Raw genomic sequence first — 42480 nt, forward strand, 5'->3', positions numbered from 1 at the left:
ATGTCATTGTGACCTATCAAGGAGACGTGCTCGGACTCGGCAAATGGGTCGGGAATCGGATTAAAAATGGTCTACCTCGCGATCAAGTTCGCGATAGCAACTTGTTTTAATCGATATGAAATGGTGTTGATAATAGTTCACAGGGAAAGAAACTGGCAAAGCTGTATTGATAAACTAAACTTTAGTGGAAACACAACCTAAATTGGCATCTGGCTCCAATGAGCCCTTTCCCTGAGCTCGGAACAGGACGTTCCGAGCCTTTTTTTGTCTTGTCTTGCGTGACGCCGTCACTTAACGCGGTAAATGCCATTCGCTTCAATACGAATCTTGCGTTGCTTGTACAAGCCACCCAAGGTCTTTTTAAAGGTCGCTTTACTGGTGCGGAACAAGGCAAAAATCGCATCCGGGGAGCTTTTGTCGTTAAGCGGCAAAAAGCCCCCTTTTTTATCTAGGGTTTGCAAAATTTTATCGCTTAAATCATCAACCCGCGCTTTACCGTGTTTTTGTAGAGCAAGATCCAACTTACCATCGTCGCGCACCGTTTTAACAAACGCACTCAACTTCTTACCGATAAACAGCTTCCCGAACGCTTCAGCGCGATAAATAAGCCCCCAGTGCTGATTATTCACCACACACTTAAAGCCGAGATCCGTGATATCCGTAATGATTACCGACACTTTGTCGCCCGCTTTTAAACGAGGCTTTTCGTCGCTGATAAACTTGTTGAATTTGCGGCTAGCGACGATACGGCCCGAGGCTTTATCCGTGTAGACGCGAACCACATAAGGTTTACCCTCTTCCATTCGCGTGCGTTGCTCACTAAAAGGCACCAACAAGTCTTTGCTCAAGCCCCAATCGACAAACGCGCCAACCGAATTGACACCAACACAGCGCAAAGATGCAAACTCACCCACTTGAGCCAATGGCGTTTCAGTAGTGGCGATAATATCGTCTTCGGAATCGAAATAGATAAACACCTTAAGCTCGTCGCCGACACGGGTATTTTCAGGGACGTACCGGGTTGGCAGCAAAATATTGCCGAACTCATCACCATCAAGAAACACCCCGAAGTCTGCCTGCTTCACTACCGTCAATGTGTTGTATTGGCCTAGTTTAATCATTGTCTCAACGCTGTAGAAAGTAATGGCGGTGAGTATACGCAATTTCATCTTGATATGCGCAGCCAAAACACCACTCAAACGGATAAAAATCCATCAAGCACTGCCTATTTCCCGCTATACCCCTACTTTCTGTCTCTTGTTAGCGACGCAATCCCTGTTAGGCTTGAGTGAAGACCATAGGGGGAATTCATGGCAGTATTTAACGGCTCACATATCAGCTTTAGTTTTAGCCAGCTTGGCAGTGCATTTGGCGAACACGTCACGCCAACCGCGCTCGAAAACGGTCGGCTTTTCACCTATAACGCCGAAGTGGCAAAACAGCTTGGATTGAATGAATCCGAGCTCACCTCGGAAGCGTTTCGGGCGATTTTATCCGCAGAGCAGCCGTTAGCCGGCCGAACACCGTTTGCGATGAAATACACCGGTCACCAGTTTGGTCAATATAACCCCGCGCTCGGCGATGGCCGTGGTGTCTTGTTAGGGGAATGGCGCGATGCCGATGGCACCTTGTGGGATTGGCACCTAAAAGGGGCGGGAAAAACGCCATACAGCCGCCACGGTGATGGACGTGCGGTGTTACGCTCGACGCTCCGTGAGTATCTCGCCAGTGCCGCCATGACAGGACTCAACATTCCGACCACACAGGCACTTGCGATGGCCACCAGCGACACCCCTGTGATGCGCGAGCGCATCGAAACTGCCGCAACGCTACTTCGCGTTACCGAGAGTCACGTCCGCTTTGGCCACTTCGAGTACTTGTTTTACAGTCAGCAGCATGAGGCGCTAGGCACGCTGGCCGACTATGTGATTGCACGTCATTTCCCTGAACTGGCCGAGGCTGAGACCCCCTATGCCGCATTGCTACAAGAAATTGTCGAGCGAACGGCGGACATGATTGCCCAGTGGCAAGCCGTCGGCTTTAACCACGGAGTGATGAATACCGATAATATGTCGATTCTCGGTCAGACCTTCGATTACGGCCCTTATGCCTTTTTAGACGATTTCGATCCAGGTTATATCTGCAACCATTCTGATTACAGTGGTCGCTATGCGTTTAATCAGCAACCTGCCATCGCACTTTGGAATCTGTCCGCACTGGGCTATGCCTTTACGCCTCTCGTGGATAAGGATGTGATTAACGATATTCTTGGCGGCTTTGAACATCGACTACAAGTTGCCTATAGCCGCGCCATGCGCGATAAGTTGGGCTTGTCCGACGCACAGCCGTCAGACAGTGACTTGTTTAATCAGCTCTTTGCATTGCTAGAGGGAAATCAAACCGACTATACGTGCTTTTTCTATCAACTCAGTCAGCATCGTGGTGACGCACTCCTAACAGCCGGCACCCTGAACCAGTTCAAATCCATCTGCCAAGACACGCAAGCATTAACTGAATGGCTATCCGCGTACCAACAGCGCGTGCATACACTGGATGATGCGACTCGTCTGGCCTGCATGCAGCGCACCAATCCAAAGTATATTTTACGCAACTATTTGGCCCAAGCGGCGATCGAGGCGGCTGAAAAAGGCGACTTACAACCAACCCATGACTTAATGACGGTACTTGCCCATCCCTTCGATGAGCACCCGTCGCTCGCGCACTTAGCCAACCCGCCAACGGATGACAATAAAGGCCTCGCATTGAGCTGTTCGTCCTAACTATCGGTGACTGATGACGGGCAAAAAATTAGCTCGTCGACAGCCCTAACCAGCATTTTTCTGGTCAAAACCGCCTTAAAAACGCTACGGATATCACATTCATGCTTTCAAGGGCCGCGATTTTTGCTATCTTACTGGCTTCGCAACAGATTAAGATGTGAGGAAGGCTGTCCTCTATGCCACTGAAAACCGATGAACTTCGCACCCGCGTGGTTGATACCATGCCCACGCCCGCAGAGGTGGAAGCCGCCCACCCCATCAGCGACAATGTTGCTCACCATATTACTGCTTCGCGTCATGCAATCAGCCAAATTCTTAATGGCCATGACCCGCGCCTACTTGTGGTGATTGGGCCTTGCTCCGTGCACGATCCTGACGCTGCACGCGAGTACGCCAAACGGTTAAAAGGATTGGCAGAGACTTACTCCGATCAGTTACTGATTGTCATGCGTACCTACTTTGAAAAGCCGCGCACGGTTGTCGGTTGGAAAGGTTTGATAAACGATCCTCACCTTGATGGGAGCGGTGATATTCGTGCTGGGCTGTTCACTGCCCGTGAGTTGTTACTCGATATCAATAAAATGGGTTTACCCACTGCGACCGAGTTTCTCGATATGATCACCGGCCAATATATTGCCGACTTGATCAGCTGGGGGGCCATCGGTGCGCGTACAACCGAGTCTCAAATCCATCGCGAAATGGCATCCGCCTTGTCTTGCCCAGTAGGGTTTAAGAATGGCACTGATGGCAATATTCGTATCGCTGTCGATGCCATTCGTGCGAGCCGTGAGTCACACCTGTTTTGCTCGCCAGACAAGCATGGCACTATGACCATTTATCGCACAGCAGGTAACCCTGATGGCCACGTTATTTTACGTGGCGGCCATCAACCCAATTACTATCAAAAAGATGTGCAAGCGGCCTCAGAAACCTTATCGAGCTTCGGGTTGCCGGCCAAATTAGTGGTAGACTTTAGCCATGGCAACTGCCAGAAACAGCATCGCCGTCAGTTAGATGTCGCAGAGGATATTGCGACGCAACTGGCTAACGGAAGTACCGCCATTGCGGGTATTATGGCAGAAAGCTTTTTAGAAGAAGGCAACCAACCTATGGGTGATAGCGCGTCGCGCCGATATGGCCAGTCTATTACCGACCCTTGCCTTGGCTGGCAGGATACTGAACGCTTGCTTGAGCGACTGGCCACTGCAAGTGCTAAGCGACATCAAGCCTATTAATTATTGATCAGCGACATGACATCCGTCATGTGAGAAAAGGACAGAACTATGCCCTCTTTTGATATTGTGTCTGAAATCGACAAGGTTGAATTGAAGAACGCCGTAGATAATGCAAGTCGCGAACTGGCGACGCGTTTTGATTTTCGTGGCGTTGAAGCGAGCTTCGAGCTGGACAAAGAAACCGTGAAAGTCATTGCAGAGGCAGATTTCCAACTCAACCAGATGATGGATATCCTGCGTAATAACCTTGCCAAACGTGGCGTGGATTCGCGTGCCATGGATATTCAAGATATGGTGCACTCAGGCAAAAGCTTCTCGCAGCAAGTGAAATTCAAAAATGGCATTGAAACCCCCGTTGCCAAGAAAATCACTAAAGCTATCAAAGACGCCAAAATGAAAGTACAAACACAAATTCAAGGCGAACAAGTCCGAGTAACCGGTAAAAAACGCGATGATCTTCAAGCGGTGATTCAGCTGGTAAAAGACAGTGATTTTGAGCAGCCTTTCCAGTTCGAAAACTTTCGCGACTAATGTGCAACATCTACCACAAAAAACGGGCCATTTGGCCCGTTTTGCTTGTAAAGACAGTGTCGTTATCAGCTAACACTACTTATACTGGCTTTTGATTTCATCGAGCGCCCCGCTTGCAATCGCTTTATCTACCCCAGCTTGCAATTTCTCTACATAGCTATCAGGCGTGCTTTTGCTCAGGCTGTAATACAATTGCGCTTCACTCAGCACATACACCACTTCAAACTGGCTTGTGTCCACATTGTTTTGACTCATGATGAAGGAGCTGACGTTTTCTTCATACGCCCACATATCTACGCGGCCCGCCGCGAGCTGTTTAGCGAGCAAGTCTGCTTTAGGTGAGAGACGCAATGCGTTATCGCTAACGCCTAGGCTGCGCAACAAATGCTCACCGACATCGTCACGTACCACCCCAACTTTGTAGTTGGCAAAGTCGCTGCCGCTGTTAATGGTGATCCCTTTACTTTTCGGTGCCCATACGACAATTTTGGTATCTGTGATGGGACCTACCCACTTAAACTTATCTTCGCGCTCTTCCGTTCGGGTGGTTGAAAACAGTACCGTGTTTGGATCAGACAATGCGGTGGCATAGCCACGCGCCCAAGGTTGGATCTTAACTTGATCACGGGTAATAGGCTCACCCGCTGCTTCGGTAGCCGCTTCGAGGAAATCCACGGCAATCCCTTTCAACTGCCCGTTCTCTTCATAGTTAAAAGGGGGGTAAACCTCAGTGATATAATTTAAGTCGCTTAGGTTGGCAGCAACTATCGTAGTTGAAAACACCAGTAAACTGGCGGCGATGAGTGACTTCATTGGACTACCTCTTTGTTGTTCATTCCATAAAAACAGACGCCCAGCCAATATTATTATTCGGGTAACCCGTACTTATATGTGACGCCATTTCTTGGTTGCCACAACATGGTGTTCATGCGGTTGTGGTTTAACCACATACAAGCACCGTGCTAACCGTTATCACTGGTGAGTATAGTCAGCGAAAAATCACCCTGCGTAATTTTAAACACGGCTGTGAGCTATTCCCCAAGTTTGTTTTCTGACAATTCAACACCTTGATGCATATAGCGATATCTCATGCTTGCGCGTTAATACGAATGTTTACACTCAGCACACGCAAAAACATGATGGTTGACGCCCACATCCACGCAAAAAAGTTGAATTGGGTCACCATTAATGACTAAACTTTACCCCTTGTTTCATATAATTGCTCAATTAGTCCGCATTAATAATGCGTACTTTAACGATTAAGGTTATCGAGTGAGCAATAAAGTCAGTCATATTCCAGCCTGGACAATGCCGAGTCTGATAATCCATGAATAATCAAAAGCGACCTCTTTACATTCCCTATGCGGGACCTGCGTTACTCGAAACCCCGCTTCTCAACAAAGGCAGTGCGTTTAGCGTCGAAGAACGTAAGTTTTTTAACCTCGAGGGCTTGCTACCCGATGCCATTGAAACCATTGAAGAGCAGACCGAGCGCGCCTACCAGCAGTACCAACGCTTTGAAAACGATATCGATAAGCACATTTACTTGCGCAATATTCAAGATACCAACGAGACATTATTTTATCGCTTAGTGTCGAACCACATCACCGAAATGATGCCAATCATTTATACGCCAACGGTCGGTGCTGCCTGTGAGAACTTCTCTAATATTTATCGTCGAGGCCGTGGGCTTTTTATCTCTTATCCAAACCGCGATCGGATTGATGATGTTTTAAACAACGCATCACGTCACAATGTGAAAGTGATTGTCGTTACCGACGGTGAGCGAATTCTTGGTCTTGGCGACCAAGGCATCGGCGGCATGGGCATTCCAATCGGAAAGCTGTCTTTGTACACCGCGTGTGGGGGCATTAGCCCAGCGTACACGCTTCCAATCGTGCTCGATGTAGGCACCAACAATCCACAACGTCTGTCAGATCCTATGTACATGGGATGGCGCCATACTCGGATCAGCGGTCAAGATTACGACGACTTTATTGAAGAATTCATCCAAGCGGTGCAGCGTCGCTGGCCGGATGCACTCATTCAGTTTGAAGACTTCGCACAGAAAAATGCGATGCCTATTCTTGAGCGATACAAAGACAAAGTGTGCTGTTTTAACGACGATATCCAAGGGACGGCCGCCGTCACCGTGGGTTCGTTAATTGCTGCCTGTAAAGCCGCTGGCACTAAGCTCTCCGAGCAGCGTATCACCTTCCTTGGAGCAGGTTCTGCCGGCTGTGGCATTGCTGAAGCCATCATTGCCCAAATGGTGTCGGAAGGGATTTCCGATCAACAAGCGCGTGCGCGTGTCTTTATGGTTGATCGCTGGGGCCTACTCATTGATGCCATGCCAAACCTACTCGACTTCCAGCAAAAACTGGTTCAAAAGAGCAGCGCATTAAAAGACTGGCAATTAGAAGACAATAATATTTCACTGTTGGATGTGGTACGTAATGCCCAGCCAACCGTGCTCATTGGTGTCTCTGGGGCACCAGGCCTCTTTACCGAAGATGTAATTAAGGCCATGCATGATAACTGTAAACGGCCGATTATCTTCCCCCTATCAAACCCAACCAGCCGAGTCGAAGCCACTCCCTTTGACATTCTTCGCTGGACAGACGGCCAAGCACTGGTTGCGACGGGTAGTCCGTTTGAACCCGTGCGCCTAGACAATGGTAAAACCTTCCCAATCGCGCAATGTAACAACAGCTATATCTTCCCGGGTATCGGCCTTGGTGTCCTTGCAGCGGACGCCACTCGCGTGACCGATGGCATGTTAATGGCCTCTTCACGTGCACTTGCTGAATGTTCGCCATTAGCGAAGCGCGGCACCGGTGCCTTACTTCCTTCACTGGAGGATATTACTTATGTGTCAAAGCAAATTGCTTTTGCAGTTGCGAAACAGGCGATTGAAGAAGGCGTTGCGGCCGAGCTGTCTGATGAGGCATTGAAAAAACGCATTGATGATAGCTTCTGGGAACCCAGATACCGTGAGTATAAACGCACATCGTTTTAACCAGCGGTTGACACAAAAAGCTCCTTTCGAGGAGCTTTTTTTGCTAGGATTCCATTCACTTGAGGCGCCAACCTTGACGCCTTATCCGCATGGCATTTCTGAAAGGGACAGTAAGTAGTATGGCGATCCGGCGCCTCGCACGATTGGTGTTTATCGCAGTGATTTTCGCACTGGTTACTATGGTAGCTAGTGACTTAGCGATCACACTCAATGCGCGTGACCGCGTTTACACCGACGTTGACGACCTGCCCAAACGTCAAGTGGCATTAGTGCTTGGTACCAGCAAGTATATTGGTAAAACCCCGAATCCTTACTATACCCACCGCATCGAGGCCGCAGAGGCACTGTATAAAGCGAACAAGGTGAGTCATTTACTCTTAAGCGGCGATAATGCGCACCGCTCCTATAATGAACCTTGGACCATGAAGCGCGATCTACTGAAAGCCGGGATCGCAGACGACGCTATTCACCTCGATTATGCTGGTTTTCGTACACTCGACTCCGTGGTTCGAGCCAAAACGGTGTTTAGCTTGGCCCGCTTTACCGTCGTCAGCCAGCAGTTTCACTGTGAGCGAGCCTTATTTCTTGCTGACGTGAACAATATTGATGCGATTTGCTATGCCGTAGCAAGCCCACAAGGCTGGGCTGGCATAAAGATCCGTTTGCGTGAAGTGCTCGCACGCACTAAAGCCGTGTTAGATAGCTTTATCCTTAATGTGAAACCCAAGTTTACTGGCCCAAAAGAGCCAATTGATGGTGTCACTGCTACCGAATCGTAAATGGGTACAAATCCACCCTTTCTTTCTCTTTCCTCTCACAAATTTCACATCTTTTTAATCAAGCGTTCAAAAAGTAGCGTGCAATCGATTAACACCCTCTTCAATAAGGCGTATATTAGCGCCGTCTGACACAGCAGGTGCTGTGCAGTGTTTAAAACATAATAATACGTGCCGCATTGCACGATGACGTTATAACAAAAAGGAAGCCCTATGGATGTGCAATCTTTGACCTCCCAATCCTCCGGGTTGGATAGAAAAGCGTGGATCCTATTTGCCGATATCGCACTCTTTTTCGCGCTGTACTACAGCCTACCCTTTGACCCTCAAGTGACCACAGGTCTTAGCCTTCTCGTCTTTATCGCGGTGCTCTGGCTAACTGAAGCTATCCATGTCAGCATCACTGCCATTCTCGTTCCCATTCTGGCGGTCGTTTTAGGGGTATTTGAAACCCCTGCGGCGATGGCGAATTTTGCTAACCCTATCATTTTCCTATTTTTGGGTGGCTTTGCCCTTGCCGCGGCATTGCAAGCACAAGGACTGGATCAAGCCATCGCTAATAAGGTACTGACGGTCGCGAAAGGAAAAATGTCCGTTGCCGTGATGATGCTGTTTGGGGTCACTGCGGCCTTGTCAATGTGGATAAGCAACACCGCTACCACGGCGATGATGCTGCCGCTTGTACTCGGCATTTTACGTAAAGTCAGTAACCAAAAAGATCATGGAACCTACGTGTTTGTGTTGCTGGGGATTGCTTATTGCGCGAGTATCGGCGGGATTGCGACCATCGTCGGCAGCCCACCCAATGCGATTGCCGCAGCAGAAGCGGGACTGAATTTTGTTGGTTGGATGAAAATCGGATTGCCTATCACCTTGGTATTGCTGCCGATCGCCATCTTGGTGCTCTATGTGCTGACCAAGCCTAATTTAAGCCATGCATTTGAGACAGAGAAGCGTCAGTTCGAATGGACGCTGCCTCGCTTAGTCACCATGGGAATTTTTGCACTCACCGTCGCGGCATGGATCTTTAGCAAACCACTGAATAGCCTACTAGGCGGCCTCAGTAAGTTTGACTCCATCGTCGCGTTGTCTGCCATTGTGCTGCTGGGTGCTACCCGTGTCGTGAAATGGAAGGAGATCGAAAAGACTGCTGATTGGGGCGTTTTGCTCCTTTTCGGTGGCGGGATTTGTCTAAGCAACGTACTCAAAGCCACTGGGACAAGCCTATTTTTGGCTAACCACCTAAGCAGCGCCCTTACCGGCTCCGGCATCTTCTTCACCATGTTAGGTGTCGTCGCCTTTGTGATTTTCCTGACGGAATTTGCCAGCAATACCGCCAGTGCTGCCTTACTCGTCCCTGTGTTTGCCACTATTGCAGAAGCGTTAGGTGTTTCCCCTGTGGCGCTATCTGCACTGATTGCGATTGCGGCATCCTGTGCCTTTATGCTGCCGGTCGCGACACCGCCAAACGCCATTGTTTTTGGTTCCGGTCATATCGAACAGCGTGACATGATGCGTATTGGTTTGTACCTAAACATTATTTGTATCATGGTTTTAGCCGTCTTTACTTGGTTATTCTGGTAACCCTGTTCAATCACACTACCTAGCATATGCGCTAGGTAGTGTTTTTCTCCTCTACTCTCACCCCGAAATTGTTTCAATAGAGTTTCAGGTTTACACTATTGCGACGCTTCATTAACCGTAACTAACTATGGCATTTGCAGAAATTACAGGCTGGGGAAAATGTCTTCCTCCGGCGGTGCTGACCAATGATGACCTCAGCACAATTATTGAAACAAACGATGAGTGGATCCGCTCCCGCACCGGTATTGAGTCACGCCGAGTCAGTCATGTTGAAACCTCAGATCTTGCCACCGTGGCCGCTCAACGTGCGCTGGCCGCTGCTGGGATTGAGGCAGCGCAGCTTGATCTACTGATTGTTGCAACCTGCTCACCGGATACCTTAATTCCTAACATTGCCTCCAAAGTCCAAGGTAATCTTGGTGCAGTACGCGCGGCGGCATTTGATATGAATGCAGCCTGCACCGGCTTTCTCTATGGCCTAGAAACCGCAACCAAGATGCTTCAAGCCGGCCATTATCAGCATGCGCTGATCATCGGGGCAGAACACTTAACGTGGTACCTCGACTGGAGCAAACGTGATACTGCGGTGTTGTTCGGTGATGGCGCTGGCGCGGTGGTTATTAGTCAAACCGATCAAGAAGTGGGCCTTCTCGACGCCCAGCTCGGATGCGACTCAGCAGGACGCGATGTGTTGGCAATTCCTGCTTTTGGCACCGCGATGGACAGATTTGATCCGCAAAATGGTCACTTCGCGTTTGACTTTATCGGCCGCGACATTTTTAAACGGGCTGTAAAAGGAATGGGGGCTGCCGCGAACCAAGTGTTATCGCGTAATCAGCTCAGCGCTGAACAAATTGACGTGGTGGTTCCTCACCAAGCCAATAAACGCATTATTGAAGCACTTTGTGACCACGCAGGCATTAGCCTAGATAAAGCATTTGTGAATATTCAGCACTATGGCAACACCTCGGCAGCAACCATTCCTATCGCACTCTGCGAAGCGGTGGAACAAGGTGTAGTGAAACCCCATAGCCAATTACTGACCGCCGCGTTTGGGGCAGGTTTAACTTGGGGAGCGGGATTGATTCGTTGGGGTGAACGCACCACGCCACTGCAACAATCGGATGCAGAATTACCCGCCACAGATAAAACCGCGCTTGAGCTACTTGCCTACGCGGTTGATCAATGTCAGAATCGCCAAGCCTAGCCCTAACGCTTGGTACATACGCACTCGCTAAAAAAAGCCGACAATCAAGTCGGCTTTTTGCTGTGTATTTTATCAGGCGTTGCTTACTGAGCGAGATGCAAAAACGCCGCACCGCGTACGCCACCAGAATCACCGTGCTGTGCTTTCATCAGCATCGGTGGTTTTGCCGCGGACAAAAGGTGATGAGGAAGACGCTTGGGCAATTCGTGATAAATTTCATCAAAGTTAGACAAACCACCGCCTAGTACCACCATATCGGGATCAAACGCGGTTAACAGCCCACCAAAGCACATCGCCAACACATCAAAAAAGCGGTCAACAAACGCAACGGCATTCGTTTCGCCTAACCGGTATTGCTCGATGATCTCAACGGCAGATAGCGGCGCGTAATAATGGGCATAAAGTTGTTCAAACCCGCGTCCTGACAAGTAGTTATCGAGACAACCTTGATTACCACATCCACAGGCAAACATGGGTGGTTTATCCCCCAAGCGTAGCCAGGCATCAATAGGCATGCGCATATGACCCACTTCACCGGCCATTTGGTTTTTACCGTTGATCACCTTACCGTTAATCACCAAGCCACCACCAAACCCGGTACCCAGAATCAAACCAAGCACGGTTTTCGCTTCTTTGGCTTGCTCATCCCACGCTTCCGATAGCGCGAAGCAATTGGCGTCATTACTCACCCGCACCTCGCGATCGACGCGCGCTTCTAAATCCGCTCGCAAGTGCATCCCGTTAGCCGCAGGCACATTCACGGTTAACACCGTGCCGTCTGCCGCTTCTGATCCGGGAATGCCAATCCCCACCGTCCCCTTTTCGCCGAACGTCGCGTCGTACTTTTCGACCAACATGGCGAGGGTATCAATCAGGGCTGCGTAATCCTTAGTCGGTGTCGCATAGCGCTCAGTTGCTATACGATTGAGTTGTTTATCGAAGGCGCCAAATTCAATTTTGGTTCCGCCCACATCAAAGCCGTAATACATGGCCCAGCCACCTTTGTGTGTCGTTATTTATACAAATTATTATTCAGCAAACGGTCATAAATGTCCGTGAGCCGCAACATATTTCGTTACTTTAGAACAAGATATTTTATCCCGCGTAAGATGTTTGGTCACGCATCGCCATAAACCGGGTTAACGCATCTCCCTCAGGTAAGGTTTTTTGTCGCTTCCCAGCAATATAACGTTCGCGAAAGACATCAAACCACTGGCTTAAATGCACCGCGGCTCGGCGGTCACCCGCGTTTTCGAGCACGTGCGCTGCCACTTCTGCGGTCGCTAATTGATTCTCTCCGTGTGCGTCACGGACTTGATAGCGTGATAATGCCTCAGGTTGAATACTCAAAACCGGAAAACGATCAAGCCAAGAGCTTTTTCTAAAGATTTTCTTCGCTTCTCGCCATGTGCCATCAATGATCACAAATAACGGACGTTTACCGCTAGGATGAGGCTTTGGGGAAGAAACAACGCGAGACGGCTCAGCATATTGGGCAGGAAACACAATATAAGGCTGGTAAGCGGGATTGGCTAATCGCGTCAGCATCTCAGGATCTGGCTCAGTACGCGACCAAATATACGCCGAGGTATCAGGGATACAGTCAGCAATGAGTCGCCCCGTGTTACTCGGCTTAAGAACTTCGTCATCGTACATGATCAACATAAACGCGGCGTTAGTCTCACACTGACGACGGTATTCACACACACAATAGCGGCGAACCAACATGCATTGGGTACAACGTTCAACACCTGCACCTCGGGCAAGATAAGGTCGTGTGGCGCGAGCAAGACGCCTCTCGTATAAGCGGTGAATGGCATGGGAAGGGGTTGCGTCAGACATAAGGCAAGCAGGCAATAACGATAAAGGTGCCTATTATACGCAAAGTAATGAGATGCAGTGCTGAAAGAGGTTGTGCTGACAGGAAAAGAGCCCAGTCAACACTGAGCTCTGTGGCATGTAGTGATCTTTTGTTTAGCGCAGTTCAACCATAGCGCCATCAAACAAATTTTTGACGAGTGCAATGTACTCTTCCAAAAAGCCCACTTGTTCTGCCGTAACAGGTTGCTCCCAGCGTCCCGCGAGTACTTCTTCCATGTCTTCTACCACACGGTCAGCTTCTTTCAGGATGGTAAAGCGCAACGCTGACGAAAGGCCAGGATTCTGCTCGCATATAGTCATAATATTGGATGCGACCAAATCATGGACGATATCGGCAATCGTATCATCGCCAATGGCTTCGCCCGGTTGCTCAAACACAGAGAGATTAAACGCAAAATGCTCGATCAGTGCTTGATACCCGTCTGAGTCTACTACCATGATTACTTGTCCTTAGACTGTTCTAATGTCGCTATTGTATCGCGATCGTCAAGTGTATGCGCCTTTTGCGCACGAAATTAGAAAGCTAGTCACGCTTCTTCGTACACCGCTTAACGCTATGTATACTATAAGATAGCATTGTGTATAGCACGCCATGCGACCACGTCGAACCGACACGTCGTCAAATTCGTGAGCTAGGCAAGCATACAACCACAATCCGTGTTGAGGCACAAGCTCATACAAAGGACTGAACGCCAGTGCAACTATCAGCAGTATAGCTGGGGGTTGGCAAAGATGCAGAGGCCTCAATGGCAACAAGCCGGGATGATCCCGTCGCTATTCACGCACAAGGATGTAGGAAACACGCATGACAGCTAACCGTGCCCGCCCATTTAGTAAAAGTATTGTCAGCAAAATCGGGCTGATCATGACCTTTATTACTCTGATGGTGCTCGGCCTCTCTGTATCCAGTTACGTGATGCAAGAGCGCGTTAATCGGGATGTTGAGCAAGCCACGAACCAAGAAATCCCCAGTGCCATTATTACCATGACCTTGCTGCGGGCGGCGGGTGAAATGAATGCCAGCATGCTCAAATATGTCATGGGGCGTCATGAATCATTGGCCGTGTTCCTTGAAAACCAACAAGAATTCGAGAACCAACTAGACAAACTGGCACGGATAAAACCAAGCGGCCACCAGCGGCTAGCGGAAATTCGTCATCTGTATGAAAGATTTCAACGTAAAGCTCATCAGAAAGTACTAACCGAGTTTGACCCCGTTGCTGAGCAATGGGCTCGCAAACAAGTATTGCGTTTATCGATTGATGTGGTCCGTCCGATCGATAGCCTCGTCGCCGAATTAAAAGCCGCTCAAGAGCTGACGCAGCCCGACAACGCCGCGATTTTACAATACCTTGATGAGCTCGAGGATGAAAACGGCGACATGCTCACCGAGCTTAACCAATACCTCGATGGCCAAGAAACCAGTCGTCGCGATTTTACTGACGACATGGCAACATTCGAGCGCTACTTATCACTGGCTAAGTTCGAGCTCAATGATCCCTTGTCCCTGAATAAACTGGAATTAATTTCTCAGCACTTTACCAGCCTGAAGCGCAGTGGCATTGCGATTTTCAATAATTATCAACCTCGCGCCAAAATAGAAGCCATGAAGGCGGTGCGAACGCTCAGTGATCAGGAATATCAAGCGCTAGAAAATGCCCTTTCTGGCTTTGCACGCGAAACGGGTATGGTTGTCAGCAGCTCAATGGTTGATTTGCAAGATATTCTTCATTCCAATCAGCTTAATCTTGGTTATTTGCTGCTATTTATTTTGTTTGTGAGCGGTGCCATGTATGTGTATATCTACCGCACATTCACACAACCTATCGTCAACCTGGCCGATACCATGCAAAGCTTGGTGAAAGGCGATATGACGCCCCCGCTCAGTGACTACCAAGAACGCACCGATGAGGTTGGTAAAATCGCGCATGGTTTAGTGATATTCCGTGCGCATATCATCTCTCGCAACCAAGCACGAGAACAGCTGATGCGAGAAAAAGAGCGCGCAGAAAGTGCCTCGCGCGCGAAGGCTCAATTTCTCGCCACCATGAGCCATGAAATTCGTACGCCAATGAATGGCGTCATCGGTATGATTGATATGTTACGCCGTTCACCGCTCTCACCGTCGCAACACAGTCTGATTGCAACAGTGCGAGAATCGGCATTATCGCTGTTGTCGATTATTAACGATATTCTTGATTTTTCTCGCACGGAGGCGGGCAAGCTCCAGTTTGAACGCGTTACCTTTTCGCTCTCGGAGACGGTCGAGCAAGTCATGGAAACGGTGAGCCACCATGCCAACAAGCGAAACGTGACACTGTCACTATTTATCGATCCGCGCCTTCCTGATCAGCTGATTGGGGATCCCAACCGCCTTAAACAAGTGCTGTATAACTTGGTTGGTAATGCGGTGAAGTTTTCCGGCGGAAAGTCGACCCAGACCGGGAAAGTCGATGTCTGGATCATGCCTCAGCCTGCCTCTTCGCCGGATAAAACCAAGCTCGATATCGAAATCACCGATAATGGAATTGGTATTAGCCAAGAGAAGCTCGAAACCATTTTTCAGCCATTCAATCAGGCTGAATCATCTACTACCCGCGAGTATGGTGGTTCCGGCCTAGGACTGGCGATTTGTAAGAATATTGTTGACCTGCTTGGCGGCGTGATCCGCGTGCACAGTGAGGAAGGGAAAGGCACACAGTTCCGTGTCGAGCTGGAGTACACGATCAATCCCCTGTCAGAAAAGACTAAACCTGCCATTGCCACAGAATCGAGCGCACCACTGTGGGTACTTATCGATTTACCCGCCGGAGCGTTACGCACCGCCATTACCGCTTATTTAAAACACTTAGATATCAAACACCGAGTGACACACAATAAAACGCTCACACCGCTTGATGCGCATCCCTACTCAACTCAAACGGATAACACCCACTTCGTTATTATCACCCAAGACCCAGAAACGGTATTAAATGATAGCCAACTTCACCAGTATACTTTCGCCCATGTGATTGCACTGCGACATACCCTCTCCTTGGCTCGTCACCAAGATAAACGTGTGGTGGAACTGTTCGCCTCACCATTGACCTATCGTCGACTGGTGCACGGTCTTCGTGTCTGCTTAGGGCTAGAAAGCCCCGATGTCAGTACGCTCGGTGAATATGGTGACGAGCTATCACTGTCAGCCCCACTCAAAACCGGACGGGGGCGAATCTTAGTCGTCGAAGATAACCCCACTAACCAGCAAGTGCTGATCCAGCAGCTTAGTTATCTCGGATTCGATGTACTGATGGCAGAAGATGGTGAACAGGCCCTGAGTGTTTACCAACAGCATGAGGTGGATTTGGTGCTCACCGATTGCCACATGCCCAAAATGGATGGTTACGATCTTACCGCCGCACTAAGAAAACAACAGCAAGGCGGTCAACGCATTCCAATCATAGCCATTACCGCCAACGCCCTGAGCGGTGAAGACACCCGCTGTTTTCAAGCTGGGATGGACGATTACATCACCAAACCCATTGAGCTCGACGCGCTCCATGGGACCTTGCAAAAGTGGTTAAACGACGACAATGCGCTTGCCGCTTTCACCTCAGGCGTCCCTGTCTCAGACGATATGCACACCGCGCCTGAGGCGGAACAGACAGCCGAGCACCTCATCCTAGACGCCAGCGTGATCACGCGGCTATATGCCGGGCAACAGGATGCTTACCAAGACATCATCGCCGTTTTTAARACACGCAGCCTGCCTTGCCTACACCAGCTTGTACAACACACACCACCGTTTCACGACTGGGCGGCATTAAAAGACGCCGCACACAAACAAAAATCCGCGGCAGGCAGTATCGGCGCACAAGAGACATATCACTATTGCCTAGCGGCAGAAAAAGCGGCGGCCGCACAAGATAGCGCTGAATTAGATACGGCGCTTCGCCAACTCCACCAAGCACTACCTCGCCTCGAGGCAGCTATTGCGCAAATTCTGGACGGGTCGGAATAGCGGTATCAGCGGCGGATGACGAGGGATAACGTGATCCCATATCCGGATATCGGTAAAACCAGTGTACAAATTGCGCAATCCAGTGCCACACTGAGTAAGAGACAGTTAAACAACTACGGTAGTGAATAATGAGAAAAACCCAGGTCGTCACCTCCGAGGACATATTACTTAAGCTTTGTCAGTCAGCCACCGCTGTGTTGACCAAGGCCACCAATTCGCCGGTTCATCACGCCGCGATGGTACAAAAAATTGCCAAAACCAGTTTAAAGCCAGATTTAGGCTGCTTTGTTTTATTTGATGGCGGCTTCTCTGGCCTTGTCGTCATCAACTTCTCCTCTGCTGCGGCAATGGAGATCTACAACAACTATATGCAACACATGGGGATCCCTGCCGAAGAGCTTGCGAGTTTGCACACATCCGATGAAGTCGGTGACGTACTTGGCGAGTTGATGAACCAAATCATTGGTGACTTCACAGGGAAAATTAAACGCTCTATTCAAACCTCTATCACTCAGAATCAGCCGAAGATGATGGCGGTGAACAAAAACCTCTCGGTATCCGTGGACAGCAACATTGATAAGCCACAAGCGCGCCGTGTGAGCTTTACCACCGAAAACAACCACATTTTCTACCTAGAGCTGGCGATGGAGCGGACTGAATTCATCCAGTTACAAGACTTTGAAGAAGGTGAAGAGGTCAATCCAGACGCGATTCTCGAAGAAGAAACCGTCCGTCAGCTTGAGAAGAAACCTACCGAGAAAAAAGGGACGGGTGGCGGTAATAACGACCTACTCGACGAATTAGGGATCTAATCACTCCCCTTTGAACCTCGGGCACCCCAACCATTAACGTCGCCATAGTTAGTGGTTGGGGAGACTCACTCTCGCCTTGTAAAACCTGCAACTAATTTTACTTGATAAAATAAAACACTCTTACCATTGCGCAACCTCAATGTATTAACTTTCTTTTTGCATCCTACCGCAATCTTAGTTTGATCAATGTCACACAAAAAGAATGAGCCTCAATAAAAATCTCGCCATTTTTTAATCGTTTGCCTCATTTAATACGTCAGTTATTTTTAGTAGGTGAATAATTCTGCATCGTATAGACTGCGCCACAAAATCATAAGGCTGGCAAAAGATCAGTCAAAACCCTACTGGGCACCCTGCCCACTCCATTATCATTCGTGAAAAAAGGTCGATTCATGAGTCCAGAACACTACCTACTCGATTGGCAAACTAGCCAAAACCACTCTGAAACCATGTATCCGCTGCTCAGCCAGCTTTATCGCCAAAAAGGGGTCGAAATCCAACTGTTTGGCCGTCAACTGATCAACGCCAGTACCATTGATATTATCAAAGCGCACCGAGTCGCCCGCCGTTACACCGGAGGAACTTTAGCACCCAGTCAAACCTTGCCTTTAATTGAAGTGATGGCGGAAATGGATCTCGCGCCAAGTAAAATCGATGTCGGCCAACTGGCTTGGACATACTGGCAATCTCATGACAACCAAGACGGCATCGCTGATTTTCTCCACAGTCAATTAGGCCATTTAGTGGGAACGGGCAACAGTGTTGAGCCTAAAGATGTCGTTTTATATGGCTTTGGCCGCATTGGGCGTTTGTTAGCACGACTGTTGGTGGAGAAAAGCGGTCCCGGCTATCCATTACGTTTACGCGCTATTGTTGTGCGTGGTGGACGCGAAGGCGATCTAGAAAAACGTGCCAGTTTATTACGTCGTGACTCGGTTCATGGCCCATTCAACGGCAGTATCACCGTTGATGAAGACCGTAGTGCGTTAATCGCAAATGGCAACTTTATTCAGGTGATCTACGCCAACAGCCCAGCGGATGTGGACTATACCCAATATGGTATTCACAATGCATTAGTGGTCGATAACACGGGTATGTGGCGCGACGAAGAAGGGTTGAGCCAACACCTGAAAAGCAAGGGCGCCCAAAAGGTCTTGCTCACCGCACCGGGCAAAGGCGATATCAAAAACGTGGTATTCGGCGTCAACGATAACGTTATCCACGACGATGATGCGATTATCTCAGCGGCCAGCTGTACCACCAATGCGATCACGCCAGTGCTTAAAGCCATGCACGACAAATTTGGCATTGATGGTGGCCATATCGAGACGGTGCACTCATTCACCAACGACCAAAACCTGATTGATAACTATCACAAAGGGGATCGCCGTGGTCGCTCAGCATCCTTGAATATGGTGCTCTCCTCGACCGGTGCCGCCAGTGCGGTCGCGAAAGCGTTACCTGCGTTAAAAGGTAAGCTCACGGGGAATTCTGTACGCGTTCCTACTCCAAACGTTTCGATGGCAATTGCCAATTTGAATTTGGACAACGCAACGAGCAAAGATGAGATCAATGCTTACCTTCAAGATGTTGCCTTGTATTCGCCGCTATCCGGCCAAATCGACTTTACCCAATCTACTGAGCTGGTTTCCAGCGATCTGATCGGTTCTCGCTTTGCGGGTGTGGTTGATAGCCAAGCAACTATCGCGGATGGAAACCGTTGCGTCCTGTATATCTGGTACGACAATGAATTTGGCTATAGCTGCCAAGTGGTTCATTGCATGGAGAAAATGATGGGCGTTCGCTATCCATTGGTCCCTGAACCCGCAAGCCTGTAATCAGGTGTAGAGCATAAAAAAAGGCCCGAATGGGCCTTTTTTGCTAAGCAGAGAGCAAACTATGACTGCTTTGCAGCCGTCAGCTGCGATGGCTGACTGACAGGTTTGATCAACGCGTAAACAATCCCTGTGACTAACGTACCCGCGGCGATGGCAGCCAAGTACATAAACACGGGGGTGATTGCATTGGGAATAAGCAGTACAAATAATCCACCATGAGGCGCCATTAATTTTGCGCCAATCAGCATCGAAATTGCACCAGTCAATGCGCCTCCAGCAATACACGCCGGAATAACTCGCATTGGGTCTTTAGCCGCGAAAGGGATCGCCCCCTCAGAGATAAAGCACAGCCCCAGCACAAACGAGGCTTTACCCGCTTCTTGCTCAGCATCGTTAAACTTACGTTTCGCCRAAAATGTTGCCAGACCCATACCCAGCGCCGGCACCATACCTGCGGCCATGATCGCTGCCATTGGCATGTAGGTACCACTGTCGATCAAACCCACACCAAAGGTGTATGCGGCTTTGTTCACTGGACCGCCCAAGTCGAAGCACATCATCGCACCCAGCAGTACACCCAAGATCACTGCGTTGGTTGAGTTCATTCCTTGCAAGAAGGTGGTTAAGCTATCCATCGCCACCGAAACAGGGCCACCCACCACATAGATCATGACCAAGCCCGTGAATAAGCTTGCCACCAACGGGATCACTAAAATGGGCTTGAGGGCTTCCATGGTTGCAGGCAGTTGCACTTTATCAGCAACAAACTTGGCACTGTAACCGGCGATAAAGCCCGCCAGAATCCCGCCAAGAAACCCTGCGCCTGTTGAGGCTGCGAGCATACCGCCAATAAGGCCGGGAGCAAGACCGGGACGATCCGCGATAGAAAAGGCAATAAAACCGGCGAGGACAGGCACCATCAGGGCAAACGCACTGCCACCGCCAATTTGCATTAATGCGGCAGCCAATGTGCCTTCTTCTTTAAATGCTTCAATGCCGAACACAAATGACAGTGCAATAGCCAAGCCGCCCGCGACCACGAGTGGCAACATGTGCGACACCCCAGTCATCAAGTGTTTATACACCCCCGTCCGCTCACCTTGGCTAGCAGTCGATTGTCCGTTGGTGTGTTTTTGGGCTGCGTGGTAGACCTCAGCATTGGCGACTGCATCATCAAGACTTTGAGCGGCTTTTTTCAACGCGACGCCTGTGCTGGTTCGATATAATCGCTTCCCATCAAAGCGACTTAAATCAACCTCAATGTCTGCGGCAATAAACACCACATCCGCATCAGCGATTTCTTGGTCAGTCAGCGCATTTTTTGCCCCCACCGAGCCCCGTGTTTCAATTTTAACGCTGTAGCCTTTCGCTTTGGCGGCCTCTTCAATCGCCTCAGCCGCCATAAACGTGTGCGCAACCCCGGTCGGACATGCGGTGATACCGACAATACGCATGGATTGATTCGCCTCAGGCTCCTCTGACGCTTGATAAACCTCAGCGTGAGATGACACCCCGTCGAGAACCGCTTGCGCATTGTCCATCACATTACTTAATGATGCCTGATAAACCGGCTTACCGTTAAAACGTGCCGTCTGCGCCGGTGAACCGACGAGCAAAATACGCTCCGCGTCGGCAATCGCTTCAGACGAGACCGGTGTTGGCGCCTTAATGCTCGATTGACATTCGATGGTTGCTTGCCAGCCTCGCTCACCGACTGCTTTTTCAAGCAATCCTGCTGCGATAACTGTGTTAGCGACGCCACTTGGGCACGCCGTCACAATGACCAGTTTCATACCTTTTACCCCACTCTTGGATTGTTTATTCGGCGTGTGCGGACACAGTGACCGGTGACACGCTAATTTTTTCTATCATTTGATAAACACGGTCGAGATCAGAGACACCGACACCCACTTGGGTGACCGCCAGCGCAGATAGCGCGACCGCTCGACGAAGTACCGTCGCTTTTTCTTCACCGGCTTGGCATCCCCATACCAAACCAGCAACCAGTGAATCTCCCGCACCAACGGTACTGACGACCTCTTGCGCAGGTGCGACGGCCTGCAGCCAACCTTGATGGTTGCGCCACAGCACACCATCTACACCACGAGAAATCACCACATTGGCAATCCCTTGTTGGAATAGCTGTTCACCACGCGCTAACAAGGTATCGAGTTCATTACTGATTGGCGCGTTCAAGCACTGAGCAAGCTCAGCTTCATTGGGTTTCACAAGCCAAGGCTTGGCGGACACCGCAGCACGCAGCGCATGTTGGCTGGTATCTACAACCACCTGCTTACCGGCCTCGGTGAGAGCCTGAACCCAGTCACTGAGCTGATCAGCATTGACGCCTGGCGGTAAGCTACCGGCCAGTACAATCCAGTCATGCCCATCAGCTAATTCCAATAAGGTATGCGTAAGCGCCTCAATATCGCGCCCTTCCACTGCCATTCCCGGGAAGTTGAGATCCGTGACACGACCGTCTTTTTCTACCAGTTTGACATTTGTTCGACTCACGCCCGGTACGCGCAAAAAGCGATCGCAAATGCCATGCTCAACAAATAAGTGCGCAAAGGGATCTTGATTTTCCTCACCCAAGAAGCCAGATACCGTCACTTGGGCGCCCAAATCAGCCAACACACGCGCCACATTCACGCCTTTTCCTGCAGGATGTAGGTTGTACTTTTGCACTAAGTTGACATCGCCAGCTTGCAAGATACCAAGCGCTCCCGTCATATCGAGAGCAGGATTAAAGGTCACGGTTAAGATTGCACTCATGCGTGTTCTCCTAAGCCTTGACGAATAGCTTCACCCAAGGCGGCTATCGCCTCCTGCGCATCACTCCCTTGGGCGGTAAACTGAAGCTGATGGCCGTGCTTTACTCCTAGGGCAATGACTTTCATCAAGCTCTTCGCGTTGACGGCAGCCGATTGGGTGGACGCATTGGCCACTTGAATATCCGCGCTGAATTTTTTAGCGGTGTTCACCAACATGGCACCAGGTCGCGCATGCAGGCCATGTGCATTGGTAATGGTAAATAGCCYAGATTCACCCTCAATCTTCGCCGCTGATGCTGGTGGTTGCACAGTCTCAACGTCAGCGGCATCCGGGTGCATAACCGCCGACACAAGCGCGTCAGGTGATTGGTTGATAAGGCTGTTCAATTTACCCTCTGCTTTGAGTTGGGTCAGCTTGGCGAGCAGGGCCATATGCGCGTCATTATTCGCCGCAAAACACCACAAAGCATGGGCAACATGCTCACCCATATTCAATGGCTCAGAAGGCATGACTAACGACACCCCAGTGTGAGACACGCCATTTGCAATGCCCAACACCCAATGCCCGTCACCCAAATGGACAGGCGCTGCGGCAATCAGATGACTAACGCCTGAGGTATCTAGGCATCCTCTGTTTTTCAAAAGTCCCGCGCCAGCTGCTTGCAGTGTGGTGATATCTCGCGCTGGGAAACCACTTAAAATCATATCTGGGGTAAACGTAAAACCCTGATTATTGTCCTTCGTGTCACCATTGAGGAGTGCCAATATAGCGTCTGCGCTCTCAATACGTTTCAACTGCGCTTCAATACCGTCTTGTGATAACACGTGGGTCAATTGGCGTAGGATTGTCAGGTGCTCATCTGACTTCGCCGCAATACCGATGGCAAGATAAGCGGTTTCACCGTCTCCCCAGTCCACGCCCTGTGGGAAGTGACACACTTGCACGCCCGTTTGTTTCACTTGATCACGGGTATCTGTAGTGCCATGCGGGATCGCAATACCATTGCCTAAATAGGTGCTCGTTTGCGCTTCTCGCGCCAACATACCCGCTTGATAACCGGGCGCGACCAATCCTTTGTCAATCAGTCGTGTGGCCATAGCTTTGATCGCCTCTTCTTTCGAGGCGGCAGACTGCTGTAAATAGATATCTTGTGCTGTTAGTGCGAACATGAGGTTAATCCTCTTCGTTTGTGCGCCTTGCGCACGCAATATATTGGGCTCATTACAATCACCGCATCGCAGCAACTGCATGGTAAATCGTAGAAGGTGAGCCAGACGGATGCCTGCATCATCGACCCACATTCTGTTCAATCCTTGAAGACGCGAGATGGTTCGTATCACTCAACTCACGCCAAGCTGAATCGCTTCAGCTTTTGGTTGCAGTCAGACCTCAAGGGTGTTGTCTTTGGGTCTATTTATCGCAACGTTGAATCCGGTCTAACGCTTAGCCGTCCTGTCTTTGGCAAATATGTGATAAAAGTAGTGTCATACAGAACAGCTGAAACCTTTCAGCTTTAAGGCTGAATCGTTTTAGCATATAATGCAAACATAATCTCGATCGGATGTGTGCAAACTTTGATCGCATTCACAAAGCCATCAATAACGATTGGCCTGATACTGGATCCTTTCTATGAAGCTCGATGAGATAGCACGCCTTGCCGGCGTGTCACGCACCACGGCCAGCTACGTGATTAACGGAAAAGCCGATCGTTATCGGATCAGCGCTAAGACCCGAGAACGGGTGATGGCGGTTGTTGACCAACATAACTATCAACCCAACCGTGCCGCAACCGCCCTACGGGCAGGAACAACACGCACCCTCGGATTGGTGGTTCCTGATCTTGCTAACAGCAGTTATGCCCTCTTGGCCAAATTGCTAGAGCGTAAAGCCCATGATCAAGGCTACCAAGTGATTATCACCGGCTCGGATGATGATCCTCAGCGCGAGCAAACCGTTGCCACTACATTGATTTCTCGAAAGATTGATGCATTGATCGTCGCTTCGTGTTTGCCAGCGGACAATGCTTTCTATCCTGATGTGCAGCGAAAAGGCACACCTGTGGTGGCTATCGACCGACAACTAGACGCGACCCAGTTCGCCAATGTACTGAGTGATGATGCCAAAGGTGCGTATCAATTAACCGAGACACTTATTGCGCCTAGCGATGTGTATCAGGCGGGATTGATTGGTGCCGTCCCCTCTTTAGCCATCTCGCAAGAGCGTGAAAAAGGCTTTCGTAACGCATTGAAAGTCGGCAATGTGGACGGACAAGTGCGCTATGGCAACGCCTTTAGCCGCAGCGAAGGTCAACGATTAATGACTGAATGGATAGACGCTGGCGATTTACCCGATGCCTTGCTTACCACCTCATTCACTCTATGTGAGGGTGTATTGGATGCAATCCGGCAAACAGGCATTGCGCCCACCGCCTTATACTTTGCCACATTCGGGGACAGTCGCATCTTGGACTTTTTACCCTTTGGGGTGCAGTCGCTTCCACAACAGTTTGATGCGATTAGCGATGCCGCGTTAAGCCTCGCTATTTCAGCCGCCGAAGGCGACAATCAACCCGGCGTGATCACCGTCGAGCGTCAACCGATTTGGCGCCCACATCAAACCCAAGCTTGGGTCGGTTTAACCTAATCATGATCAGTAACCCGTGGCTTCCATAAAGCCACGGCCGCTCACACTCCCTTCGACACGCACGGGTCCCTCCCAGTATGGGATGCTTAGCGCCATCCAACTATCTGGGTTTAGAGGCTGAGTGGTCACGTTGATCCCTTCATCGGGAACACGTATTTGCCAACCCACGGGCAGTGTTCGTTTATCGGAAAGTGTGGCGTGATTGACCGGCACCATGCGTATTGCATGTTTATCAAGTGATCGCACCTTGCCATCGGCCGAGGTCAAAGAGCCGAATACAAAGGGCTTTGGACCGCGGATCTGAGTCACCATCAGCGCGCGCCCATCGTCGAGATTCAAACCAAACCAATCCCATCCGGATTGGTCGTCGGCCATGGCACCGCTCGACCATTCTTTATCAAACCACCCTTTCCCTGTCACAGAAAAAGACTTGCCGTCGAGCGTCAAGGAGCCTGTAATGCGTAATTGTGGTACCGAGAAATAATAAGAGGCCGACGGTGCACTTTCATGACGAATGCTATACCCCTGCTCGCCCTGCTTCACTCTCAGACCACTGTCTTCAACCTGCAGAGCAAAGCCCACCTTAGTATTCTGTGCCTCAAATTGTGCTTCAACTGTCGCCGGAAAAGGATCGGATTGACCTTGCCATTGCCAATCATCCAGCCACGCCTGAAATGGTGACAACGTCACGCCGGCTTGACCAATGCCACCGCGGGCAAACCGTTCCGCTTCCCACTGCTGATCAGCGCGTGTTATCGCGACATGTGCCATATAGAGTTGTGGGCTTGACCAGCCAAGCGCCTGCTCGGCTCGAATCGCGCGGCGAAACAGAGTCCATTGCACGCCGTAGGTTTGGCCTTGGCTATCTTCCAGTGTGGCGGTTAAATACCACCACTCCGTGGCAAAGCCCGGATGGGCAGCCATATCTTTCGGGTATTCGGGATGATAGTCGGGGGTCACAGCTTGAAAACCAGACTGCTGGGCAAACACATCAAAGCCTGTCGATGCGCTGCTTTGGGGCGCAGGCTGGCGTCCCCACCAAATCAGACTTCCCAGCGCGATGGCTACAATCATCACCAGCATGGAGCCAAACAGTTTGCGACTTAGTTTCATTTCACTAACTCCTTAACTCTCCTGCCGCTACTGCGCGTCACGCAAAGAGACGGCCGCAGTACGCTTCATCATGCGATAGACGGGCCAAGCACCAGCCACCATTAATGCAAGCATTGATAGCCCGATAGTGGTGGCATAGGTGAGCGGGAAAAAGCTCATGGTCATCGTCCAACCAAAGGAAGCTTTGAGCACCACATGGATTAGCATCCCCGCCAGCAGTAGCCCTAACGGAATTGCGATCACAGCGCTGGCACCCCCTAGGATCACCAACTGCCCGCCTCCGAGTGCAATCAACTCGCGCCCCGACAAACCTAAACAACGCAACAAACTGTACTGACGCTGGCGAGACAATTCGGTGGCCAACGTAGAGAAAAACAGACCACTGATGGCAACAATCAGCATCAATACACACAGACTTTCGGTCACCGTAAACGTACGGTCGAAAATGCGCATCGCGTACTGCATGATATCGGCTTGGTTTTGAACTTGGCCGTTACTGAGTGAGAATGTCCGACGAATCTGCGCAATAAACAGGTCGCTTTCAACGCCTTGATCGAGGACAACCGCCATCGATGGCCTGCCAGCAGTTAACCAGCCTCCTACGTCACCGCGCGCAGAAACCACTAGCTGACCGTAGGGGTTCCCGTAATCATAATAGACACCCGCAACTTGCCATCGCTCTCCCATCGGGGCGGGTAAGTTCACTATTTCACCCGCTTCCACACCGAATTTTGCAGCCAGCGACTCGCTGAGTAATACGGCTCGTTGCTGATGGAGCTGCGACCAGTAATCCGGTTGGGCGTTCTTGATTGCCAATGCTTGTTTCTCAAGGGGACGATTTCCAACCGAAAGGACTTCTAGTCGGCCTTGCGGTGCATCAAGCTCACGACGGTACGTTGTCCAAAACTGAGAGACATTGTCTTGCTTAACCAGCCAAGATTCCATGCGGGGCAATAGCTCATTACTAGGACGAACATACACATCCGCCGCGAGTCGCTGCTGTAGCCATGTTTCGGTGCTGGCACGAAAGCTGCCCACCATGGTTTCCATGCCAATATGTGCCGACACCGCCAACATAAAGGCCATTGCTGCCACACCGCGATAACTTAAACTGGCCGCCGCATCAGTAAAAAACCAACGCCAACGTGCGCCTTGGTGCCATTGCGCCAATAGATGAAATAAGCCGCCACACAAATAGGGTAAGACCAACGCGGCACTTAGCATGGTTAGCGCAATTAACGTAAAGCCTTGCCACTGGCTACTAGGCCAATACGACACACCCCACGCGGCTACCGCAAGCAACAACGCCAATACCGCTTGTACCGAAAACTCACGGCGAGTTCCACGTAATAACGTCATCCGCTGCGATAAGCGACCCGAAGGCGTTTTTATTAAGCGGATGAGTGGCCAAGCCGACGCCATTGCAGCACCTAGCAAGGCTAACAGTACACWGTATAATCCCCACTGCCATTGCCAGTGCATGATCAAGTCAACTTCGGCACCATATAGGTCAGACAATGTCGTGGCGACCGCAGGAAGCAGTTGTTTAGCCAGCAATAACCCAAGCACATTCCCGCTGATCACACCCAGTATGACCCAGCCGACTAACTCCATCGCCATCACTAGTGACAACTGCCGACCGTCTACGCCTAATTGCCGTAAGCCGCCGACCAGTGGCTGACGTTGGGTCATTGAGAGAGAAATAGCTTGATAGAAAATAAACAGCCCCACCACGAACGCGAGCAATCCCATCGCCAATAAATTGAGGTGAAATGCGTTGGTAAGTGGTCCTAACTGGGTGGTTTGGGTTTTCGCAAGTGTTAAAGCGGGGGGTAATAATTGGCGGATCTGCTCGCGCTCGGCCTGACTCAGTGCGCCACATAAGACTTCACTAATGCCGGCATGAGGAGACAAGGCACGCAATAGCGCCATATCCGCCACTAAGTAGGTGCCCATACTGAGCGCATCGTTATCGACAATACGCAACGGGCCAATCGCCGGATAATCTAGCAAGGGGATCATTTCTCCCGATTGCCACCCCTTGTGCGACGCCATCGCTTCCCCGACGTAAACGGGATAAGGTGGAGACATCGCATCGACGGGAGAAATGCCCTCACCGCCATCACCTTCGCTGAGCATGGGTAACATCGCGATCGTATCGACGCCCATCAGGTTGAGATCATCAAGTGACGGCGTCACAACTTGTAAACGCTCGATCGGCACACATTGGGTAAATCCCGCCCGACGTAAATCGATATAAAACGCTTGCGGTACGCGCTGCATGCGTTGGGTATGATGGATGCTAAACGGATAGGGATTACTAAATAGCTTAGCCCCTTCTCGGTAGCTTTTTTGCGCGTGTTGGTTGATCGATAATACGCCCACCAACAAGGCGATACCTAAGGTAAGCCCCAGCCAAACGAGTAATATTTGAAAAGGATGGCGGCGATAATGCCCCCATAACGCATTAGCGACGGGCCCGAACACTGAGCACGCCCCCTTGCAGCATAACGCTACCTTGTAAGTAATTGGCAACGGTTTCACTGTGCGTAACCACCAACAGGCCCGCTTCTTGTTGGCGCGTTAATGTGGTAAGTAGCCGCATGACGGCATCCGCATTACGCTCATCGAGGCTTCCCGTTGGTTCATCAGCCAATAACAGCTTGGGTTCCATATATAGCGCGCGCGCAATCGCAGTGCGCTGTTGTTGCCCCCCCGAGGCTTCCTCGGGGTAACGATTCAACAACGGCATCAAATCAAGTTGGGAGACAATCTGACGCCACAGCGCTGCATCGTCTTTCAAGCCTTTAAGTTGACGGCAAAAACGGATGTTATCGGCAATGGTCAGGGTTGGCAGTAGGTTAAATTGCTGAAAAATAAGGCCAATATTCTGGCGGCGAAATTGGGTACGCGCGCGCTCATTCATTTGATGAAGCGGTTTATCATTAAACCAGATTTCACCACTGTCGGCTTTGTCCAAGCCGGCAATCAGGTTAAGTAGCGTGCTTTTGCCCGACCCACTTTCCCCCATCAAGGCCAATTGATGGGTGGGAGAAACAGACAAAGCGGCACCTTGCAGCACGGGATGAAAATCACTTCCATCCTGATAGCCCTTACACAGCGCCTTAATTGCTAACATGCCAATCCGTACCCTTTAACGTCTAAATAGCAGCGATAAACGAGAAGTAAGTCACACTGTCTGAACGAATTCGCAATGTACCCCAATTAACACGCTGAGAAAAGGGCTAAAAACTGTGGGCAGCTTCCCATTATTATTTGATAACAAAATCAATTGCTGTCGCTAACCAAATTGTTCAGCCATACACCGGATTTAACACGGATGAGCGAGCCGACCCACTTTACCACCTCTTCGGTCGCCAATAAGGCATAAACCCAATAGACCGGCCACTCAAACACGACTGCGGCTGCCAGAACCACAGGAATACCGATCAACCACTGGGCAACAAAATCTTGCCCTAAGCAGTAACGCACGTCACCACCCGCACGCAACACCCCAACGATCATTGCCATCGGAATGGTTTTTACCACGATAAGCGCGCACATTGCCCAGTAGAAGTATCCGGTGATTTGCGCCGTTTCTCCGGTCAAGGCAGGGAAAAACCCTAGCACCCAAGGTTGAATAGCTAACATCACCAGCGCAATGAATACACCAGCAATAAAATTAAACACGCCCACTTGCCAAGCTTGTTGGTACGCAGTCTCGGTTTGCTTGGCGCCGAGATTATTCCCCACCAACACGGCGGCGGCATTGGCCGTGCCGATCAAAAACGACAAAGATAAGGATTCAACCGGCGTGATGACCGCGATGGCGGCAAGTCCGGCCTCATTCACATGTCCAATAATCGCGTGATAAACGAACAACCCGGACGACCACATTAAAAAGTTAAAGGCGGTGGGCAAGGACAATGCCAAGAAGCGCTTGACGGCTTTCAGTGTGAGGGACGAGACCCATTCCGCGCGCGAAAAGGCAACAAGATGTTGGCGCTGGTACAAGTACAGGTATAAAGCCAGCATTTCTACAATACCACTCAATGCGGTCGCGACTGCGGCACCTTTGGAGCCCATTTGAGGCGCCCCCCAGTGGCCAAAAATAAACACCCAGTTCAAGAGGATGTTAACGCTAATCCCCACGCCACTGAAAAACGTGCTGATCCCAGGCTTGTGCATGGCGCGCAAGCCAGCAGCTAACCCTGACACACTGGCCAGACAAAAAAGAGACAGACCCGCGATTTGCAGATAGTCTTTTCCTAACGCAATGACAGTAGGGTTATCACTGGCAACACTAATAATCGAATCTGCGTAGAGCCAAAAAATGAGTGCACTGAGTGCGGCGGTGGCATTGGTCAAGGTCACCGTGAGTGCAATTTTCTCGCGAAAGCCCTGCATATTACCTGCGCCCCAATACTGGGCAACCAGCATGGATCCACCTGTCATCGCGCCAAAAATCAGTAACGTTGAGACAAACATCGCTTTCCCGGCGATGCCAATCGCCGCGACATCGGCTTCACTCAACTGCCCCACCATCAAAATATCCACCAAGCTGCGGCTGGAAAACATCATGGTTTGCAGCGCAATGGGAATAGCAATTAACAGTAAACGCTTGAGAAAAACAGCATCAAAGAAAGGACGAGACAAGGCAGACACAGGCGACTCCACGCAACAACGAGAATGGCCTTAGTTTACTTGCCTTTATATGAAGAAAAAACCGCCAACTGGCGGTTTATATCGATTATTTTTGGGTTGTCTGTGCGGGCATCACCATCAAACTATCTGCTTGGTTTTGCGGCCAAATGAGATACTCGGCATGGTATTTAACAATTGACTTATAGGCAGTCACTTTCGTCGGTGCTAATCCTGCTTGATGTGCCCAACCAATAAAGGTGTTTTCTGGGCCACGCACGTACACACTTAACGGCTTAACCAATACGCCCTCTGAGTCAAAAGCCGCTTGCGTCGCATCGGAACACACTGCCAATGAATGCTGCCCGTCAGAGATCACTCTTACTTTGCGGTCAATGGTAGCGTCAGTATGCACCATCCACTGCGCCGCTTTTGCCGCATCGATTAGCTGGCATAGCTGGGTATGCATCACGGCGTTAGCCGGCGCACTTACCGGGAACCAAGCTTGGTAAACCGATTGAATTTGACGAAATTCCGCTTCTAACGCCGCTTTGGTGCCCGCACTACGGGCTCGCTGCATCCAACGTTGTAAATCGGCTTTCACACTATGATGAAAGCGCTGTTTTTTGGCCGCTTGTGCCACCCAACGTCCTAAAAACGCTTCTCGAGCAGCGGGAGCATCAACGAGTTTTCGCGCCGTAATGGCGGCTTCAATGTCTGCAAACGCGGTATTCACTACCGTCTGGATATGGGTCACGTAACTCATGGTTCTTTTCGCGCGAGTAACCAATAGAAAGCGGCAGAGAGTATCGCACAAATCGCGATAGCGCCAATCATCCCCCACGGCGTGCCATCAGAAACGACTGCTACCCCAGCCCCGACTAACGAGCCAATACCAAAGCGCATCGTCCCTGCCAACGACGATGCCGTACCGGCCATTTGGGGATAACAAGACAGTAAACAAGCCATGCTGTTACTGCCGATGGTCGAGATCACACCGACGTAGGTCATCACTGGGATCACGGTTCCCCAAAGACCAAGGTCTAACCACTGACAGACTGCGATCGCGATACCGGCAACCAGCTGAATTGTCAAGCCGAAACGCAGCATCCAGTGAGAGCCCATTTTGCGCACCAGCCGACCATTCAAAAAGGTCATGATGATCAAACAAACAATGTTAAGGCCAAACAGATAACCAAATGCCTTCGCACTGACGCCGTAATAGTCGATATAAACAAACGAGCCGGCAGTAAGAAACGAGAACATGCCGGCAAAAGAGAAGCCAGAGCAAAAGATCATACCGACGGCAAATGGCGTTTTCAGCATACGCGCATAGTTACGCAGTGAAGCTCCGATACGCAGCGGCGGACGATGATTTTGGGGCAAGGTCTCGGGAATTTTCACCACAATACAGACCATCACAAAACACGCCCAGCCGGCCAATACCCAAAAAATCGCACGCCAATCGAACCACGTCAGCAAATAGCCGCCAATCATGGGAGCAGCAAGCGGTGCAATGGTCATCACCAAGGTGATAAATGACATGGTGCGTGCAAACTCTTCACGCTCGAACATATCACGCACCAAAGCTTGAATGATCACGGCGGCCGCGGCTCCAGCAAAGCCTTGGGTAGAGCGAGCCAGCATCAATACGTTGATGTCTTCGGCGAGCGCACTGACGACAGCGCAGATAAAAAACAGTATCACCCCGCCAAGCATAACCGGCTTGCGTCCATAGCTGTCGGAGATTGGCCCGTGAAAAAGCTGGCCAATCGCAAATCCGGCCGTATATGCCACTAGGGTTGACTTCACCGCACTATTGGGTGCTCCCAAATCGCTAGCAATGGCTGGCATTGCAGGCAAATACATATCGATGGCAAGTGGTGTCAGCGCCGCGATCGCGCCCAAAATGATAATCAAAAGCCAACTGAGTTGTGTCGGTGACGCCGTGACAGCCGATGATTGCGACATAACACTCCTTAACGTGAAAGACAGAGCAATAGGAAATAACGTGAGGTAGATCGAATTGTAACAGTTTATTGTTTCTGTGCGGGAAAGAATGTCTTTCTTTTTGTTGTTATTGCATAGCGCAATAAGCAACGACACCCAGCATGAAATCTGGGCGCAGATTGTCTCTCTCGCAACAAAAAACAGTGTTCGGCGGGAATATAAAGGAGTCTGGCTGACAGACTCCTGAAAAAGACACCCCATTTTTCGCCCCTGTGCGGGTAACGGAATGCCTAAGGCGTACTTTTATTTGATAAACATGGCCACTTCATCAGCGGTCAATGGGCGATATTCGCCCGGCTCAAGAGAGTCGTCCAAACATAGCGGCCCAACAGACTCACGGTGCAATGCCTCAACACGGTTACCCACCGCAGCAAACATGCGCTTCACCTGATGGTACTTCCCTTCTTGAATAGTCAGCAGCACCTCACACTCATCCACCTTTTCGAGCTTCGCTGGTAAGGTCTCTTCTTTTTCACCGCGTAACATAACACCCTGCTCAAACTGAGCGGCGACATCATCGGCGAGTGGGTCCGCTAACCATACACGATAGGTTTTATCACATTTATGCTTGGGTGAAGTAATGCGGTGTGACCACTGTCCATCGTCGGTTAATAACAGCAAGCCTGTTGTATCAGCGTCTAATCGGCCAGCGATATGCAGTTTCTCCGCATTCACTTCTTCTAAAAGCACAAACACCGTGGGGTTGAACGCATCTTCATGGGAACAAACCACACCCGCGGGTTTGTGCATCATAAAGTAACGCGGCCCGGACAGCATCAGTCGCTGGCCTTCAAACTCAACCTCAGCATCGTCGCTGATTTTAACGGCGCCAGATTTGATCACCTCACCGTTGACCGTAATCGCTTCACTTTTCAGAACGCGTGCTGCTTGCTTTCGCGTCACCCCTAAGGTCTCACATAAAAACTTATCTAATCGCATGTGACTGCTCGTTACACCTGTATTTGCGGCGATTATACGTCACATAGGCAGTAAGACACAGATCAAGTTTCAATGGATTGACCTGCATACTGAACGGCCGTGACATAAACTTGTCTCATGCTATCGCCAATCCACAAATTAGATGCAAGGCCTCACGCAGGCTTTTTGTTGAGACGACGAGTCCGTCACATCGTGCCAATGCAACACGTTGTGGCGATTGAGCCTAACTAATGACTGGGTATGATACTGACGTCTCTCGACTAATCAGTGATAAATAAGGTAACACTATGATTGTTTCTCTTCGCCAGCCGGACGCTAATGCTTTTGAAACGCTAATCGCCATGTCGCGCGCGCAGCACGAGCATGAAGCGCTTCCCTTCGAACGCGAACCTGTAGAAATAGCGTTTAAAACGCTACTCTCACAACCAGAGCGTGGGGCTGTATTTCTGATTGATGTTGAGCATAATGGCGAGTGCGAGACCATTGGCTACTTGGTCTTGGTGTACAGCTTTAGCGTTGAAAATGGTGGCAGCGTGGGCGTGATTGATCAGTTTTTTATCGCACAAAACTGGCGGCGCCAAGGTGTCGGCTCTCAAGTGATCCCCTTGGTCGAAGCGACCGCCAAGCAGCATGACTGTGTCGCGGTGATCCTCGAGGTCAACATTGGTAACAAAGGTGCCCGCTTGTTTTATGAGCAATTTGATTACCAACCTCGCCGTCAGCACTGCATTATGTCAAAGCGCCTGTAAAGTCCTGTACCTCGCCCCATAAGTCAGTAAAATTAAACGGCCTTAAAAGGGCCGTTTTTTGTGGAACAAATTCATCGCCAACCACCGCGAACCGCCAACGCTTTTGGTGGTTAACTCCAATACACTGAGAATAACCCTGACTACTGATTATTATGTATACCCTTCGTCCTTATCAGTCTGACGCCGTTAAAGGTGTGCTTCATTATTTTCGTCGTCACAGCACGCCTGCCGTCGCCGTACTCCCCACAGGCGCAGGCAAAAGCTTGGTGATTGCAGAGCTTGCTCGCATCGCGAAAGGACGCGTTCTCGTACTCGCCCATGTAAAAGAGCTCGTCGAACAGAATCATGCTAAATATGAAGGATATGGGCTAACCGGAGGCATCTTCTCCGCAGGGTTGGGACGAAAAGAATCACACGAGAAAGTGGTGTTTGCCTCAGTACAATCGGTGGTACGCAACTTGGAAGCATTCGCGGATCAGTTTTCGCTGCTGGTTATCGACGAGTGCCACCGCGTACCTGACAATCAAGATAGTAGCTACCGCCGCGTCATTAGCCATTTACAAAGCGTGAATGCCGGATTAAAAGTATTGGGACTCACTGCGACCCCCTATCGGCTGGGCCAAGGCTGGATTTATCAGTATCACACCAGTGGAAAAGTCCGCACCACCGAAGCGCGTTTTTTTCGTGACTGCGTCTTCGAGCTACCAATTAGCCATTTGCTCGATGAAGGATTTTTAACCCCTGCCCATGTGCTGGATGCTCCCTTACTCAGTTACGACTTTTCGCAAGTCTCTCGCACCGCCAACGGTTACTACCGTGAAGCCGATTTAGAGAAGGTCGTGGCCAATGCACCACGCGCAACGCCGCAAATCATTGAGCAGGTAATGTCCTATGCCAAGCAGCGTCAGGGCGTCATGATTTTTGCCGCGACCGTCAATCACGCGAAGGAAGTGCTCGCGCTACTGCCTCCACAAGAATCCGCCTTGATTATTGGTGATACCCCCGGTCCTGAACGCGATGCGCTGATCCAAGCCTTTAAGCAAAAGCAGCTCAAATACTTGGTCAATGTTTCTGTTCTAACCACAGGGTTTGATGCCCCTCACGTCGATTTAATTGCCATTTTACGTCCAACCGAATCAGTCAGTTTGTATCAACAAATTGCTGGCCGTGGCTTGCGCCTTTCTCCCGGGAAAAAAGACTGTTTAATCCTCGATTATGCCGGCAACGTCTACGACTTGTATCAACCCGAAATCGGCATGCCAAAGCCAGATAGCGACAGTGAACTCGTTACCGTTCCTTGCCCTGCCTGTGGATTTAATAACAGCTTCTGGGGGAAACTCGACGACAATGGTTTTTTGATTGAGCATTATGGTCGTCAATGCCAAGGGTACTTGGAAGACGACGACGGCGAACGCGAAATATGTGGTTACCGTTTTCGCGCCAAATTCTGCGATGAATGCGGTGCTGATAACGATATCGCCGCGCGGCGCTGTCATCAGTGTGATAATCCATTGGTCGATCCGGACAAAAAGCTCCGTGAAGCACTTAAACTCAAAGATGCACTGGTGATGGCTTGTGTGGATCTATCACTCACTGCAGGAAAAAACCGTTATCAAAAACCTCAGTTGAAAGTGACCTATCACACCAGTGACGGAACAGATCTTCATGAAGTATGGCCGCTTGCAACTAAGAAACAAAAGCAGGATGTGCTAGCACGCTTTGTCCGCCCCCACTTGATCGATAGACACCGCCCCTTTACCGACACGGCCGCAACCAAAATTGCGGCGGCACAACACAGGTTTCGGGCACCGGACTTTATCGTCGCGCGCAAACAAGGACGTTTTTGGCACTTACGCCAAAAGATTTTTGATGTTGATGAGTTTCTCTCGCAAGATCGCCTTGATGCATTGCTTGCCCAAAGTCGCGGCCAACAATTCGCCGATGCCGACCTCTAACGCACGCGATTGCGCCATCCTGCGCGTTATGGCTTGTTTTACCCCCCAAGCAGTGCTAATATCCGCGCTCGTTTTTGGGTACTGAGTTAGGTCGCTACGCTCAGTACTGTATTTTCACTCTAAAGAGAGTTATTAATTATGATGAAATTCGAAGCTGAAGTACGCGCAGAGAAAGGTAAAGGTGCGAGCCGCCGCCTGCGTCATCAGAAGAAATTCCCTGCTATCGTTTACGGTGGTAACCAAGAGCCTGTATCTATCGCACTTGACCACCCAGTTGTTGTTAACCAAATGGACAAGCCTGAGTTCTACGAAGGCATCATCCTGGTTATCGATGGCCAAGAAGTTAAAGTGAAGCCACAAGACATCCAACGTCACCCGTTCAAGCCAAAAGTTGAACACATGGACTTCATCCGCATCTAATTCCTCAGCGAATAATGATGTGATAAAAGGCGCCCACGGGCGTCTTTTTTTTATCCCGAGCATTCATGACCTAGCGCAAAAGTAAGGTTTACATGTCATGAAAATGTCATAAATGGAGACCTAGATCAAAAAAGGGAGAATGAACGTGATAACAGCATTCCAATTTGACTATTAAGTTGATTAACTTAGCCTCCCTTTTAATACACATGTTATATCCCACCATGAAAAAAAGCATTTTTGTTGTTGCATTTATGTCCTTGGCGTTAATGTTAACGGGCTGCTCAGCCACCAATACTCTCGTTAAAAAACGTAACCTTGATGTGCAAACCAAAATGAGTAACACCGTCTTTTTAGACCCAGTGGCTCCTTCAAAACGCACCGTGTTCTTACAAATTCGCAACACTTCCGATAAGCCTAATCTCGATATTAAGTCTGATATTAAAGCGAATATTGAAAGCCGCGGATATAAAGTCCTCGACAATCCAGATAAAGCTCACTACATGATCCAAGCGAATATTCTGCAAGTCGGTAAATCAGATCTGCGTGATAGCGAAAACTTCCTATCTCAGGGCTTTGGAAGCGCCGTTGGTGGCGCCCTTGTTGGTGCTCAATTTGGCGGCGGTTCAGGCCGAGGTGCAACATCTCTCGCAGGTGCGGCTATTGGCTTGGTTGCTGATGCGTTGGTTGAGGACGTTTATTATTCAATGATTACCGACCTACAAATCTCAGAGCGCGCCTCTGCAGGTGTCGTAGTAACTGAAGCGCTTGATTCTCAACTTGCGCAAGGCACGAACAGTAAGAAGGTCGTAACATCAACCCAAGAAACACAATGGAAACGATATCAAACACGTGTTCTTTCCACTGCCAATAAAGTTAACCTAGAGTTTGCTGAGGCTGAGCCTGTGTTGAAGCAAGGCTTAGTGCAGTCGATCAGTGGGCTTCTATAAAGTGACTAAGCGCGCTTCACCGAGGCGCGCTTTTATCTCGTCATCTTTTTCACAAATACGACAACAAATAACGCCATCGTAAAGCTGCCAAGAAACGCTTCAAAGGCGGCAATAAAACGCGCCACGCCGTGAGGAGATATATCACCGTAGCCGAGGGTGGTAAAGGTGACAACACTAAAATATACCGCGTTCAACAATTCATAAAAGTATCGCTGCCAGCCAGTCACATACGGATAGATGGGATTGCTTTGTGTGGTGCCAAGGGCAAAATACGCGAGCGCACACGACACAATCACCAGAACCGAAAAGACCACCACGCGCAGCGGATCTTCACCGTAGCCGCAAAAGAGATCAACAATCTTGGAAAGCCAACGTCGAAAACTCAACTTAGGCATTTGGTAGCGCCGAAACCGCATCTCTTTTTTAAAAAAATACCCAGCGATTTCAAATAACCCCTGCTTTTCGCATTGCTTGCGCACGTTTCGGCAAACTTCTTCGGCCTCTTGAAATAACGATTTTCGCCTTGCCGGATCACGCTCTTTGTAGGCCAGTCGTTCTTGCTTAAGCTCTTTTCCCCAGTCCACATTCTCAAGGCCTGCACGAGCCAGATCAGCGCCTAACAAATTGCTGCCATCTAGCCGTGCACAGTTTAAATTCGCGCGTAGCAAGTTGGCTTTCATTAATGAGGCGCCGCGTAAATCCAATCCAAAGCAATGCGCTTCAGCCATGTTTGCCCGATAAAAATCCGCGCCTTGGCACGAGTAGCCTTCACGACTTCCTCGGTTTACCAAATCAATGTCCGTCAGGTCAGTTCGCGCCAGTTGAAAGCCATCAAGCGGTTTTCCTGATGCCGCCCATTTTTCCACGTCGGCTTTTACGTCATGACCACATTTATCAATGTCCGGATCATGCCAATAGCATAGCCCGGACTGTCCGGCTGGCTGATCGCAACACCAGCCTTTGCTGCTTTTAAATGAACAAGTTTGACTGCGCATGCCCTCGCCCTCCTTACCTAAGTTTAGAAACACTCGGTAATGGCGCCACTTATGACCAGTGAAATAATCAAAGCCAGAAAGAGAACGATGAGCCCAATGCTTACTGGGTGGGGTCCTCATCATCAAACAATGAGGGTTGTTGCGGGATCGGTTGAGTATTTAAGGCAGCATCGCGCATCTGTTTGCGCTTGGCACGCATGATGCGCTCATAACGCTGATGGCAAAGGCGAACAACATTACGTTTTTGTTCATTGGTTAATTCAAACCAATGAAAGCGTTCTTCGCGACTGCGAAAACACCCCTTGCAATAGCCTTTATTGTTCACTTCGCAGATGCCTTTGCATGGACTTGGCACCTCGAAGAAATCCAGTTGTTCCACGTCTACCTCCCTGCTCGTCTATTCATTCAAGCGGGCACAGGGCAGAAATGCAAGTTTGGTTAAAACAAGCCTAATTGTGGCAAGGCTAAGGTATCAAACTCTTTACCAATAAACGGCAAAATACCATCGGCAACGGGCTTAAGCTGCTTATCAATATAATGCTGATAATCAATCGGGCTACGCCGGTAAGCAAGGGGTTCGGGGCCATTAACGGTGATCACGTATTCAATCCAGCCACCGCGTTGATACTGCTGAGCGCGCCCACGCTGATGATTTTCGCTATCAGCTAAGCGTGCCGCGCGCACATGGGGCGGCACATTCTTTTGATATTCCGATAACGGACGACGAAGCCGCTTACGGTATACTAGGCGCTCATCGTGCTCGCCTTTGCTAGTACTGGTCACCAGCTCACGAATAAACTCGTCCACCTCTTCGCCATCGAAGACGCGTTGATAGAGCTGTTGCTGAAATTGCTGTGCAAGCGGTGTCCAATCGGTTCTCACCGTTTCCAAACCTTTAAACACGWTCTCAGCGCGACCCGATTCCCTGTCCACAACGCGACCCGCATATCGCTTTTTACTACCGGTCTCTTGGCCTCGAATGGTGGGCATCAAAAAACGCTGGTAATGGGTTTCATACTCAATCTCTAGCGCCGATTCAAGAGCATAAGTGTCTTGTAGGTGCTGACGCCACCAGCTATTAACGTGATCAACCAGCGATTGACCAATAGCATCAGCGTCCTCACTCGCCTTATCACCGCCCAAGGACACAAAGGTCGAGTCTGTATCGCCATAGATCACTTCATAGCCTTGTGCCTCAATCAGTTCACGAGTGGTTTTCATAATCTCATGCCCCCGCATCGTAATCGACGACGCTAGTCGGTGATCAAAGAAACGACACCCTGACGATCCTAGCACCCCATAAAACGAGTTCATGATGATTTTTAACGCTTGTGAGAAGGCTTTTTCTCCCGCTTTTTTAGCGCGATCGCGAGCTTGCCATAAATCATCAATCAATGCCGGCAAGTAATGCTTTTCTCGGTGAAACACACCACCGCGAAAGCCGGGCACAATATCGTGCTCTTCGCCTACTTGTTGTGACTTTAAGCCTTCAACCAGCCCTAGCGGATCAATCAAAAACGTACGAATAATAGACGGGTATAGCGACTTAAAATCCAACACCAGCACCGAGTGATAAAGGCCGGGTTTAGAGTCCATTACATAGCCGCCTGGGCTTGCAATCCAACCGTCGCTGGCCAAATTAGGCGCCACATACCCCGAGCGATGTAAGCGCGGGAGATACAAGTTGGTAAACGCGGCAACAGAACCTCCGACCCGATCTAGCTCGACACCGGTGAGGCGCGAGCGCTCAATCATAAAATCAAGCAAATGCGTATGGGCAAAAATGCGATTAACCAATCGGCAGTCTTGCAAGTTATAGGTAGCGAGCGCGACTTTATCGTGATGAAACATGCGATTGATAGACGCCATACGATCATGCGGATCGTCGATGGCCTTTCCCTCACCAAGCAGCGTTTGCGCGACTGACTCAAGCGCCCAAGAGCGAAAACCATAGGTCGCTGTTTTCAGCGCATCAATTCCATCAATGACCACACGTCCCGCCAAACTAATAAAGCCAGACTTATTGGCATTTCCTTCTCGCCAATAGGCACTCTCACCGCCGCGGCCAATACGGAGTGACTTTTGGTGACGCTGCGCGCGCTTGACCAGCAAACGGAAATCAAAATCAATGACGTTCCATCCCACCACTACATCGGGATCATAGGTGCTAAACCAGCGCTCAAGCGCCGATAACAAGGCGACTTCGTCGCTAACCCATTCTATCCATGCGGGGGCGTCGGGTTGTGGTGCCCCGACCATGATCACGCGGCTATCCATGTCACTGTCTAAACCAATCGAGTACAGCTGACCTTTTTCTGAGCATTCAATATCCAGTGATACATGGCGTAATTGTGGCGTATACGCCTGCGCCTTTGCTTTACCTTGGGTCACTTCGAGGTAACCTGCTCGCTGACGCGCATTACCGGTAAACAGCAAGCTGCCACAAATATAGCGCTCCATTAGATAGCGATCCGCAAGACGCAAATCCCCTTCATAGAGTGGAATGGCGGCGCCACTTAATACACGTTGCCCTTCTTGGGCGCGTTTGACGGTACTGAGGTAACAGGCGACCAAAGGAATATGTTGAAAGGTCGCCAACGGGACGGTTTTGCAGTAAGCGTGCGGGTCGACAGAAGGAAGCAGTGCTTGTGCACGTTGTTGCTCTTCTTGGGGGATAAAAAAGACGCTTTGTTGATTCTCAATACAGAGTTTAACCGGACCATCAGGTGTAGAGAGCCACAGCACGATGGTACTCGATTCGCCTCGATCACGTTGTTGGCGCGTAATAACGAACCCTTTTTGAACATACGGTTGAGACGTTGTCGATAAAGCCACTATTTAGCATCTAACCCAAGAAATCATCCTAAGAGTGTAACAAACCGACAAAAGCACTGTATAGATAAGGCTCTTCACCGGATGTGGTGGAAAGTCATATCAAGCCCCCCAAAATAGAACAGTATCGCTGTCTTGAACCGTTGTTTGTTTCTAAAGCCTTTGGCTCTAAGCTTCATGTATTGGATTTTGGCATTTATAGCCTCCGCCAAGCCATTCGATGCCTTAAGCCGCATTGCATTAAGGATTGCTGGTAAGTGCTTTTTCACTGTCGCCGCTGCTGCCATCAATGGTTTAATTCCACTTGCTTTAACTAAAGCAAGCCACTCTAGCCATTGATTCCTTGCGCTTCTGATCGAACCTCCGTACCAGATCAGTATTGCTTGCTCTTTGAGCAACCAGCTAAGGCTTGTATCTATCATGAGCTTGGCCAATCTGTTTATACGCTCCCTCAGGCGACCTGTGAGGTTTCTATTTCTTTTGAGCCAGCCATAACGCGTTCTGTAGCACTCTCGTTTAAGGTATGGCGGTAGACGGTTAACCTCTTGCTTGCGAACATCGTCAACAGCTTTGGTGAGCACTTTTGCTACGTGGAAATGATCAACTGCAATCAGGCGTTTAGATCGTGAGCCAAAGAAGGACTCGGTTGCATTCATAAAAGCTTGGCTCATATCCATCGAGACTGAGCGGACCTGTTGTTTAGAGATGTTAGGCAGCACTCGATAGCAGTTTGCTAAGCTTTGTTCACTTTTACCGTCGGCAACAGCGAGAACTTGGCCCGTTCGGCTCGACATCACA

Annotated in this window: 35 protein-coding genes; 16 read left to right on the plus strand and 19 right to left on the minus strand. The window is 50.0% G+C overall.

Features of this window, described 5'->3' with window-relative positions:
- A partial coding sequence (locus tag BZJ18_RS11945; protein ID WP_131825288.1) for a methyltransferase RsmF C-terminal domain-like protein occupies positions 1-110 on the plus strand: 110 nt, incomplete at its 5' end.
- Between the two features lie 177 nt (positions 111-287).
- Here BZJ18_RS11945 and BZJ18_RS11950 read toward each other — a convergent pair.
- Positions 288-1121, minus strand: a complete 834-nt coding sequence (locus BZJ18_RS11950; RefSeq protein WP_077457069.1) for a CvfB family protein — start codon at positions 1119-1121, stop codon at positions 288-290.
- Positions 1122-1310: 189 nt separating this feature from the next.
- Between BZJ18_RS11950 and BZJ18_RS11955 the strand changes: the two genes are divergently transcribed.
- The 3 genes from BZJ18_RS11955 to BZJ18_RS11965 all read left to right on the plus strand — a co-directional run bounded on the left by BZJ18_RS11955 (position 1311) and on the right by BZJ18_RS11965 (position 4546).
- A complete protein-coding gene (locus tag BZJ18_RS11955) occupies positions 1311-2780 on the plus strand; it encodes a protein adenylyltransferase SelO (RefSeq protein ID WP_077457011.1) in 1470 nt (489 codons plus the stop codon).
- A gap of 176 nt (positions 2781-2956) precedes the next feature.
- Entirely contained in the window at positions 2957-4015 is a 1059-nt protein-coding gene (locus tag BZJ18_RS11960) for a 3-deoxy-7-phosphoheptulonate synthase (protein ID WP_077457013.1), read from the plus strand.
- A gap of 48 nt (positions 4016-4063) precedes the next feature.
- Complete coding sequence (locus tag BZJ18_RS11965) at positions 4064-4546, plus strand: YajQ family cyclic di-GMP-binding protein (protein ID WP_077457015.1); 483 nt, start codon at positions 4064-4066, stop codon at positions 4544-4546.
- A 75-nt stretch (positions 4547-4621) separates the two neighbouring features.
- On the opposite strand, the gene BZJ18_RS11970 is transcribed toward BZJ18_RS11965, so the two are convergent.
- Positions 4622-5359: a substrate-binding periplasmic protein gene (locus BZJ18_RS11970; protein ID WP_077457017.1), complete on the minus strand. Its 738-nt coding sequence runs from the start codon at positions 5357-5359 to the stop codon at positions 4622-4624.
- A gap of 514 nt (positions 5360-5873) precedes the next feature.
- Here BZJ18_RS11970 and BZJ18_RS11975 point away from each other — a divergent pair.
- From BZJ18_RS11975 to BZJ18_RS11990, 4 genes are all read left to right on the plus strand, one after another.
- A complete protein-coding gene (locus BZJ18_RS11975; RefSeq protein ID WP_077457019.1) occupies positions 5874-7565 on the plus strand; it encodes an NAD-dependent malic enzyme in 1692 nt (563 codons plus the stop codon).
- 119 nt (positions 7566-7684) lie between these two features.
- Positions 7685-8344 carry a SanA/YdcF family protein gene (locus BZJ18_RS11980; RefSeq protein WP_077457021.1) on the plus strand — a complete coding sequence of 220 codons (660 nt, stop codon included), beginning with the start codon at positions 7685-7687 and terminating at the stop codon, positions 8342-8344.
- A 210-nt stretch (positions 8345-8554) separates the two neighbouring features.
- On the plus strand, positions 8555-9925 hold the full coding sequence (locus BZJ18_RS11985) for an SLC13 family permease (protein ID WP_077457023.1): 1371 nt from the start codon (positions 8555-8557) through the stop codon (positions 9923-9925).
- A 127-nt stretch (positions 9926-10052) separates the two neighbouring features.
- Positions 10053-11132: a ketoacyl-ACP synthase III gene (locus BZJ18_RS11990; RefSeq protein ID WP_077457025.1), complete on the plus strand. Its 1080-nt coding sequence runs from the start codon at positions 10053-10055 to the stop codon at positions 11130-11132.
- Positions 11133-11215: 83 nt separating this feature from the next.
- Here the strand turns inward: BZJ18_RS11990 and nagK are convergent, their stop codons facing one another.
- The 3 genes from nagK to BZJ18_RS12005 form a co-directional block, all read right to left on the minus strand.
- On the minus strand, positions 11216-12121 hold the full coding sequence (nagK, locus tag BZJ18_RS11995; protein WP_077457027.1) for an N-acetylglucosamine kinase: 906 nt from the start codon (positions 12119-12121) through the stop codon (positions 11216-11218).
- 106 nt (positions 12122-12227) lie between these two features.
- Positions 12228-12974 (minus strand): tRNA-uridine aminocarboxypropyltransferase, encoded by a 747-nt coding sequence (locus tag BZJ18_RS12000; RefSeq protein WP_077457029.1) that lies wholly within the window; start codon positions 12972-12974, stop codon positions 12228-12230.
- Between the two features lie 132 nt (positions 12975-13106).
- Positions 13107-13451 carry a DUF3802 family protein gene (locus tag BZJ18_RS12005; RefSeq protein WP_069588527.1) on the minus strand — a complete coding sequence of 115 codons (345 nt, stop codon included), beginning with the start codon at positions 13449-13451 and terminating at the stop codon, positions 13107-13109.
- A gap of 367 nt (positions 13452-13818) precedes the next feature.
- Here BZJ18_RS12005 and BZJ18_RS12010 point away from each other — a divergent pair, with 367 nt between their 5' ends.
- From BZJ18_RS12010 to BZJ18_RS12020, 3 genes are all read left to right on the plus strand, one after another.
- Complete coding sequence (locus BZJ18_RS12010; RefSeq protein ID WP_077457031.1) at positions 13819-17013, plus strand: hybrid sensor histidine kinase/response regulator; 3195 nt, start codon at positions 13819-13821, stop codon at positions 17011-17013.
- Positions 17014-17141: 128 nt separating this feature from the next.
- Positions 17142-17825: a DUF3334 family protein gene (locus tag BZJ18_RS12015; RefSeq protein WP_077457033.1), complete on the plus strand. Its 684-nt coding sequence runs from the start codon at positions 17142-17144 to the stop codon at positions 17823-17825.
- 392 nt (positions 17826-18217) lie between these two features.
- Entirely contained in the window at positions 18218-19663 is a 1446-nt protein-coding gene (locus BZJ18_RS12020) for a glyceraldehyde-3-phosphate dehydrogenase (RefSeq protein ID WP_077457035.1), read from the plus strand.
- 59 nt (positions 19664-19722) lie between these two features.
- On the opposite strand, the gene fruA is transcribed toward BZJ18_RS12020, so the two are convergent.
- The 3 genes from fruA to fruB are packed head-to-tail and all read right to left on the minus strand — an operon-like array spanning position 19723 to position 23607.
- Positions 19723-21456, minus strand: coding sequence for a PTS fructose transporter subunit IIBC (gene fruA, locus BZJ18_RS12025; protein ID WP_077457037.1), 1734 nt, complete (start codon positions 21454-21456; stop codon positions 19723-19725).
- 25 nt (positions 21457-21481) lie between these two features.
- The gene (pfkB, locus tag BZJ18_RS12030; RefSeq protein ID WP_077457039.1) at positions 21482-22438 is read right to left on the minus strand and encodes a 1-phosphofructokinase; all 957 of its coding nucleotides are present in this window, start codon (positions 22436-22438) and stop codon (positions 21482-21484) included.
- Entirely contained in the window at positions 22435-23607 is a 1173-nt protein-coding gene (fruB, locus tag BZJ18_RS12035) for a fused PTS fructose transporter subunit IIA/HPr protein (RefSeq protein WP_077457071.1), read from the minus strand. Before fruB ends, pfkB begins: the two co-directional genes overlap by 4 nt.
- A gap of 460 nt (positions 23608-24067) precedes the next feature.
- On the opposite strand from fruB, the gene cra reads away from it, so the two are divergent.
- On the plus strand, positions 24068-25081 hold the full coding sequence (gene cra / locus BZJ18_RS12040; RefSeq protein WP_077457041.1) for a catabolite repressor/activator: 1014 nt from the start codon (positions 24068-24070) through the stop codon (positions 25079-25081).
- 6 nt (positions 25082-25087) lie between these two features.
- On the opposite strand, the gene BZJ18_RS12045 is transcribed toward cra, so the two are convergent.
- From BZJ18_RS12045 to rsuA, 7 genes are all read right to left on the minus strand, one after another.
- Positions 25088-26194 carry a lipocalin-like domain-containing protein gene (locus BZJ18_RS12045; protein ID WP_077457043.1) on the minus strand — a complete coding sequence of 369 codons (1107 nt, stop codon included), beginning with the start codon at positions 26192-26194 and terminating at the stop codon, positions 25088-25090.
- 27 nt (positions 26195-26221) lie between these two features.
- Entirely contained in the window at positions 26222-28681 is a 2460-nt protein-coding gene (locus BZJ18_RS12050) for an ABC transporter permease (protein ID WP_077457045.1), read from the minus strand.
- Positions 28662-29333 (minus strand): ABC transporter ATP-binding protein, encoded by a 672-nt coding sequence (locus tag BZJ18_RS12055; protein WP_077457047.1) that lies wholly within the window; start codon positions 29331-29333, stop codon positions 28662-28664. The genes BZJ18_RS12050 and BZJ18_RS12055 overlap by 20 nt, the downstream gene beginning before the upstream one ends.
- 149 nt (positions 29334-29482) lie before the next feature.
- Entirely contained in the window at positions 29483-30859 is a 1377-nt protein-coding gene (locus BZJ18_RS12060) for an MATE family efflux transporter (RefSeq protein WP_274532564.1), read from the minus strand.
- Positions 30860-30944: 85 nt separating this feature from the next.
- Positions 30945-31601 (minus strand): DUF2913 family protein, encoded by a 657-nt coding sequence (locus BZJ18_RS12065; RefSeq protein WP_077457051.1) that lies wholly within the window; start codon positions 31599-31601, stop codon positions 30945-30947.
- Positions 31598-33046, minus strand: a complete 1449-nt coding sequence (locus BZJ18_RS12070) for a Bcr/CflA family multidrug efflux MFS transporter (protein WP_077457053.1) — start codon at positions 33044-33046, stop codon at positions 31598-31600. Before BZJ18_RS12070 ends, BZJ18_RS12065 begins: the two co-directional genes overlap by 4 nt.
- Before the next feature lie 42 nt (positions 33047-33088).
- Positions 33089-33784 carry a 16S rRNA pseudouridine(516) synthase RsuA gene (rsuA, locus tag BZJ18_RS12075; RefSeq protein ID WP_077457055.1) on the minus strand — a complete coding sequence of 232 codons (696 nt, stop codon included), beginning with the start codon at positions 33782-33784 and terminating at the stop codon, positions 33089-33091.
- Positions 33785-34071: 287 nt separating this feature from the next.
- Here rsuA and BZJ18_RS12080 point away from each other — a divergent pair, with 287 nt between their 5' ends.
- From BZJ18_RS12080 to BZJ18_RS12095, 4 genes are all read left to right on the plus strand, one after another.
- The gene (locus tag BZJ18_RS12080) at positions 34072-34533 is read left to right on the plus strand and encodes a GNAT family N-acetyltransferase (RefSeq protein WP_077457057.1); all 462 of its coding nucleotides are present in this window, start codon (positions 34072-34074) and stop codon (positions 34531-34533) included.
- 152 nt (positions 34534-34685) lie between these two features.
- Complete coding sequence (locus BZJ18_RS12085) at positions 34686-36488, plus strand: DEAD/DEAH box helicase (protein WP_077457059.1); 1803 nt, start codon at positions 34686-34688, stop codon at positions 36486-36488.
- A 141-nt stretch (positions 36489-36629) separates the two neighbouring features.
- On the plus strand, positions 36630-36908 hold the full coding sequence (rplY, locus tag BZJ18_RS12090; RefSeq protein WP_069588543.1) for a 50S ribosomal protein L25: 279 nt from the start codon (positions 36630-36632) through the stop codon (positions 36906-36908).
- 221 nt (positions 36909-37129) lie between these two features.
- Positions 37130-37855, plus strand: a complete 726-nt coding sequence (locus tag BZJ18_RS12095; protein ID WP_077457073.1) for a complement resistance protein TraT — start codon at positions 37130-37132, stop codon at positions 37853-37855.
- A gap of 32 nt (positions 37856-37887) precedes the next feature.
- On the opposite strand, the gene BZJ18_RS12100 is transcribed toward BZJ18_RS12095, so the two are convergent.
- The 4 genes from BZJ18_RS12100 to BZJ18_RS12115 all read right to left on the minus strand — a co-directional run.
- The gene (locus tag BZJ18_RS12100; protein WP_077457061.1) at positions 37888-38850 is read right to left on the minus strand and encodes an ion channel; all 963 of its coding nucleotides are present in this window, start codon (positions 38848-38850) and stop codon (positions 37888-37890) included.
- Between the two features lie 100 nt (positions 38851-38950).
- The gene (locus tag BZJ18_RS12105) at positions 38951-39229 is read right to left on the minus strand and encodes a DUF1289 domain-containing protein (protein WP_077457063.1); all 279 of its coding nucleotides are present in this window, start codon (positions 39227-39229) and stop codon (positions 38951-38953) included.
- Between the two features lie 59 nt (positions 39230-39288).
- Entirely contained in the window at positions 39289-41688 is a 2400-nt protein-coding gene (locus BZJ18_RS12110; RefSeq protein WP_443216509.1) for a DNA polymerase II, read from the minus strand.
- 71 nt (positions 41689-41759) lie between these two features.
- Positions 41760-42480: transposase (locus BZJ18_RS12115; RefSeq protein WP_198532237.1), on the minus strand; the 721-nt coding region annotated here is incomplete at its 5' end.

Source organism: Salinivibrio sp. IB872 (assembly GCF_001995345.1).
In the GTDB taxonomy this organism is placed as follows: domain Bacteria; phylum Pseudomonadota; class Gammaproteobacteria; order Enterobacterales; family Vibrionaceae; genus Salinivibrio; species Salinivibrio proteolyticus.

Excerpts from the sequence above, each read along its gene's own strand:
- BZJ18_RS11950 (WP_077457069.1), bottom strand. The coding sequence starts at position 1,121 with ATGATTAAACTAGGCCAATACAACACATTGACGGTAGTGAAGCAGGCA.
- BZJ18_RS12080 (WP_077457057.1), top strand. The coding sequence starts at position 34,072 with ATGATTGTTTCTCTTCGCCAGCCGGACGCTAATGCTTTTGAAACGCTA.
- BZJ18_RS12065 (WP_077457051.1), bottom strand. The coding sequence starts at position 31,601 with ATGAGTTACGTGACCCATATCCAGACGGTAGTGAATACCGCGTTTGCA.
- rsuA (WP_077457055.1), bottom strand. The coding sequence starts at position 33,784 with ATGCGATTAGATAAGTTTTTATGTGAGACCTTAGGGGTGACGCGAAAG.
- BZJ18_RS11990 (WP_077457025.1), top strand. The coding sequence starts at position 10,053 with ATGGCATTTGCAGAAATTACAGGCTGGGGAAAATGTCTTCCTCCGGCG.
- BZJ18_RS12045 (WP_077457043.1), bottom strand. The coding sequence starts at position 26,194 with ATGAAACTAAGTCGCAAACTGTTTGGCTCCATGCTGGTGATGATTGTA.
- BZJ18_RS12020 (WP_077457035.1), top strand. The coding sequence starts at position 18,218 with ATGAGTCCAGAACACTACCTACTCGATTGGCAAACTAGCCAAAACCAC.
- BZJ18_RS12095 (WP_077457073.1), top strand. The coding sequence starts at position 37,130 with ATGAAAAAAAGCATTTTTGTTGTTGCATTTATGTCCTTGGCGTTAATG.
- BZJ18_RS11980 (WP_077457021.1), top strand. The coding sequence starts at position 7,685 with ATGGCGATCCGGCGCCTCGCACGATTGGTGTTTATCGCAGTGATTTTC.
- rplY (WP_069588543.1), top strand. The coding sequence starts at position 36,630 with ATGAAATTCGAAGCTGAAGTACGCGCAGAGAAAGGTAAAGGTGCGAGC.
- BZJ18_RS12055 (WP_077457047.1), bottom strand. The coding sequence starts at position 29,333 with ATGTTAGCAATTAAGGCGCTGTGTAAGGGCTATCAGGATGGAAGTGAT.
- BZJ18_RS12100 (WP_077457061.1), bottom strand. The coding sequence starts at position 38,850 with ATGCGCAGTCAAACTTGTTCATTTAAAAGCAGCAAAGGCTGGTGTTGC.
- BZJ18_RS12015 (WP_077457033.1), top strand. The coding sequence starts at position 17,142 with ATGAGAAAAACCCAGGTCGTCACCTCCGAGGACATATTACTTAAGCTT.
- BZJ18_RS12005 (WP_069588527.1), bottom strand. The coding sequence starts at position 13,451 with ATGGTAGTAGACTCAGACGGGTATCAAGCACTGATCGAGCATTTTGCG.
- BZJ18_RS12000 (WP_077457029.1), bottom strand. The coding sequence starts at position 12,974 with ATGTCTGACGCAACCCCTTCCCATGCCATTCACCGCTTATACGAGAGG.
- BZJ18_RS12085 (WP_077457059.1), top strand. The coding sequence starts at position 34,686 with ATGTATACCCTTCGTCCTTATCAGTCTGACGCCGTTAAAGGTGTGCTT.
- pfkB (WP_077457039.1), bottom strand. The coding sequence starts at position 22,438 with ATGAGTGCAATCTTAACCGTGACCTTTAATCCTGCTCTCGATATGACG.
- BZJ18_RS11975 (WP_077457019.1), top strand. The coding sequence starts at position 5,874 with ATGAATAATCAAAAGCGACCTCTTTACATTCCCTATGCGGGACCTGCG.
- BZJ18_RS11960 (WP_077457013.1), top strand. The coding sequence starts at position 2,957 with ATGCCACTGAAAACCGATGAACTTCGCACCCGCGTGGTTGATACCATG.
- BZJ18_RS11985 (WP_077457023.1), top strand. The coding sequence starts at position 8,555 with ATGGATGTGCAATCTTTGACCTCCCAATCCTCCGGGTTGGATAGAAAA.
- BZJ18_RS11965 (WP_077457015.1), top strand. The coding sequence starts at position 4,064 with ATGCCCTCTTTTGATATTGTGTCTGAAATCGACAAGGTTGAATTGAAG.
- BZJ18_RS11955 (WP_077457011.1), top strand. The coding sequence starts at position 1,311 with ATGGCAGTATTTAACGGCTCACATATCAGCTTTAGTTTTAGCCAGCTT.
- BZJ18_RS11970 (WP_077457017.1), bottom strand. The coding sequence starts at position 5,359 with ATGAAGTCACTCATCGCCGCCAGTTTACTGGTGTTTTCAACTACGATA.
- cra (WP_077457041.1), top strand. The coding sequence starts at position 24,068 with ATGAAGCTCGATGAGATAGCACGCCTTGCCGGCGTGTCACGCACCACG.
- nagK (WP_077457027.1), bottom strand. The coding sequence starts at position 12,121 with ATGTATTACGGCTTTGATGTGGGCGGAACCAAAATTGAATTTGGCGCC.
- BZJ18_RS12070 (WP_077457053.1), bottom strand. The coding sequence starts at position 33,046 with ATGGGGTGTCTTTTTCAGGAGTCTGTCAGCCAGACTCCTTTATATTCC.